50 protein-coding genes (1 of these 50 running past the window's edge) are annotated in these 57482 nt (G+C 65.2%); 28 read left to right on the top strand and 22 right to left on the bottom strand.

All coding sequences use genetic code 11. From position 1 onward, the window contains the following. The 12 genes from xylB to GW587_RS28105 form a co-directional block, all read left to right on the top strand. Positions 1–1042, top strand: partial view of a D-xylose 1-dehydrogenase gene (xylB, locus tag GW587_RS31795; protein WP_308495407.1) — the final stretch only. 1061 nt of this gene lie to the left of the window's left edge; the window shows 1042 of its 2103 coding nt (coding positions 1062–2103); the start codon falls outside the window, past its left edge; its stop codon occupies positions 1040–1042. Then, a complete protein-coding gene (locus tag GW587_RS28155; protein WP_166108223.1) occupies positions 1039–2805 on the top strand; it encodes an IlvD/Edd family dehydratase in 1767 nt (588 codons plus the stop codon). Before xylB ends, GW587_RS28155 begins: the two co-directional genes overlap by 4 nt. A 38-nt stretch (positions 2806–2843) precedes the next feature. Beyond that, positions 2844–3848, top strand: a complete 1005-nt coding sequence (xylF, locus tag GW587_RS28150; protein WP_166108222.1) for a D-xylose ABC transporter substrate-binding protein — start codon at positions 2844–2846, stop codon at positions 3846–3848. Positions 3849–3903: 55 nt separating this feature from the next. After that, the gene (gene xylG, locus GW587_RS28145) at positions 3904–5433 is read left to right on the top strand and encodes a D-xylose ABC transporter ATP-binding protein (RefSeq protein ID WP_166108221.1); all 1530 of its coding nucleotides are present in this window, start codon (positions 3904–3906) and stop codon (positions 5431–5433) included. Continuing rightward, positions 5426–6562: a sugar ABC transporter permease gene (locus GW587_RS28140; protein WP_166108220.1), complete on the top strand. Its 1137-nt coding sequence runs from the start codon at positions 5426–5428 to the stop codon at positions 6560–6562. Before xylG ends, GW587_RS28140 begins: the two co-directional genes overlap by 8 nt. A gap of 324 nt (positions 6563–6886) precedes the next feature. Then, positions 6887–9895: a TonB-dependent receptor gene (locus GW587_RS28135; protein ID WP_166108219.1), complete on the top strand. Its 3009-nt coding sequence runs from the start codon at positions 6887–6889 to the stop codon at positions 9893–9895. Positions 9896–9916: 21 nt separating this feature from the next. Further along, the gene (locus tag GW587_RS28130; protein ID WP_166108218.1) at positions 9917–11560 is read left to right on the top strand and encodes a GH35 family beta-galactosidase; all 1644 of its coding nucleotides are present in this window, start codon (positions 9917–9919) and stop codon (positions 11558–11560) included. A gap of 60 nt (positions 11561–11620) precedes the next feature. Then, positions 11621–14500: a TIM-barrel domain-containing protein gene (locus GW587_RS28125; protein ID WP_166108217.1), complete on the top strand. Its 2880-nt coding sequence runs from the start codon at positions 11621–11623 to the stop codon at positions 14498–14500. A 2-nt stretch (positions 14501–14502) separates the two neighbouring features. Continuing rightward, complete coding sequence (locus GW587_RS28120; RefSeq protein ID WP_166108216.1) at positions 14503–16050, top strand: GH39 family glycosyl hydrolase; 1548 nt, start codon at positions 14503–14505, stop codon at positions 16048–16050. Then, a complete protein-coding gene (locus GW587_RS28115) occupies positions 16047–18407 on the top strand; it encodes a glycoside hydrolase family 95 protein (protein WP_166108215.1) in 2361 nt (786 codons plus the stop codon). Before GW587_RS28120 ends, GW587_RS28115 begins: the two co-directional genes overlap by 4 nt. Then, positions 18404–21205 (top strand): glycoside hydrolase family 2 TIM barrel-domain containing protein, encoded by a 2802-nt coding sequence (locus tag GW587_RS28110; protein WP_229259696.1) that lies wholly within the window; start codon positions 18404–18406, stop codon positions 21203–21205. The genes GW587_RS28115 and GW587_RS28110 overlap by 4 nt, the downstream gene beginning before the upstream one ends. A gap of 160 nt (positions 21206–21365) precedes the next feature. Continuing rightward, a complete protein-coding gene (locus GW587_RS28105; RefSeq protein ID WP_166108214.1) occupies positions 21366–22022 on the top strand; it encodes a hypothetical protein in 657 nt (218 codons plus the stop codon). On the opposite strand, the gene GW587_RS28100 is transcribed toward GW587_RS28105, so the two are convergent. Then, positions 22019–23254, bottom strand: a complete 1236-nt coding sequence (locus tag GW587_RS28100) for an NADH:flavin oxidoreductase/NADH oxidase family protein (protein ID WP_207393675.1) — start codon at positions 23252–23254, stop codon at positions 22019–22021. The genes GW587_RS28105 and GW587_RS28100 overlap by 4 nt on opposite strands. A gap of 68 nt (positions 23255–23322) precedes the next feature. On the opposite strand from GW587_RS28100, the gene GW587_RS28095 reads away from it, so the two are divergent. Further along, on the top strand, positions 23323–23733 hold the full coding sequence (locus GW587_RS28095; RefSeq protein WP_166108213.1) for a MerR family transcriptional regulator: 411 nt from the start codon (positions 23323–23325) through the stop codon (positions 23731–23733). Here the strand turns inward: GW587_RS28095 and GW587_RS28090 are convergent. From GW587_RS28090 to GW587_RS28080, 3 genes are read right to left on the bottom strand one after another with little or no spacing between them, the layout of a single operon-like run. Further along, entirely contained in the window at positions 23711–24865 is a 1155-nt protein-coding gene (locus tag GW587_RS28090; protein WP_166108212.1) for a M23 family metallopeptidase, read from the bottom strand. The two genes, GW587_RS28095 and GW587_RS28090, sit on opposite strands and share 23 nt — an antisense overlap. Continuing rightward, entirely contained in the window at positions 24862–25875 is a 1014-nt protein-coding gene (locus GW587_RS28085) for an acetamidase/formamidase family protein (protein ID WP_229259695.1), read from the bottom strand. The genes GW587_RS28090 and GW587_RS28085 overlap by 4 nt, the downstream gene beginning before the upstream one ends. A gap of 27 nt (positions 25876–25902) precedes the next feature. Next, positions 25903–26676 carry an alpha/beta fold hydrolase gene (locus GW587_RS28080; RefSeq protein ID WP_166108211.1) on the bottom strand — a complete coding sequence of 258 codons (774 nt, stop codon included), beginning with the start codon at positions 26674–26676 and terminating at the stop codon, positions 25903–25905. A gap of 164 nt (positions 26677–26840) precedes the next feature. Here GW587_RS28080 and GW587_RS28075 point away from each other — a divergent pair, with 164 nt between their 5' ends. Further along, the gene (locus tag GW587_RS28075; protein WP_166108210.1) at positions 26841–27683 is read left to right on the top strand and encodes an alpha/beta hydrolase; all 843 of its coding nucleotides are present in this window, start codon (positions 26841–26843) and stop codon (positions 27681–27683) included. Here GW587_RS28075 and GW587_RS28070 read toward each other — a convergent pair. Genes GW587_RS28070 through GW587_RS28050 form a run of 5 tightly spaced genes read right to left on the bottom strand, consistent with a single transcriptional unit; the run spans position 27668 to position 32994 of the window. Beyond that, complete coding sequence (locus GW587_RS28070; RefSeq protein WP_166108209.1) at positions 27668–29074, bottom strand: DUF3422 family protein; 1407 nt, start codon at positions 29072–29074, stop codon at positions 27668–27670. The genes GW587_RS28075 and GW587_RS28070 overlap by 16 nt on opposite strands. 46 nt (positions 29075–29120) lie before the next feature. Continuing rightward, positions 29121–29681, bottom strand: a complete 561-nt coding sequence (locus GW587_RS28065; protein WP_166108208.1) for a DinB family protein — start codon at positions 29679–29681, stop codon at positions 29121–29123. A 4-nt stretch (positions 29682–29685) separates the two neighbouring features. Further along, positions 29686–31218: a hypothetical protein gene (locus GW587_RS28060; protein WP_166108207.1), complete on the bottom strand. Its 1533-nt coding sequence runs from the start codon at positions 31216–31218 to the stop codon at positions 29686–29688. Positions 31219–31235: 17 nt separating this feature from the next. Continuing rightward, positions 31236–32291, bottom strand: a complete 1056-nt coding sequence (locus GW587_RS28055) for an NAD(P)/FAD-dependent oxidoreductase (protein ID WP_166108206.1) — start codon at positions 32289–32291, stop codon at positions 31236–31238. A 1-nt stretch (position 32292) separates the two neighbouring features. Further along, positions 32293–32994, bottom strand: a complete 702-nt coding sequence (locus GW587_RS28050) for an HAD family hydrolase (protein WP_166108205.1) — start codon at positions 32992–32994, stop codon at positions 32293–32295. A gap of 97 nt (positions 32995–33091) precedes the next feature. Here GW587_RS28050 and GW587_RS28045 point away from each other — a divergent pair, with 97 nt between their 5' ends. From GW587_RS28045 to GW587_RS28035, 3 genes are all read left to right on the top strand, one after another. After that, positions 33092–34045, top strand: coding sequence for a LysR family transcriptional regulator (locus tag GW587_RS28045; protein WP_166108204.1), 954 nt, complete (start codon positions 33092–33094; stop codon positions 34043–34045). 107 nt (positions 34046–34152) lie between these two features. Further along, entirely contained in the window at positions 34153–34752 is a 600-nt protein-coding gene (locus GW587_RS28040) for a LysE family translocator (RefSeq protein ID WP_166108203.1), read from the top strand. 36 nt (positions 34753–34788) lie between these two features. Continuing rightward, positions 34789–35295, top strand: coding sequence for a hypothetical protein (locus tag GW587_RS28035; RefSeq protein WP_207393674.1), 507 nt, complete (start codon positions 34789–34791; stop codon positions 35293–35295). Here the strand turns inward: GW587_RS28035 and GW587_RS28030 are convergent, their stop codons facing one another. Together GW587_RS28030 and gluQRS are read right to left on the bottom strand one after the other, a co-directional pair. Further along, entirely contained in the window at positions 35296–36810 is a 1515-nt protein-coding gene (locus GW587_RS28030) for a CYTH and CHAD domain-containing protein (protein WP_166108202.1), read from the bottom strand. A gap of 42 nt (positions 36811–36852) precedes the next feature. Next, positions 36853–37752 carry a tRNA glutamyl-Q(34) synthetase GluQRS gene (gluQRS, locus tag GW587_RS28025; protein ID WP_166108201.1) on the bottom strand — a complete coding sequence of 300 codons (900 nt, stop codon included), beginning with the start codon at positions 37750–37752 and terminating at the stop codon, positions 36853–36855. Positions 37753–37842: 90 nt separating this feature from the next. Here gluQRS and GW587_RS28020 point away from each other — a divergent pair, with 90 nt between their 5' ends. Both GW587_RS28020 and GW587_RS28015 read left to right on the top strand, forming a co-directional pair. Then, positions 37843–39483 carry a M28 family peptidase gene (locus GW587_RS28020; protein ID WP_166108200.1) on the top strand — a complete coding sequence of 547 codons (1641 nt, stop codon included), beginning with the start codon at positions 37843–37845 and terminating at the stop codon, positions 39481–39483. Positions 39484–39635: 152 nt separating this feature from the next. Then, entirely contained in the window at positions 39636–40607 is a 972-nt protein-coding gene (locus tag GW587_RS28015) for a family 43 glycosylhydrolase (RefSeq protein ID WP_166108199.1), read from the top strand. Here the strand turns inward: GW587_RS28015 and GW587_RS28010 are convergent, their stop codons facing one another. Beyond that, entirely contained in the window at positions 40608–41756 is a 1149-nt protein-coding gene (locus GW587_RS28010; protein WP_166108261.1) for an MFS transporter, read from the bottom strand. Positions 41757–41868: 112 nt separating this feature from the next. After that, the gene (locus GW587_RS28005; protein WP_166108198.1) at positions 41869–42876 is read right to left on the bottom strand and encodes an LLM class flavin-dependent oxidoreductase; all 1008 of its coding nucleotides are present in this window, start codon (positions 42874–42876) and stop codon (positions 41869–41871) included. A 126-nt stretch (positions 42877–43002) separates the two neighbouring features. On the opposite strand from GW587_RS28005, the gene GW587_RS28000 reads away from it, so the two are divergent. Both GW587_RS28000 and GW587_RS27995 read left to right on the top strand, forming a co-directional pair. Then, the gene (locus tag GW587_RS28000) at positions 43003–43722 is read left to right on the top strand and encodes a substrate-binding periplasmic protein (RefSeq protein WP_166108197.1); all 720 of its coding nucleotides are present in this window, start codon (positions 43003–43005) and stop codon (positions 43720–43722) included. 226 nt (positions 43723–43948) lie between these two features. Then, entirely contained in the window at positions 43949–44857 is a 909-nt protein-coding gene (locus GW587_RS27995) for a TraB/GumN family protein (RefSeq protein ID WP_166108196.1), read from the top strand. Here GW587_RS27995 and GW587_RS27990 read toward each other — a convergent pair. Further along, positions 44854–45273, bottom strand: coding sequence for a hypothetical protein (locus tag GW587_RS27990; RefSeq protein ID WP_166108195.1), 420 nt, complete (start codon positions 45271–45273; stop codon positions 44854–44856). The two genes, GW587_RS27995 and GW587_RS27990, sit on opposite strands and share 4 nt — an antisense overlap. 160 nt (positions 45274–45433) lie before the next feature. Between GW587_RS27990 and GW587_RS27985 the strand changes: the two genes are divergently transcribed. After that, on the top strand, positions 45434–45682 hold the full coding sequence (locus GW587_RS27985; RefSeq protein WP_166108194.1) for a hypothetical protein: 249 nt from the start codon (positions 45434–45436) through the stop codon (positions 45680–45682). Here the strand turns inward: GW587_RS27985 and GW587_RS27980 are convergent. Then, positions 45636–46028 carry a VanZ family protein gene (locus GW587_RS27980; RefSeq protein ID WP_166108193.1) on the bottom strand — a complete coding sequence of 131 codons (393 nt, stop codon included), beginning with the start codon at positions 46026–46028 and terminating at the stop codon, positions 45636–45638. The two genes, GW587_RS27985 and GW587_RS27980, sit on opposite strands and share 47 nt — an antisense overlap. Positions 46029–46340: 312 nt before the next feature. Next, a complete protein-coding gene (locus GW587_RS27975; protein WP_166108192.1) occupies positions 46341–47102 on the bottom strand; it encodes an SDR family NAD(P)-dependent oxidoreductase in 762 nt (253 codons plus the stop codon). A 94-nt stretch (positions 47103–47196) separates the two neighbouring features. Here GW587_RS27975 and pyrF point away from each other — a divergent pair, with 94 nt between their 5' ends. Next, positions 47197–48018: an orotidine-5'-phosphate decarboxylase gene (gene pyrF / locus GW587_RS27970; RefSeq protein WP_166108191.1), complete on the top strand. Its 822-nt coding sequence runs from the start codon at positions 47197–47199 to the stop codon at positions 48016–48018. A gap of 75 nt (positions 48019–48093) precedes the next feature. Here the strand turns inward: pyrF and sbcB are convergent, their stop codons facing one another. Continuing rightward, positions 48094–49536, bottom strand: coding sequence for an exodeoxyribonuclease I (sbcB, locus tag GW587_RS27965; RefSeq protein WP_166108190.1), 1443 nt, complete (start codon positions 49534–49536; stop codon positions 48094–48096). A 76-nt stretch (positions 49537–49612) separates the two neighbouring features. On the opposite strand from sbcB, the gene GW587_RS27960 reads away from it, so the two are divergent. Then, complete coding sequence (locus GW587_RS27960) at positions 49613–50185, top strand: DUF5610 domain-containing protein (RefSeq protein ID WP_166108189.1); 573 nt, start codon at positions 49613–49615, stop codon at positions 50183–50185. A gap of 5 nt (positions 50186–50190) precedes the next feature. Here the strand turns inward: GW587_RS27960 and GW587_RS27955 are convergent, their stop codons facing one another. Beyond that, complete coding sequence (locus GW587_RS27955) at positions 50191–51162, bottom strand: GGDEF domain-containing protein (RefSeq protein ID WP_166108188.1); 972 nt, start codon at positions 51160–51162, stop codon at positions 50191–50193. 176 nt (positions 51163–51338) lie between these two features. On the opposite strand from GW587_RS27955, the gene GW587_RS27950 reads away from it, so the two are divergent. Then, positions 51339–52118 (top strand): helical backbone metal receptor, encoded by a 780-nt coding sequence (locus GW587_RS27950; protein WP_166108187.1) that lies wholly within the window; start codon positions 51339–51341, stop codon positions 52116–52118. A gap of 16 nt (positions 52119–52134) precedes the next feature. Here GW587_RS27950 and GW587_RS27945 read toward each other — a convergent pair whose 3' ends face one another. The 4 genes from GW587_RS27945 to GW587_RS27930 form a co-directional block, all read right to left on the bottom strand. After that, positions 52135–52500, bottom strand: coding sequence for an HPF/RaiA family ribosome-associated protein (locus GW587_RS27945; RefSeq protein ID WP_166108186.1), 366 nt, complete (start codon positions 52498–52500; stop codon positions 52135–52137). Positions 52501–52570: 70 nt separating this feature from the next. Next, positions 52571–53212 (bottom strand): DUF1345 domain-containing protein, encoded by a 642-nt coding sequence (locus tag GW587_RS27940; protein WP_166108185.1) that lies wholly within the window; start codon positions 53210–53212, stop codon positions 52571–52573. Then, positions 53212–54456 carry an MFS transporter gene (locus GW587_RS27935; RefSeq protein WP_166108184.1) on the bottom strand — a complete coding sequence of 415 codons (1245 nt, stop codon included), beginning with the start codon at positions 54454–54456 and terminating at the stop codon, positions 53212–53214. The genes GW587_RS27940 and GW587_RS27935 overlap by 1 nt, the downstream gene beginning before the upstream one ends. 63 nt (positions 54457–54519) lie before the next feature. Beyond that, positions 54520–55545, bottom strand: a complete 1026-nt coding sequence (locus tag GW587_RS27930) for a CDP-6-deoxy-delta-3,4-glucoseen reductase (protein WP_166108183.1) — start codon at positions 55543–55545, stop codon at positions 54520–54522. 11 nt (positions 55546–55556) lie between these two features. On the opposite strand from GW587_RS27930, the gene GW587_RS27925 reads away from it, so the two are divergent. From GW587_RS27925 to GW587_RS27915, 3 genes are all read left to right on the top strand, one after another. Further along, positions 55557–56441, top strand: a complete 885-nt coding sequence (locus GW587_RS27925; protein WP_166108182.1) for an NAD-dependent epimerase/dehydratase family protein — start codon at positions 55557–55559, stop codon at positions 56439–56441. 147 nt (positions 56442–56588) lie between these two features. Beyond that, positions 56589–56813: a hypothetical protein gene (locus GW587_RS27920; RefSeq protein ID WP_166108181.1), complete on the top strand. Its 225-nt coding sequence runs from the start codon at positions 56589–56591 to the stop codon at positions 56811–56813. Positions 56814–57072: 259 nt separating this feature from the next. Continuing rightward, entirely contained in the window at positions 57073–57312 is a 240-nt protein-coding gene (locus GW587_RS27915) for a hypothetical protein (protein WP_008445950.1), read from the top strand. Positions 57313–57482: the final 170 nt, after the last annotated feature.

Here is a 57482-nt window from a genome sequence, read left to right as displayed (position 1 = left end):
CACGCCGTCGCTCGGCGCGCTGGTCAATCACGTGCAGCGCAGCGATGCGATCGCGCCGTGGACTTACGGTGTGCGCGCATTGCTGGAGCGTGCGCGCAACGGTGCGGCGGCTCAAGCGGGCGGCACGATCGGCACGATCGGTGCGGCCGCTGCGGCCAGCGTGGCTGCGGCGGCCGACCTGCGTGGCGTGCCCGGTGCGAGCGAGGCGGCGGTTGCGGTGGTTGCGGCCGGTGCCGTCGCTGCGCGTGCTGCGGCGGGCGGCGGCAAGGCGCGGCAGGCGACCACGCCGGAGCAGGCGATCTATCCTAGCCTGGCCGGCAAGCGCGTCGTCGTCACCGGCGGCGGCAGCGGCATCGGCGCCGGCATGGTGGAGGCTTTCGCCCGCCAGGGCGCCTTGGTCACTTTCCTCGACATCGCGGAAAAGGATTCGCGCGCGCTGCAAGCCTCGCTGGCCGGCCTGCCGACGCCTCCCGTCTTCGTCCCCTGCGACCTGACCGACCTGTCGGCGCTGGCGGCGGTGTTCGAAGCCATCGGCCCGGTCGACGTCCTGGTCAACAACGCCGCCAACGACGACCGCCACTCGCTGGCCGACGTCACCCCGGCTTACTGGGAACAGCGCATGGCGGTCAACCTGCGCCACCAATACTTCTGCGCGCAGGCGGTGGTGGAAGGCATGCGCGCATCGGGCGGCGGCGTGATCCTGAACTTCGGTTCGATCTCCTGGCACCTGGCGCTGCCCGACCTGACTCTCTACATGATGGCCAAAGCCGCCATCGAAGGCATGACGCGCGGCCTGGCGCGCGACCTTGGCCGCGACAACATCCGCGTCAACTGCATCATCCCGGGCGGCGTGCGCACGCCGCGCCAGGAGGCGCTGTGGCATACGCCGGAAGAAGAAGCCCGCATCCTGGCCGGCCAGGTCCTGCCGCAACGCGTGCAGATCCACGACGTGGCGGCGATGGCCTTGTTCCTGTCGTCCGATAGCGCGGCGCGCTGCTCCGGCCGCGAATACTTCATCGACGCGGGCTGGTACGGCGCATGACCCGACGTTTCCGCTCGCAGGACTGGTTCGACAATCCGGACCACATCGACATGACCGCGCTGTATCTCGAGCGCTTCATGAACTACGGTATCACCCCGGACGAACTGCGTTCCGGCCGCCCCATCATCGGCATCGCGCAATCGGGCAGCGACATCAGCCCGTGCAACCGCATCCATCTGGAGCTGGCCAAGCGCGTGCGCGACGGCATCCGCGACGCCGGCGGCATCGCGATGGAATTCCCGCTGCATCCGATCTTCGAGAACTGCCGCCGCCCGACCGCCGCCATCGACCGCAACCTGGCGTATATGGGCCTGGTCGAGATCCTGCACGGCTATCCGATCGACGCCGTGGTGCTGACCACCGGCTGCGACAAGACCACGCCGGCGCAGATCATGGCCGCGTCGACGGTCGATATTCCCGCCATCGTACTGTCCGGCGGGCCGATGCTCGACGGCTGGTTCGAGGGCGAACTGGCCGGCTCCGGCGCGGCGATCTGGAAAGGCCGCCGGCAGCTGGCCGCCGGCCAGATCGACAACGACAAATTCCTGCAAATCGCCGCCGCCTCGGCGCCGTCGGCGGGCCACTGCAACACCATGGGCACCGCGTCCACCATGAACGCGCTGGCCGAGGCGCTGGGCATGTCGCTGACCGGCTGTTCGGCCATCCCGGCGCCGTACCGCGAACGCGGCCAGATGGCGTATGAAACCGGCCGCCGCATCGTCGAGATGGCGCGGCTGGACCTGAAGCCGTCGGCCATCCTGTCGCGCGAGGCTTTCCTCGATGCGATCGTGGTCAACGCCGCCATCGGCGGCTCCACCAACGCGCAGCCGCACATCATGGCGATGGCGCGCCACGCCGGCGTCGAGCTGCATTCCAGCGACTGGATGGAATACGGCCACAAGGTGCCGCTGCTGCTGAACATGCAGCCAGCCGGAAAATTCCTCGGCGAGCGCTTCCACCGCGCCGGCGGCGTGCCGGCCATTATGTGGGAGCTGGAGCAGCAGGGCATGCTGCGCTCGGACCGCGCCACCGTCACCGGCCGCAGCATGCGCGACAACCTGGCCGGCCACGAGACCAACGACCGCGAGGTGATCTATCCGTTCGCCGCACCGCTGAAGCAGGACGCCGGCTTCTTCGTCCTGAAGGGCAATCTGTTCGACTTCGCCATCATGAAGACCAGTGTGATCTCGGACGCCTTCCGCGCCCGCTATCTGAGCACGCCGGGCGCGGAGAACATCTTCGAGTCGCGCGCCATCGTGTTCGACGGCTCCGGCGACTACCATGCCCGCATCAACGATCCGTCGCTGAACATCGACGAGGACTGCATGCTGGTGATACGCGGCGCCGGCCCGGTGGGCTGGCCCGGTTCGGCGGAGGTGGTCAACATGCAGCCGCCCGACGCGCTGGTCAAACGCGGCATCAACGCGCTGCCGACGCTAGGCGACGGCCGCCAGTCCGGCACCTCGGACAGCCCGTCGATATTGAACGCATCGCCGGAAAGTGCGGTCGGCGGCGGCCTGGCGTGGCTGCGCACCGGCGACCGGATCCGCGTCGATCTGAACGCGGGCCGCTGCGATGTGCTGGTCGATGCGGACGAGTGGGCGGCGCGGCAAAAGGACGGCATCCCGCCGGTGCCCGCGAGCCAGACGCCGTGGCAGGAAATCTATCGCAGCACGGTTGGGCAAATGGAAACCGGCGCTTGCATGGAACTGGCTGTACCATATCGGGGAGTGGCGGAGAACCAGGCTCGCCATAATCACTAGTTGGGCTGTAGACCACGACAAATTTGGAGACTGAAACAATGAAGAAATTACTGAGCGCGGCGGCCATCGCCGTCCTGTTCGCGTGCGCCGGCGGCAACGCCATGGCGGATGCGAAGAACCCGAAGATCGGCTTTTCCATCGACGACCTGCGCCTTGAGCGCTGGGTGCGCGATCGCGATTATTTCGTCGCGGCGGCGGAGCAGCAGGGCGCCAAGGTGTTCGTGCAGTCGGCCGACGCCAGCGAGCAGCGCCAGATCGCGCAGATCGAGAACCTGATCTCGCGTGGCGTGGACGTGCTGGTCATCGTGCCGTACAACGCGACGGTGCTGACCAACGCGGTGCGCGAGGCGAAGAAGGCCAAGATCAAGGTGGTGTCCTACGACCGCTTGATCCTCAACGCGGATATCGATGCCTACATCTCCTTCGATAACAATATGGTCGGGCAGTTGCAGGCGCAAGGCGTGCTGGCGGCCAAGCCGAAGGGTAATTTCTATCTGCTGGGCGGCGCGCCGACCGACAGCAACGCCAAGATGCTGCGCGATGGTCAGCTGAAGGTGTTGCAGCCGTTGATCGACAAGGGCGACATCAAGGTGGTGGGCAAGCAGTGGGTCAAGGACTGGAGTCCGTCCGAGGCGATGTCCATCGTCGAGAATGCGCTGACCGCCAACGGCAACAAGATCGATGCCGTGGTGGCGTCCAACGACGCCACCGCCGGCGGTGCGATCCAGGCGCTGGCGTCGCAGAAGCTGGATGGCAAGGTGGCGGTGTCGGGGCAGGATTCGGATCTGGCGGCGGTCAAGCGCGTGATCGCGGGGACGCAGACGCTGACCGTCTACAAGCCGTTGAAGCTGATCGCCACCGAGGCGGCCAAGCTGTCGATCCAGCTGGTGCGCAATGAGAAGCCGGGCTTCAACGCCAAGTACAACAACGGCTTCAAGGAAGTCGATTCGCTGTTCCTGAAGCCGATCGCGCTGACCAAGGCGAACATCGATGTCGTGGTCACCGACGGTTTCTACACCAAGGCCCAACTCGCGGGCAAGTAAGCACTCCCACGGGGCCCGCGCGCGGCCCCGTTTTCCCCATTCTGCGAGAATCAAAATGTCCGGCTATTTGCTAGAAATGAAGGGCATCGTCAAAAAATTCGACGGTGTCCCGGCGCTCGACGGGATCGACCTGCAGGTCAGGCCGGGCGAGTGCATCGGCTTGTGCGGCGAGAACGGCGCCGGCAAGTCGACCCTGATGAAGGTGCTGTCCGCCGTCTACCCGCACGGCACCTGGGACGGCGAGATCCTGCTCGACGGCCGGCCGCTGAAGGCGCAGTCGATCCGCGACAGCGAGGCGGCCGGCATCGTCATCATCCACCAGGAGCTGATGCTGGTGCCGGAGCTGTCGGTGACCGAGAATCTCTTCCTCGGCAACGAGATCACGCTGCCGGGCGGCCGCATGGATTACCCGGCCATGAACCAGCGCGCCGAGGCGCTGCTGAAGGAATTGAAGCTCAACGACGTCAACGTGGTGCTGCCGGTGTCGAACTACGGCGGCGGCCATCAGCAGCTGATCGAAATCGCCAAGGCGCTGAACAAGAACGCGCGCCTGCTGATCCTCGACGAGCCGTCGTCGTCGCTGACGGCGTCCGAGATCCAGGTGCTGCTGGAGATCATCCGCGGCCTGAAGGCCAAGGGCGTGGCCTGCGTCTACATCTCGCACAAGCTCGATGAGGTGGAGGCGATCTGCGACACCATCGTCGTCATCCGCGACGGCAAGCATATCGCCACCACGCCGATGCAGGACATGGACGTGCGCCGGATCATCTCGCAGATGGTCGGCCGCGAAATGAACCAGCTGTATCCGAAGCTGGAGCGCACGCAAGGCGATATCGTGTTCGAGGCGCGCAACGTGACCTGCTACGACATCGACAAGCCGGAGCGCAAAAAGGTCGACAAGGTCTCCTTCACGCTGCGCCGGGGCGAGATCCTCGGCATCGCCGGGCTGGTCGGCGCCGGCCGCACCGAGCTGGTGTCGGCCATCTTCGGCGCCTACCAGGGCGCGTCCGAATGCGAGGTGCTGCTGAACGGCGCCCGCATCGACACCGCCACGCCGCTGAAGTCGATCCGCGCCGGCCTGGCGCTGGTGCCGGAGGACCGCAAGCAGCACGGCATCGTGCGCGACCTCGATGTGGGCCAGAACATCACGCTGTCGGTGCTGGGCCGCTACGCCCGCTTCAGCCGCATCGACCGCGAGGCGGAGCTGAAGACCGTGGCCGAGGAGATCGCGCGGCTCGGCCTGAAGACGGCCAGTCCCTTCCTGCCGATCACCGCGCTCTCCGGAGGCAACCAGCAGAAGGCGGTGCTGTCGAAAATGCTGCTGACCAGGCCCAAGGTGCTGATCCTCGACGAGCCGACGCGCGGCGTCGACGTCGGCGCCAAGTTCGAGATCTACAAGCTGATGCTCGAACTGGCCAGCCAGGGCATGTCCATCATCATGGTGTCGTCGGAACTGGCCGAGGTGCTGGGCGTGTCCGACCGCGTGCTGGTGATGGGCGAGGGCCGCCTGCGCGGGAATTTCATCAATCAGGATCTGACTCAGGAAACGCTGCTGGCGGCGGCGCTCGACCATACCCATGAATAAATTCAAACAGCTGTTCACGCAATACAAAATCCTCGCGCTGCTGATCGCCATCGCCATCATCTGGACCTTCTTCAGCCTGAAGACCGAGGGCGGCTTCATCTCGCCGCGCAACCTGTCCAACCTGATGCGGCAGATGGCGGTGACCGGCGTGGTCGCCTGCGGCATGGCCTTCGTCATCATCGCCGGCGAGATCGACCTATCGGTCGGCTCGCTGCTCGGTTTACTCGGCGGGATCGCGGCGGTGCTGGACGTGACGCACCACCTGCCGCTGCCGGCCACGGTGGCGGTGGTGCTGGCCTGCGGCCTGGCGCTCGGGCTGTTCAACGGCTACCTGACCGCGTACAAGGGCATCCCCTCGTTCATCGTCGGCCTGGGCGGGATGCTGGCGTATCGCGGCATCGTGCTGGGCGTGACCGGCGGCGTGACGGTGGCGCCGGTGTCCGAAGGCATGGTGCAGCTGGGCCAGGGCTATCTGTCGCCGCAGCTGGGCGTGGCGCTGGGCTTCGGCCTGTTCGCGCTGGCCGCCGTGCTGACCTGGCGCCAGCGCGTCAACCTGGGCCGCCACGGCCTGCCGGTGCCCGCGCCGTGGCGCGACGGCGTGCGCCTGGCCGCCATCGGCGCGGTGCTGTTCGCGTTCGTGCGCACGCTGAACAGCTACGAGGGCATCCCGCTGCCGGTGCTGCTGTTGCTGGCGTTGCTGGGCGTGTTCAGCTACGTCGCCACGCAGACCGTGTTCGGCCGCCGCGTCTACGCGGTAGGCAGCAATATGGAGGCGACCCGGCTGTCCGGCGTCAACGTGCAGGCGGTGAAGCTGTGGATCTTCGGGATCATGGGCGTGATGTGCGCGCTGGCTGGCCTGATCAATACGGCGCGGCTGGCGGCCGGTTCGCCGTCGGCCGGCACATCGGGCGAGCTGGATGCGATCGCGGCCTGCTTCATCGGCGGCACCTCGATGCGCGGCGGCTCCGGCACCGTCTACGGCGCCTTGATCGGCGCGCTGGTGATGGCGAGCCTGGACAACGGCATGTCGATGCTGGACGTGGACACGTATTGGCAGATGATCGTCAAGGGCTGCATCCTGACTTTGGCGGTGTGGGTCGACGTGGCGACGCGCTCCGGCAGACGCTGACCGTTGTTTTTTAAGCGGGGCCCGCAACGCCGTGCCCCGCTTGCTGATTATCGTTCTCCCAATTGGTGAATTTCGCAATTGCGGCTCGCAAGGCTAACTTGCAAAATGGTCTCATAACATCGTCCGCACCGGCACCCCGCCGGGACGCAGGCACGATAAAAACTACAGAGCGAGACACTCACATGCAGACCATATTCCCGCGCCGGCCAGCGCCTGCGGGCTAGTTCGCCCCGCACTTCCTTTTTCAAGCCCACAGACAGCAACAGCACCAATAACAAATAGCCAAAGAGCTATGAAAAAATCGTATAACTTTGGAGAGCACAGATGAAACAATTCAGGAAAACAGCGATCGCCTTGGGCCTGGCCCAGATGGCGATGATGGCGGGCGGCGCGGCGATGGCGCAAACGGAAAAGGCGCCGGCCAAGCCGGACGCGCTGCCGGAACCGGTGGCGGTGGTGGTGACCGGCCAGCGCGCGGCGCTGCAGTCGGCGCAAAAGATCAAACAGAACTCGGATGAAATCGTCGACTCCATCGTCGCCGAAGACATGGGCAAGCTGCCCGACCGGTCGGTGACCGAGGTGTTGCAGCGCGTCGTCGGCGTGACCATCGACCGCACCATGGCCAAGGGCGATCCGGAACACTTCTCGGTCGAAGGCTCGAGCGTCTCGATCCGTGGCCTGAGCTATGTGCGCTCGGAGCTCAACGGCCGCGATTCGTTCTCGGCCAACGGCGGCCGCTCGCTGAACTTCGAGGACGTGCCGCCGGAGCTGGTGGCCGGCGTCGACATCTACAAGAACCCGTCGGCGGAACAGGTCGAGGGCGCCGTCGGCGGCCTGGTGAACCTGCGCACCGCGATGCCGTTCGATTACAAGGGCTTCAAGTCTTCCATCTCGGCCGACACCACCTGGTCGGAACTCAAGCGCGGCAAGACCTCGCCGTCGGCCTCCGGCCTGATCTCGAACCGCTGGGCCACCCCGGTCGGTGAAATCGGCGCCTTGCTGGATCTGGCCTACTCGGAAAGCGGCACCCGCACCGACGCCTTCCAGGTCGAGCCTTACTATCCGCTCAAGGATGCTTCCGGCAAGACGGTCTACGTGCCGAAGGGCGCGCAGTGGCGCACGCTGGAATTCAACCGCAAGCGCGAAGGCGCGTACGGCGCGCTGCAGTGGAAGAAGGACGACTGGTCCAGCTCCCTGACCTACTTCAAGTCGAAGTACGAGATGCAGTGGGACGAGCAGGCGATCTTCGCCCAATCGAGCCCGTACAACATCAAGGTGTCGCCGGACGCCACCTTCAATTCCAAGGGCGCGCTGCTGACCGGCACCCTGACCGATCCAGCCGACGGCGGCATCAACTTCGGCGACGACACCCGCACCTCGTTCCGCAAATCCGACACCGCCGACCTGTCGTGGAACCTGCGCTGGCGTCATGACAACTGGACCGTCAGCACCGATCTGCAGCACATCAAGGCCACCACCCGCAGCGTCGACTCGACCGTCGCCACCGGCGTGACCATGCCGAAGGAGACGCTGGACCTGACCGGCAACGTGCCGCGCATCCTGTTCACCGACGCCGACCGCGCCTACCTGGCCGATCCGAAGAACTACTACTGGGCGTTCACCATGGAACACCTGGACCGCAGCAAGGCCACCGAGACCGCCTGGCGCACCGACGCCAAGTACGATTTCGACCATCCGGTGCTGCGCGACTTCCGCTTCGGCGTGCGCCTGACCGACCGCGACGCGGTGACCGAGAACTCCAACCCGAGCTACAACTGGGCCGCGATCACCCAGCCATGGCAGGTCGGCTGGGACATCCCGCACGTGGCGTCGCTGGGCGATCCGCGCTTCGGCGGCAACACCAATCTGCATACGTTCAACAACTTCTTCAACGGCGGCGTCTCGGTGCCGGCGGTGGTGTTCCCGAACGTCTCGCTGGCGCAAGGCTTCCCCGGCAGCTACGCCCAGCTGCACACCTACCACGACATCCTGTGCAAGGAGATCAATCCGGCCACGTCGTGCCCGGCATGGCAGCAGGCCACCTTCGGCGCCGACAACTTCGCCGGCACCAACGACCAGTCGGAAAAGACCAAGGCGGTCTACGGCCAGTTGCGCTTCGGCTGGGACAACCTGAAATATCCGATCGACGGCAATCTCGGCCTGCGCTATGTGAAGACCGATTCGACCGCGCGCGGCTACACGGTGTTCAGCTCGACCGCGCCGACCGGCGGCAACCAGGTCGGGGTGGCGATTCCGATCATACGTCCGTTCGCGGAGGCCAAGGATTACGAGAACAACTATCACAACGTGCTGCCTAGCCTGAACCTGCGCCTGAAGGCCACCGATACGCTGCAGTTCCGCTTCGCGGCGGCGTCGGCGATCTCGCGTCCCGACTTCACGCAGCTGCAGGGCTACACCACGCTGTCGGAAACGGCGGACACCTCGACCAATCCGGTCACCGGCGTCACCACCGTCAACAGCGTCAGCCTGACCGGCTCTGGCGACGGCAATCCGAACCTGCGTCCGACCACCTCGAAGCAGGTCGACCTGACGATGGAATGGTACTTCGCGCCGACCGGTTCGTTCACCGCCGCGCTGTTCAACAAGCGGCTCAAGGACATCGTGGTCAAGAACGTGTACACCAAGCAGTTGGCGGACACCTCGGGCAAGCTGCACGACTTCACCGTGACCGGTCCGATCAACGGCGCCCGGGGTCATGCGCGCGGCGTGGAGCTGGCGTTCCAGCAGTACTTCGACACACTGCCGGGCGCCTTCTCCGGCCTGGGCGTGCAAGCCAACTTCACCTTCGTCGACAGCGAGCGCAAACTGTACAAGCCGGTGTATTCGCAATACTGCACCGGCGGCGACAACGCGGCCAACCTGAACCTGAACCTGAACGGCTGCGACACCAACGGCACCACCTTCGGCAATCTGCCGCTGGAAAACCTGTCGCGCCAGTCGTATAACCTGGCGCTGTTGTACGACAAAGGCCCGGTCTCGGCGCGCCTGGCCTATAACTGGCGGTCGAAATCGCTGCAGGGCGTGAACGTCAACGGCACCAAGGGCAGCGACGCCACCGACAGCAATCCGGCCAGCCCGACCTACGGCCAGACCAACGTGGCCTGGGCGCTGCCGACGTGGTCGGACGATTACGGCCAGCTGGACGCGTCGTTCTTCTACAAGTTCACCGACAAGATTCAGCTCGGCCTGGAGGCGCAGAACTTGACCGACTCGACCTACAAGCAGCTGATGCAGCAGAATATCGGTATGATGGGCCGCGCATGGTTCAAGACCGGCCGCCGCGTGGTCGCGAAACTGAGCTACGACTTCTAACCTACGAAAGGCTTTGACCAGATGAAGCAAACCGCCCGCCAGCTTGTAAGCTCCCTCAGTCTCTTGTTGGCCGCAGCTGGCGCGGCGGCCGCTCCCATCCCCGAACTGGTGCAGAAGGATGGCCGTTACGCCTTGATGGTGGACGGCGCGCCTTTTGTCATGTTCGGCGGTCAGGCGCAGAATTCCAGTAACTATCCGGCGGCCTTGAAAAAGGTCTGGCCGGCGATCAAGGACATGAACGCCAACACGCTTGAAATCCCGGTGGCGTGGGAACAGATCGAGCAGGTGGAAGGCAAGTTCGATTTCAGCTACGTCGATACGCTGGTGGCGGAGGCGCGCAAGAACAAGGTGCGCCTGGTGCTGCTGTGGTTCGGCACCTGGAAGAACACCGGCCCGAATTACGCGCCGGAGTGGGTCAAGCTGGACAACCAGCGCTTCCCGCGCATGCTGGACAAGGACGGCAAGCCGATTTACTGCCTGTCGCCGCAGGGCGAAGAGACGCTGAAGGCCGACAAGAAGGCCTTCGTGGCGTTGATGGAGCATATCAAGAAGATCGATTCGGTGGACCGCTCCGTGATCATGATGCAGGTCGAGAACGAGGTCGGCACCTACGGCTTCGTGCGCGACTACGGCGCCCGCGCCGAGGCGCAGTTCAACCAGCCGGTGCCGGCCGAGGTGTTGAAGCGCAAAAAATCGCCGGTGGCGCTGGCCGCCAGCGGCAGCTGGAAGCAGGTCTACGGCGGCTACGCCGACGAGTACTTCCATGCGTATTCGATCGCCAGCTACATCGGCGAGATCGCCAAGGCGGGACGCGCGGTCTACAACCTGCCGATGTACGTCAACAATTCGATCCGCGATCCGCTGGAGAATCCGGTCAAGCCGTGGAACAAGAACTTCGCCAGCGGCGGGCCGACCTACGATGTGATCGAGATCTACCGCGCCGCCGCGCCGGCCATCGATTTCCTGGCGCCGGACATCTACAGCCACGATTCGAAGAAGTTCGCCGCCACGCTGGACCGCTTCCAGCGGCCGGATAATCCGCTGGCCGTGCCGGAGATGGGCAACGCGCCGGAGTATGTGCGCTACGCCTATCTGGTGCTGGGTCGCGGCGCGATCAACTTCTCGCCGTTCGGCATCGACTATTCGGACTACAGCAATTTCCCGTTGGGGCACAAGGCGGCCGACAAGACCATGGTGGAGCCGTTCGGTAAGATCTTCGCGGCGTTCCGGCCGATGGAGCGGCAGTGGTCGAAGTGGGCCTTCGAAGGCCGCACCTACGGCGTGGCCGAGGGCGACGACCGCGAGCCGCAGACCGTGGCGATGAAGGGCTGGAAGGCGACCATCTCGTTCCGCGAGTGGCAGTTCGGCGAGCGCGAATACTTCAAGAACGTCAAGGACCTGCCGGCCAACACCGAGAAGCCGAACGGCGGCGTCTCGATCGCGCAGACCGGCGAGAATGAGTTCATCATCGTCGGTCAATACGCGCGCGTGAAGATCGATCATGCCGACGGCAAGCCGTCGATGTGGGCGCGGGTGGAGGAGGGTCATTACGACAAGGCCGGCAAGTGGGTCATGGAGCGCAACTGGAACGGCGACCAGACCGACTACGGCTTGAACCTGACCGGCAATCCGGTGGTGTTGAAGGTCACGGTCGGCACTTACTGACGGCCACGCGTCGTTCCCGCCTGCGCGGGAATGACGATTACAAAAAAAATTGGAGACAAGATGCAAATCAAAGCGATAGCGTATGCGGCGTCGTGCCTGGCCGTGATGATGTCCGGCCAGTCGCTGGCCGGCACCTTCGAAAAAATCCCGGCCGGCGTGGTGGTCAAGCCCGACGGCGGCGCGGCGCGCGAAGTGCGGCTGGAGGTCATGGGTGACAACATCATCCACGTGGTGAAGCTGGATCAAGCCGGCAAGGCGCTCACGCCGTCGCTGATGACCGTGGCCGCTCCTGTTAGCGGTAACTTCAGCGTCGCGGCGTCCGGCAAGGACCAGGTCACGCTGAAGGCGAAGAAGATTTCGGCGGCGGTGTCGCTGGCGACCGGCGAGGTCAAGTTCTTCAACGCGGCCGGCAAGGCCTTCCTGAGCCAGGCCTCGGAATCGATCGCGCCGGTCGATGTCGACGGCAAGCCTTTCCTGGCGGTGAAGCAGGGCTTCAACCACGGCACCAAGGACGCCTACTACGGCCTGGGTCAGCACCAGAACGGCCAGATGAACCTGAACGGCGAGGACGTGCTGCTGATGCAGCACAATATGGTGATCGCGGTGCCGTTCATCGTCTCCGACAAGAACTATGGCGTCCTGTGGGACAACAATGCTATCTCGCGCTTCGGCGACGCCAAGCCTTACGGCTTCCTGAGCCGCGACCTGAAGCTGGTCGACGACGAGGGCAAGCCGGGCGGTCTGACCGCGCGCTACTACGTCGACGGCAAGCTGGTGCTGACGCGCCAGGAAAAAGACATCGCCTACCAGTACCTGAAGGACGTGGCCGAGAACTGGCCGAAGGAGCTGGGCGATCCGAAGAAAGCCAATGGCGTCAAGGTGGTGTGGGATGCGACGCTCACGTCGGACAAGACCGGCGTGCACAAGATGCAGCTGTACGCGTCGGACTACGCCAAGCTGGATATCGACGGCAAGCAGGTGATGGACGTGTGGCGCCAGGGCTGGAATCCGTGGTACCACAACTTCGAGCAGAAGTTCGAGGCCGGCAAGCCGGTCAAGCTGCACCTGGAGTGGAAGCCGTCCGGCGGCATGGTGGCCATGACCCACAACGATCCGTTGCCGGCGCCGGAGCGGCATTCGCTGACCTTCTCGTCGGAAGTCGCGGAGAGCATCAACTACTACGTCATCAACGGCGAGACCAGCATCGACAAGGTCATCGCCGGCTATCGCCACCTGACCGGCGAGGCGCCGATGATGCCGAAGTGGGCCTACGGCTTCTGGCAGTCGCGCCAGCGCTACGAGACGCAGGAGCAGCTGCTCGGCGTGCTGCGCGAATACCGCAAGCAGGGCTGGCCGGTGGATAACATGGTGCAGGACTGGTTCTACTGGCCGGAGAACGGCTGGGGTTCGCACGACTTCGACAAGGCGCGCTTCCCGGATCCGAAGGGCATGGTGGACGAGGTCCACAAGAACAACGCGCGCATCATGATTTCGATCTGGGGCAAGTTCTACGACAACACCGCCAACTACAAGGAGCTGGCGTCCAAGGGTTATATGTGGACCAAGAACGTGGCCAACGGCGACCTGGATTGGGTCGGGCCGGGCTACAAGAACAGCCACTACGATCCGTACACCAAGGGCGCGCGCGAGATGTACTTCAAGCAGATGAAGCCGAAGCTGGTGGACCTGGGCTTCGACGCGTGGTGGATGGACAACACCGAGCCGGACGTGCTGTCCAACACCCGTCCCGCCGATTTCAAGAAGCTGATCGGCCCGACCGTGTATGGCGGCGGCGAGATCACCTTCAATCCGTATAGCCTGGTGCATACCGGCGGCTTCTACGACGGCCTGAAACAAGAGCAGCCGGAGAAGCGTCAGTTCATCCTGTCGCGTTCCGGTTTCGCCGGCATCCAGCGCAATGCGACCGCGCTGTGGAGCGGCGATGTGGCGAGCCGCTGGAACAATCTGTACGACCAGATCTCGGCCGGCGTCAGCCTGTCGATGTCGGGGATTCCGAACTGGACCCACGATATCGGCGGCTATGCGCAGGAAGTGCGCTTCCAGGTCGGCGATGTCGGCTCGGCGCAGGAGAACCGCGTCACGGCGGCCAACCAGGGTTCGGCCGAGGATTTGAAGGAATGGCGCGAACTGAATCTGCGCTGGTTCCAGTTCGGCGCGCTGTCGCCGTTGTTCCGCTCGCACGGCGAGGTGGTCAAGCGCGAGATCCATCTGATCTCGCCAGAAGGCTCGCCTATGCGCGAGTCAATGGTCTGGTACGACAAGCTGCGCTATCGCTTGATGCCTTATATTTATTCGACCGCCGCGACCACGCACCACGAGGCCGGCACCATGATGCGCGGCCTGGTGATGGACTTCCCGAACGACGAGGCGGTCAAGAACATCGCCGACCAGTATCTGTTCGGCCATGATCTGCTGGTGGCGCCGGTCTACGTGTATGGTGCGCGCGAGCGCGATGTCTACATGCCGAAGGGTGCGGACTGGTACGACTTCTATACCGGTGAGCTGCACAAGGGCGGCAGCAAGGCGGCCATCAAGGCGCCGGAGACGCGCATGCCGCTGCTGGTCAAGGCCGGCGCGATCCTGCCGGTCGGTCCGGTGACGCAGTATGTGGACGAGAAGCCGGATGCGGCGATCACGCTGAACGTCTACACCGGGGCCGACGGCAAATTCAGTCTGTACGAGGATGATGGCGTCAGCAACGCCTATCTGCGGGGTGAGTTCAGCCGCATTCCGCTGAGCTACAACGACAAAACCGGCGTGGTCAGCATCGGCGCGCGCGTGGGGCAGTACAAGGGCATGGTGGCGAAGCGCGAGTTCAAGCTGCGCTTCATCAAGGCCGGCATGTCCAGCGCCGACAATTTCGAGGCGTCCGATAAATCCGTCAGCTACGACGGCAAGGCCATCACCGTGAAGCGTTGATCATGAACCGACATATCGCACTCTCCCTGTTGTTCGCGGTGGCCGCCGGTGCCGCCGGCGCCGCCGATGTCCGCCGCATTCCGGTCGATCTTGGCGGGGCTTCGGCGCCGCGCGACCGTTTCGCCGATCTGTCGGTCGGCTCCGATTATCCGGGCACGCTGATCCGCGACGACAGCCTGGCGCAGCTGAAGACCGCCAAGGACGAACTGGGCTTCCGCTACATCCGCTTCCACGCCATCTTCCACGACGTGCTGGGTACCTACAAAGAAGTCGACGGCAAGCCGGTCTACGACTGGACCAAGCTCGATTATCTGTACGACCAGCTGCTGAAGATCGGCGTCAAGCCGTTTGTGGAGCTGGGCTTCACGCCGCTGGCGATGCGCAGCTCGGACCTGAGCATCTTCTACTGGAAGGGCAACACCTCGCATCCGGATCCGCAGAAGTGGGCAGGGCTGGTGGATGCCTTCGTGCGCCACGTGCAGCAGCGCTACGGCAAGGAGGAGGTGCGCAGCTGGTTCTTCGAGGTGTGGAACGAGCCTAACCTCGATGGCTTCTGGGAGAAGGCGGACCAGAAGGTGTATTTCGAGCTGTTCGACATCACTTCGCGCACCATCAAGAACATCGATCCGGCGCTGAAGGTGGGCGGTCCGTCCACCGCCGGCGCGGCCTGGGTGCCGGAGTTCCTGGCGCATGCCAAGGCGTCCGGCGCGGCGGTTGATTTCGTCACCACCCATACCTATGGCGTGGACGGTGGCTTCCTCGACGAGAGCGGCAAGGAGGACACCAAGCTGTCGCCGAAGCCGGACGCCATCATCGGCGATGTGCGCAATGTGCGGCAGCAGATGGTCGCCGCCGGGCACGCGGCGATGCCGCTGTACTTCACCGAGTGGAGCACCAGCTATACGCCGCGCGATCCGGTGCATGATTCGTACATCAGCGCGGCCTACATCCTGAGCAAGCTCAAAGCCACCGAGGGGCTGGTGCAGGGCATGAGCTATTGGACCTACAGCGATCTGTTCGAGGAGCCCGGTCCGCCGACCGCGCCGTTCGAGGGCGGCTTCGGTTTGATGAATCCGCAGGGGATACGCAAGCCGTCGTGGTTCGCCTACAAGTATCTGAACCAGTTGGGCGATACGGAGTTGAAGACGGCCGATACGCAAAGTTATGTGGCGCGCGATGGGCGTGGCGTGCAGGTGCTGGCCTGGGATTTCCAGACGCCGAAGCAAGACCGGAGCAATCGCGGTTTCTACACCACGGTGCAGCCGACCCGCGCGTCCAAACCGGTCAGCCTGGATCTGAAGGGCTTCAAGCCGGGTGAGTATGCGGTCAGCGTGCAGCGCACCGGCTTCAAGGCCAACGATGCGCATACGGCGTATCTGGAAATGGGCTCGCCCAAGACGCTGACGGCGCAGCAGGTCGCGGCGCTCAATGCGCAGACGGTGGACCGGGCACAGGACAGCGTGGTCCGCGTCGGCAAGAGCGGCGTCGCCAGCGTCAAGGTGACGATGCGCGCCAACGACGTCGTGCTGGTCAAGATTTCGCCGAAATGAAGGGCGTACTGCGCATCGCCCTGGCCGGCGCCGCCGCGTTCGGCGTCATCGCTGCGGCGGCGGCCGCGCCGGCCGCCGGCGACCTGGCCTTGCGTTACACGCAGCCGGCGCCGGATACGGCGGCGGGCTGGGAGAAGGAGGCGCTCCCGATCGGCAATGGCCGCATCGGGGCGATGATCTTCGGCCAGCTGGCGCGCGAGCGCCTGCAATTCAACGACATCACGCTATGGACTGGCGACGACAAGGCGATGGGGGCGTATCAGCCGTTCGGCGACCTGTACGTCAACCTGCCGGGCCACGAGCAGGGCACCACCGCCTACGCCCGTCAGCTCGACATCGGCCATAGCCTGCACACCGTCAGCTACACCCACGCCGGCATCAAGTTCAAGCGCGAGGCCTTCGCCAGCTATCCGGCGCAGGTGATCGCGCTGCGGCTGACGGCCGATAAACGCGGCCAGTACACCGGATCGATCGAGCTGACCGACATGCACGATGCGCAGATCAACGCGCTGGGCAACCGCATCGTCGCCACCGGCTCGCTGCGCGGCAAGGGCAAGACGCCCAGCACCAATGCGATGGACTACGCCAGCCAGGTGCAGGTGCTCAACGAGGGCGGCACGCTGGCCATCGACGGCAACAAGATCACCTTCACCGGCAGCGACGCGGTGACGCTGATCCTCGGCGCCGGCACCAGCTACGTGCTGGACGCGGCGAAGCGCTTCCAGGGCGAGCATCCGCTGCCGCGCGTGACGGCGCAGGTCAGCGCCGCCGGGCGTCCCTGGCCGGCGCTGCTGGCCGAGCACCAGAAGGATTTCCAAGCCCAGTTCGACCGCATGAAGGTGGACTTCGGCGCCGCCTCGCCGCAGCGTCGCGCGCTGAGTACCGACAAGCGCATCGAAACCTACACCGCCGAGGGCAACGATCCCGGGCTGGAGGCGCAGTTCTTCCAGTACGGCCGCTACCTGCTGATCTCCAGCTCGCGCGATGCGCTGCCGGCCAATTTGCAAGGCCTGTGGAACAACAGCCTGACGCCGCCGTGGAATTCGGACTATCACACCAACATCAACATCCAGATGAACTACTGGCCTGCGGAACCGGCCAACCTGTCGCAGAACGCGCTGCCGTTCCTGAATTTCGTGCAGGGTATGGCGCCGGTCTACCGCCAGCTGATCGCCGACACGGCCGCCAAGGCCATCGCCGATCCGGCCTCGGTGGCGATGGCGCCGCCGGACCTGAGCGGCGTCGCCGTGCAGCGCGAGGAGACCTTCGTCGGCGCCTCCGGCAAGGCGGTGCGCGGCTGGACCGTGCGCACCGAGTCGAATCCCTTCGGCGCGATGGGCTATGTGTGGAACAAGACCGGCAACGCCTGGTATGCGCAGCACTTCTGGGAACACTACGCCTACACGCAGGACAAGGCTTATCTGCGCGACGTCGCCTATCCGGTGATGCGGGAGGCGGTGGCGTTCTGGGAGGATTATCTGAAGCGGCTGCCGGACGGCCGCCTGGTGGCGCCGCTGGGCTGGTCGCCGGAACACGGCCCGATCGAGGACGGCGTGACCTACGACCAGGAGATCATCTGGGACCTGTTCAACAACACCGTCGACGCCGCCGATGCGCTGGGCGACACCGAGTACCGCGACCGCATCGCCGCGATGCGCGACAAGCTTGCCGCGCCGCGCGTCGGCAGCTGGGGCCAGCTGCTGGAGTGGATGGACGAGAAGAACGATCCTGTGCTCGACAAGCCGGGCGATACGCATCGCCATGTGTCGCATCTGTTTGGCCTGTTCCCCGGCCGCCAGATCTCGCCGACCAAGACGCCTGAACTGGCGGCCGCCGCGCGCGTGTCGCTGGACAGTCGCGGCGACGCCGGCACCGGCTGGTCGATGGCGTGGAAGACCGCCTACTGGGCGCGTCTGCTCGACGGCGATCACGCCTACAAGATGCTGCGCGGGCAGCTGGCCAAGCCGGGCGCGCGCGCGGCGCAGCAGAGCGGCAAGGGCACGGAATCCAACAACGCCGGCGGCACGTATCCGAACATGTTCGACGCGCATCCGCCGTTCCAGATCGACGGTAACTTCGGCGCCACCGCCGCCATGTGCGAGATGCTGCTGCAATCGCAGACCGGCGAGCTGCATTTGCTGCCGGCGCTGCCGTCGGCGTGGCCGGACGGTTCGGTCAAGGGCTTGCGCGCGCGCGGCGGCTATGAGGTCGACCTGGCGTGGGCCAAGGGCAAGCTGACTTCCGCCACGATACGCCGCACAGCGGGCGAGGGCGCCGGCAAGGTGCGCTATGGCGACAAGGTGGTGCCGTTGAATCTGAAGGTCGGTGAGAGCAAACGTTTGGGAGCGAAACTATGATGAAGCGGCTGCTGGGCATACTATTACTGGTGCTCGGCGGCCAGTGTTTCGCGGAACCGACGCAGGTGCAGTACCTGAGCGGCACGGACAAGGATCATCGCGTCGACTGGGAGTTCTTCGTCGATGGTGGCCGCAACAGCGGCGCGTGGAAGAAGATACCGGTGCCGTCGAACTGGGAGATGGAGGGCTTCGGCACCTACCGCTATTCCAACGATTGGGAGAAGGATCCGGCGCCGGACAAGACCGGCATCTATCGTTATCAATTCAATGTGCCCGCCGGCTGGCGCGGCAAGCAGGTCGACATCGTGTTCGGCGCTTCGATGACGGATACGCTGGTCAAGGTCAACGGGCAGACGGCCGGCGCGGTGCATCAGGGCGGATTCTACGAATTCCGCTACGATATCTCGCGGCTGCTCAAGCCCGGCGAGGCCAATCAGCTGGAGGTGACGGTCAACCGTTATTCCGCCAACGCGTCGGTCAATCGCGCCGAGCGCAGTTCGGACTTCTGGCTGTTCAGCGGTATCTACCGGCCGGTGTGGCTGGAGGCTAAGCCGCCAATCAATATCGAGCGTGTGAGCCTGGACGCCACGCATACCGGCGACTTCGAAGCGGACGTGTTCCTCGCGGGCGCGGCGGCCGGCAAGGTGGTGGCGCGGGTCAGCACTTTGCAGGGCAAGGCGCTGGGCAAGGAGATGCGCGCCGAGGTGATCGATGGCAGGGCGCATGTGCGTGGCCATTTTGACCGCGTTGTGCCTTGGTCGGCGGAGCAACCGCAGCGCTATCAGGTGCGCTTCCAGTTGATGGACGGCGCCAGGGTGGCGCATGAGGTCAGCAAGGTGATCGGCTTCCGCACCATCGAGCTGCGGCCGCGTGATGGCGTCTACGTCAACGGCGCCAAGGTGCGCTTGAAGGGTTCGAACCGGCATACCATCTGGCCGACTTCCGGCCGCGCCAGCAGCAAGGAGTTGAGCTACCTGGATGCGAAGCTGATGAAGGAGATGAACATGAACGCGGTGCGCATGTCGCATTATCCGCCGGATGCGCATTTCCTCGATGTGGCCGATGAACTAGGGCTGTATGTGATCGATGAGCTGACCGGTTGGCAGAAGGCTTACGATACCGATGTCTCGACGCCGCTGGTCAAGGAGCTGGTGCAGCGCGATCAGCATCATCCTTCGATTGTCTTTTGGGCCAATGGCAATGAGGGTGGTTTCAATCGTGAGTTGGATAAGCTTTATCCGCAGTGGGATGCGCAGAAGCGGCCGGTGATTCATCCGTGGGAGAATTTCGGCGGGATCGATACCGCGCATTATCCGACCTTCAACTGCTGTGCGACGTCGTTGTTCAATGGTCGCGATGTGTTCATGCCGACCGAGTTTTTGCATGGCTTGTATGACGGCGGCGCGGGCGCGAGCCTGAACGATTGGTGGAATGCGATGTTGGCCAATCCGCTCAGCGCGGGTGGGTTTATCTGGGCGTTCGCCGATGAGGGCATTGTGCGCGATGACCGTAACGGCGCCATCGATGTCGCCGGCAATCTGGCGCCGGATGGCATCGTCGGGCCGTATCGCCAGAAGGAGGGCAGCTTCTTCGCGGTCAAGAAGATCTGGTCGCCGGTGTATTTGCCGTTGTCGGAGATGGCGTCGTTGCCCGCGACCTTTGACGGCAAGGTCACGCTCGAGAATCGCTACGACTTCACCAATCTGAATCAGGTCAAGCTGGGATGGAAGTTGGTCAGGTTTGGCCGCGAGGCGGGGCATACCGTGGTCGCGCAGGGCAGCGTGAAGGCTCCCGATGCGGCGCCAGGCATGCGCGGCATCGCCAGCATCGCCTTGCCCCGCGATTGGGCGCGGCAGGACGCGCTGTACTTCACCGCGACCGGCCCGGATGGCCGGGAGATCTACACCTGGTCCTGGATGATCGCCAGCCCGCAGCAGATCGCGGAGCGCTTGCTCGCCACCCGTGCGCCAGCGCCGGCATCGAGCGCCGGGAACACCGTGGCTACGCTGACCGAGCTGGCCGACGGCTATCGCTTGCAGTCTGGCGCGCTGAGTGTCGTCATCAATAAGTCCACCGGCTATCTGCGCGAGCTGAAAAAATCCGGCGTCGTAGCGCCGCTGACCAACGGTCCGCGCCTGGTTGCCGGCAAAGCTGAGCTGAAGTCCATACAGGCTTCCCGCGATGGCGACGACGTGCTGGTCGCCGCCGAATACACCGGCAATCTGCGCAAAGTGAAATGGCGCCTGAGCGCGGCCGGCACGTTGAGCGTCAACTACGGCTATCAGATGGAAGGCAGCAAATACGTCGGCGCGTTGGGCGTGACCTTCGACTATCCTGAAGCTGAGGTCAAGTCGATGCGCTGGCTGGGTCGCGGCCCTTATCGCGCCTGGAAGAACCGCACACAGGGCGTGGAATTCGATGTCTGGCAAAAGGATTACAACGACACCGTTTCCGGCCTGTCCTGGAACTACCCGGAATTCAAGGGCTTCCACGACAAGGTCTATTGGGCCGCGCTGGCGACCAGCAACCTGCCGATCACCTTCGTCAACCACGCCGACGATATTGCGTTGGGCGTGTTCACGCCGAAAGAGGCCAGCGGCGCGGGCTTCGAGCCGAAGGCGTCGCACGTCGATTTCCCGCCGGGCGACATCTCCTTCCTCAACGCGATCCTGCCGATCGGCACCAAATTCCATCCGCCTGCGGAACTCGGACCATCGGCGCAACAGGCCCGCACGCCAAACTTGGGCATCTGGCTGGAGAACACCATCGACATCATCGTCGGCGACGCCAAGCCTTAAGCTATATACAGGGGGGGAGCGCTTCCGCGCTCCCTGTAGCATTCCCTCTATTTTCAATTCTATTTTCTTCGATTTTTCTCTACTTTCCTCGATTTTGAACTTCCCCACGAATTCCCGGTCTAAATAGAGGAAAGCCGAAGTAAATAGAAGGGGAAATCGAATGAAATCCACAACGACAGTGCAGGTGGACACGGACACTCTACTCCGACTGATTGGACAATTACGCATCCGGGGCGGATCGCAGGATCTTTCGGACGCCATCACGTCCGCGATCGAACTTTGGTTGCGAGAACAATCGACCCTGGCATCCGGCAGTGATCCCGCCAGCGTGCGCGGCTACCAATGGAAATCCCTGTTCCTGCCGGAAGGGACTGTATTGCGTTCATGGAGCTACGGCGAGAACAATTACGCCCGCGTCGAAGGAGACAAGATCATCCATAAAGGCAAAGCGGTGTCGCCCAATCAGTTCGCGCAATCTTTTGCCCGCACCACCCGCAATGCTTGGACCGACCTGTATATCCGCCGCCCTGAAGACAAGCACTTCACGCTCGCCTGCCGCCTGCGGCAAGAGCGCGCGGAGCAGGCGAAGCAAGGGATTCGCGAGCCTCAACGCGTTGCACCTGTGATGCCGGATAAAACGACGCTCGCATTGATCGCAGCCCTGCACGCACAGACATTGGCACCGGCGCCATCGCCTGCGCCAGCGCAATCCATCGTCGCCCCATCGCCGCCCCGCGAGCGCACTCCTGGCGAGGGCTGGGATCTGCCCGAGCGCCGCAAGTATCGCTTCCGGATCGAGGACGTCGCTTTCAACTAAGTCGATGTTGGATACTGCTGCAACCACGCGCGATAGCGTTTGGTCAGCCGCATGGTCCGCAACTGGTCGACGATCAGCGTGAACATCGGCGAGTAGCGCCGCGCCTCCGACCGGCCTGCGGCCAGCGCGCGCATGCGGCGCTTGACCAGCGCCATCGTCGCCAACGCCGTCATCGTCTTGTCCTTCCATGTGACCGGCGGCGGCAACGCGGCCGGTGCGTGGCCCGCGCGCCATTGCTGCGGCAAGTCCGGCACTTCGGCCAGCGCCGTCGCGATGCCGGCGACGGCGACGCCGCTGGCCAGCACCTGCTCGACCACCTCGGCACGCGCGATGCCGCCGGTGGTCATCACCGGCATGCGCGCCACGGCCGCCAGCTTGGCCGCGAACTCCAGGAAGTAAGCCTCGCGCGCCAGCGTGCGGCCGTCGGCGGTGCGGCCCTGCATGGCCGGACTCTCGTAGCTGCCGCCGGACAGCTCGATCATGTCGACATCCAGCTCGTTCAACAGCAACACCACCTGTCCGGCATCGTCCTCCGAGAACCCGCCACGCTGGAAGTCGGCCGAATTGAGCTTGACCGCGACGCTGAACCCGGCCGACACACGCCGCCGCACCGCGCGCACCACTTCCAGCAGCAAGCGCGCCCGGTTGGGCAAGCTGCCGCCCCATTCATCCTTGCGCTGGTTGGTCAACGGCGACAGGAACTGGGAAATCAAATACCCGTGCGCCGCATGCAGCTCGACGCCGTTGAAGCCCGCCTGCTCGGCGGCGTGCGCGGTGGCGGCGAAGCGTGCGACGACTTCCGCGATCTGTGCCGGCGTCATCTCGATGGGCTGGGCGAACATCTTGCTATGCTTGCCCATGTCCAGCGCCACCGCCGATGGCGCCCAGGCGTTGCCGCCCAGGTTGGCCATCACCTGGCGGCCCGGGTGATTAATCTGCATCCACACCTGCGTGCCGTTCGCGCGCGCGGCCTGCGCCCATAGTTTGAACGACTCCAGCGGCGTGCCGGCTTCCAGCACCACGCCGCCCGGCCCGGTCACCGCACGGCCGTCGATCATCACATTGCCGGTGATGAGCAGGCCCGTGCCACCCAGCGCCCAGCTGCGATACAGGCTATGCAGCGCGGGACCGGGCAACTGGCCGGCGTCGGCCATGTTTTCCTCCATCGCGGCCTTAGCCAGGCGGTTGGGAAGGATGCTGCCGTTGGGCAGGATGAGTGGAGTAAACATCATGGTGGTTCCGTAATCGGTGGCAGAAATACGGTATGCTAAGGTTGAAGTCAACTTCAAGGTCAAGCGAAATGAAGATAGGGGAATTGGCGCAGCGGTCCGGCCTCGCCACATCGGCGATCCGCTACTACGAGCGGGCGGGCCTGCTGCCGAAGGCGAAACGCGGCTCGAACGGCTATCGTGAATACGACGACGCCACGCTGGAACAGCTGCACGTCATCGACATAGGCCAGAGCCTCGGCTTCACGCTGGACGCCATCCGCGCCGTGCTGGCGCTGGAAGGCAAGGCCTTGCAGGATGGCCTGATCGAGAGCCTGGCCGCGCGGCTGGTCGAAATCGACAAAATGATGCTGGCGCTGCAAGCGCAACGCACGTCGCTGCTGGAGACCGAACAGAAACTGCGGCAGTCATGGGTGATGCGGCCATGCGTGAATTCCGAGCCGGCGCCGCCGCTCAGGCCTACCGGGTCTGGAAACCGATGATGTCGCCGTTGACCGGCATGCGCTGCCGCAGCGGCGCCGCCTTCAGCGCGAGCCGGATGGCGCTGGCCTGGTTCAGCGCGTCGCTTTCGGAGGCATGGCCGATCGGCGTATAAACGTCGAACACGAACGGCAGCCCTTGCGAATCGGCGAACGTCGGTTTGTCCGCCAGATGGAAATGCAAGTGCGGCGCGCCGGCGCCGCCGGTCAGGCCCAGGTTGCCCAGCGCCTCGCCGCGTTTGACGCGCTGCCCCGGCTTGACCTTGATGCTGCCGTCGCGCAGATGCGCGTAGTGCGCATACACATGCGGCGCGATTTCCAGCACCACGAAATTGCCGTACAGGGAGCGCGTGCTGAGTTCCTCCGGCTGCTCTTGCGGCGACAGCGGTTTGCGTTCCGCCACGCCATCCTGCAGGTCGCGCACGACGCCATCGGCCACCGCCACCACCTCCGCGTTCCAGCCTATCCAATCGGCGACCGTGGTCTGCGCCAGCTTCTCGATCGGCGCCTTGACCGCGTGGCCCTGCGCGTCCAGGCCGAAGAAGTCGATGGCGTAGCGCTGCGGGATGGTGGCGCGGCCGTTGCCCGCCACCACGCTGCCCCAGTGGTGCGATTGGGCGTGGCCCGGCCCCTCGTCGGCCAGCCACACGCCGCCCCGCAGCGGCGGGCCTATCGTCGTCGGTGGCGCGGCGGTCGGCGTGACGGGAATGTCGTCCGCGATCTGGACGACGCCCTTGTCGTTCCTGAACGTCAGCTTGTGGCGCAGCTTGGCCACCGGCCTCGATGTCGGCGCGGCGATCAGCACCAGCGCATGGGCGCCGCCCTTGATCGCCAGGCTGTTGTCGGCCTCCAGCTCCCTGTTGGGCGGCAGCAGTTGCGCCAGGGCGGCGCCGCTGAAGCTCGCCAGCGGGGCGCTGTCGTCGTCGCCATAGACGGCGATATCGGTGAGCGCCAGCGTCCCGCCATCGGCGTAGTAATTGAGGATATCCAGTTCGTAGCAGAGCCGGCGCACGCCGTCGCTGGTGCGCACCGCTTGCGGCGCTTGCATGACGTTGACCACGACCGGCGCCGGCACGGCCGCCACCGCGCCGCCGGCGATCGACAGCAGCAGGGCGAACAGCGCGCGTCGCGTCACTTCGCCGCTTTCGCGGTGAAGATCTTCTTCGGCAGCATGGCGTGCGCGCCGACGTTGCCATCGACCAGCTGCGTGATCTCCATGTCGACCGCGACGCTGGCCAGCATGTAGGCGTCGTCCCGGCTCAGGTGTTTTTCGGTGACCAGATAATCGAGCATGTCGCGCAGCGCGTGTTCGGTGGCGGTCTTCAGGTCCGGATTGAAGCCCATGGTGATGATGTGGGTCGGCGTCTCGGCGCGCGGCCACAGCAGGCGGCGGTCCTTGTGGACGATGAAGCGGAAGCTGCCGCTCAGGTAAGTCTCCAGCGCGGTGATGTCCACCTCGCCGTTGCCCTGCGCGGCGTGGCCATCGCCGGCCTGGAACAGGCCACCCTTGACGGCGACCGGGATGTACAGCGTGGTGCCGGCCACCAGCTCCTTGTTGTCCATGTTCCCGGCGTGGACGAACGGCGGCGCGCTGTCGATCTTGCCGCCGGCCGGCGCCAGGCCCATGCTGCCGAAGAAGGGACGCAGCGGAATCTCGATGCCGGGACCGAAGTGGCCGATCATCTTGTCCCGGTCCAGCGGCACGATCTTGCTGCGGCTGTACGGATACTCCATCGGCAGGAAGCCTTTGCCCAGCGCGAAGCCGTTGCAGGCGAAGTTGGCGTCCAGGTCGACCTTGAGGATCTGCACCTCCAGCACGTCGCCTGGTTCCGCCTCGGCGATGGCGACCGGGCCGGTGAGGATATGGCCGCCCGGTCCCTTGTCTTTCACTTCGTTGTAGATCGCGGCGGTGTAGGGCGGGATGTCTTCCGGCTTGACGCCGTTGGCGATCATCCGCTCCGGCGTGCCGCAGGTCGACAGCGACTGCATGCGTACCGTGTCGCCGCTGTGCACCGTCAGCACCGGCTTGGACTGGCCGGAGTAGTAGCCCCAGGCCACGGTGTCCGGCCGCGCCGGCAGGTTGTAGTCGGCCGCCGTCGCGGCGTGGCACATCAGGAGGCAGGGCAGCAGGACGTTCAGGCGCATGGCGGGCTTTCGGTGGGTGGGTCGGATTTAGTCGGTGGTTACTTCGGCGCCGCTGAGGAAGGCGGCGATCGCCGGGTTGACCGCGTCGCCGTGGGTGATCGGTCCCATATGGCCGCCGCGCGTCTGCAGCGCGCTGGCGTTGGGCAGCGCCGCCGCCAGTTGCGCCACCAGCGAGCGGGTCGAGGCCGGACTGCGCTCGCCGGCCATCACCAGCGCCGGCATGGTCAGCGCCGACAGATGGCCCATGCCGGCCGGCTCGCCGAGCAGCGCCTGGAAGTCCAGCCGCACCTTGGCGATCTGCGCCACCATCTTGTCCTGCGCCGCCGGCGGCGCGGCGTCGAAGGCGCCGGCGCGGTTCCAGTAATCGATGAAGATGCGGGTGGCGTCGCGGTCGCTGGCGCTGGCGGCGATGCCGGCCACCACGTCGACGATCTCGACCCGCGCCGCGTCGTGCGAAGGCAGCAGGTGGAAGGCCACCGGTTCGAACAGCGTCAGCGACAGCACCCGCTGCGGCATGCGGCGCGCCATGTGCAGCGCGCAGGCGCCACCGAAGGAATGGCCGATCAGGTGGAACGGTTCGCCCGGCTCCAGCCGCGACGCCAGCGCCGCGATCACCGCGTCCACTTCATGCGCCAGCGTGTGGGCGTAGCCCGCGTCGGCGTCGGCGGGGAAGGGCGAGGCGCCGTAGCCCAGCAGGTCGACGGCGATGCAGCGGTAGTCGCCGGACAACTGTTCTTTCAACGGCAGCCACTGGGACTTGGAACTCATGGAGCTGTGCAGCAGGACGACGGCAGGTTTCATTGTCAGGCAGGTATCGAAAAATGCGAAGCGCCGATTATACCGGCTTGTCTCCTCTGCCTTGAGAAAGAGGCGGCCCGCCTCCATGTGTGGTGTTTACCACGGCGGGGGTTATTTTGTGCGTCGGCGTACAGCGTCGTCGTGGGGAGAAGTGTAAAGTAGAAGCTATGAATAATTCCAAAAAAGTCGCGGGTCTGGCCGGCATCGTCAGCGTGTTGTGGATGGGGCTCACCGCCGCGGTGGCGGCCAACCAGAAACGCTTGTTGTTCAATCCCCTGGGCAGCAAGCGCGAGGTCCTGAAGCCGTACAGCTCCGGCCATCGCACCCGGCCTATCGTGGTGCGCTCCAAGGACGGCACCCGCCTGTCCGGCTGGCTCATGACGCCGCCGGTCAAGGGCCCGCATCCGGGCGTGGTGTATTTCGGCGGCCGCTCCGAGGAAGTGTCGTGGGTCGCGCGCGACGCCGGCAAGCTGTTTCCCGGCATGGCGGTGCTGGCGGTGAACTACCGCGGCTACGGCGATTCGCACGGCGATCCGGCCGAGGAGCATTTCGTCGAGGACGGCCGCATGCTGTTCGACTGGCTCAGCGAACGCCATCACGTCGACCCGAAACGCATCGCCGTGGTCGGCCGCAGCCTCGGTTCCGGGGTCGCGGTGCAGGTGGCGATGGAGCGCGAGGCCAGCGCCATCGTGCTGATCACGCCCTACGATTCCATCCTCGCCATCGCCAAGCGCAAATTCAAGGCGATCCCGGTGGAGTATGTGCTGCGGCATAAATTCGAATCGATCAAGTACGCGCATCAGCTGCTGGCGCCGACCTATGTGCTGCGCGCCGCCTTCGACGACGTGGTGCCGCATTCGCACACCGACCTGCTGGTGCAAAAGCTGGGCAAGCTGCACGCCGACGAAATCATTCCCGATTCCGACCACATGAACATTCCCTACCTGGAGTCGACCCAGGACCGCATCGCCAGCTTCCTGTCCAGCCGCTTCAGTCAGCCGCCGGCCTGATGCTGCTGGTTGCGCGCCTTGGCGCCGGCCAGCTGATGATGCAGCCGGCGCAGGCCGAACCACACGCTGGCGATCACCAGCGGCACCGCGACTCCGGTCAGGATGTCCGGATTGACCGGCAGGTTGCCGGCCTTCATGGCCTTGCCGGCGTAGCCGATCAAGCCCAGCGTGTAATACGAAATCGCCACCGCCGACAAGCCTTCCACCGCCTGCTGCAAACGCAGCTGCTGCGCCGCGCGCGCGTCCAGCGACTTGAGGATCTTGCGGTTCTGCCGTTCCTGCTCGATGCCGACGCGGGTGCGCAGCAGGTCGTTGCTGCGGGCGATGCGCTTCGACAGCGCCTCCTGCCGCTGCGCCACCGAGGTACAGGTGTGCATCGCCGGCGCCAGCCGGCGGCTCATGAATTCGGCCAGCGTCGGCATGCCGGGCACCCGCACTTCGCGCAGCTCGTGGATGCGCGCCTGCACCAGGCTGAAATACGCCTGCGACGCGGCGAAGCGGTAGCTGTTGTTGACCGATAGCTTTTCCAGCCGCGCCGCCAGGCTGGTGATCCGGTGCAGCAGGTTCTGCTCCTCGCGCGGATCCGGGCTGCGCGCCTCCAGCGTCGCCAGCGACGGCTCGTCGGCCTGCACCAGCGTCGCGGTCAGCTCCGCCAGTTCGTTCTCGATGCCGTTCAGCGTCGGTTGCGTCGCCTCGGCCTGCGGCAGGCCAAGCAGCGCCATCATGCGATAGGTCTCGATCTCCAGCAGCCGCCCGACCAGGCGGCCGGACTGGAACTCGCGCAGGTTCAGGTCGCGCACCACGAAGCGGGAAAAGCCGTCCGGCTGGATCAGGAAGTCGGTCCACACCTCGGCGCCGCTGCCCACGCTGCTGCCGACCAGCGACTTGCCCTGGAACAGATCGCGGATCGCCTCGACCGAGGCGTCGTCGTCGGCCTCGCCCTTGCACAGCAGGACGTGGGCGGCGACGATGATCTTGCCGTCCAGGCCCGCCAGCCATTCCTGCGGCACGTGCTGCAAGGGCATGCGGTCGAACGAGGCGCGGCAATCCATCTCCGGCTCGCCGCGTTCGACGAAGGTGTAGGTGGCGAATTCGGTGTGGCATTCCCACTTCAGGCGGAAGCGGCCGAAGTCGTGGAAGAAGTAGCGCGCCTGCGGATGCGGCACGGCGACGCCGTAGTGCATGCACAGGCGCTGCAGGATCTGGTGCTGGTTGTTGCGGTGGTACTTCTGCGACGGCTGGTCCTGCTGCTGGTACAGCGCGAAATGGGTCAGGCTTTCCGGCGCCTGCAATTGCAGGAAGGGCCGCGAATGAATCTCCGCCGACAGCGGCACCCGCATCGGATGGTTCAACCTGGCGAAATCGGCGCTGGCGCGATAAACGAGAGACATAACCTTCCCCGGAAAATAAAACGTCGATTGTTGCAGTGCAGTATAGCTAGGACTGCGCGGCCGCACAAGGCGGCTGCTCCGGCACCCACAGCAGCAGGTCGGTGACGCCGATGTCGACGCCGGCCTGCGTCAGCAAGGTGCTGACCTGGCCGCGATGGTGGGTCTGGTGGTTGAAGAAGTGCGCGATCACGGCGCCGAAGTCCTTGCGGTACACCTGGCCGCTGCTGCTGCGGTATTCCAGCGGCAGCGCCAGATGCTCGGCGCGGATCTGCGCCGCCCATTGCGAGATCACGCCGTCGCGCTGCTGGCGATGCGTCAGCAGCGCTGCCAGGTCGGCGCCGAAGCTGTGCGCCAGGCCGCCGGTGGGCAGCGGCACCTCGCGCATCACGCGCAGCGCCGGGAAATCGGCCGGGTGCGCGGCGAAGCGCTTGAGCCAGATGGTGTCGCCCGCCAGCAGGTGGTTCAGGGTGCCGAGGATGGAGCCGAAGAAGGCCTTGCGGTCGGCCGTCAGCTCGGCGTGCGGCAGCGTCGCCGCCGCCTGGTAGACGTTGCGGTTCATGGCGGCGTTGTATTCCGCCATCAGGACGAAGTATTCGGGGGTGTTCATGCGCTTAGCCGGCGATGGCGTTGGGATTGGATTGCAGGAAGATCTGCTCGTTCAACTTGGACAGCATGCGTTCGCGCTGGTCGCCGTCCAGCGTCGGCAGGCCGGCGCGTTCCGGTTCCAGCGTGGTCAGGAGATCGCGCGTGCTGGCCTTGGCGGACGGCGTGGTGTGGTCGTCTTTCAGCTTGCCCAGCGTGTAGGTCAGCACGCGCGAGGTCTGGCTGGCCTGCATCGCCAGCGCCGCCTGCACCAGCGCGCCTTTTTCGTAGCCGATGCTGGTCTTGCTGCTGGCGCTGTCGTCGATGCTGACGAACTTGTAGTTCTGCGATTCCGGCCGCAGGTCCAGCGCCAGCCGCGCGTCCGCCTTGATCGGCTCGTGGTAGGTCGCCTTCAGGCGCGATTGCTGCTGCTGCGTGATCGCGCGGTCCAGCTGCGTGTGGCCGGTGATCGAGGTTTTCTGCGACAGCTCGTAGGCGAAGGTATCCTTCTCGGTGGCGCGCATCGGATTCGACGCCACCTCGGTCTGCGACATCGAAGCGGTGAAGTCGGCCAGGCCGGTGGTCAGCGCGCGATCCTGGTCGCTCAGGTAGATGGCGCGCGGCGCCGGCTTGCCGTAATCGCTGTTCATCGCGGTGAACGCGTCCTTGAACATGCCGAGCATGTTGCCGTTGCCTTGTCCGCGCAGGCCGGCCTGGTCGACCTGTTGCAGGTAGCGGTTCAGCGCCTTGGCCTGTTGTTCCTTGCTGCCCCAGCTGGCCGGTTGGCTCAGGTCGACGCCGATTTTGGCGCTGCCGGCCGGGCCGGTGAAACTCACCGTTCTTTGCCTGGTATCGGCGTGGAACTGCAACTGCTGGGTTTCGGCCGGGCCGAGCTTGATCTGCGCCTTCAGGTCCACCGACGACAGCACGCCGCTGTCGAATTGCGTCAGGCCGCCAAGGTCGATGCGGCCCTCGGCCAGGCCGTCGATCGAATGCTGGAAGGCGTCGGCCAGCTTGCGCAGCGCCTCGCGTTCCGCGTCATTGAGCTTGGCGCTGCTGCGCACATCGACCGCGATGCTGTTGTCGCCGGCGTCCAGCGCCAGATCGACCTTGACGCCGCTGCGGGTGGTGATGCTCAGCTTGAACTGGTTGTCGCCCATGCCGTGCTGCGACACCTGCGCCGGCATCACCAGCATGTCGTAGGTGCCGGCGTCGACGCCGGCCGGCGCCTGCTGCACCGATTGCGCGAAATCCGCGCCGTCGTAGGCCACCTGTTTCAGCAGCTCCGCGCCCAAGCCCTTGAGGCGGCCGGCCGGCGCTTGATCGGTGAAGTTGCGCGCCATGAGCGTGCTGGAAGCGCTGCGGAAGCGGTTCTCCCACACCAGCGACGGGGTGGTCGGCTTCTCCGCCGCGCCGCCGAGCGACACCACGGTGGACTCGCCGGCCTGCGGCACGGGCGCGCCGGCGACGGCGGCCGGGGCGCCCGGCGCCGCAGCGGACGTAGCGGACGAAGCAGGTGCGGCGGCCGGCGTGGCCCGGCTCAATGGGGAGATGGAAGTCATGTCTTCATTATAACGCTCTACGAGGCCTGCGCTCCCAGCGAAACCAGCGTGCCGTGGTCGTGGTAGCGGAAGCCCGGCGGCGTGGCGCCTTGGCGCCGGCCGGCCAACAGGTCGGCCAGGAACATCGCCTGCTGGTGCGCGACCTGCGCGCGCGGCGGCGCCGCGCCCTGGACCGGACAGACATGGCTGGCGCAATCGCCGAATGCGTAGATGCCGGCGTCGCTGACGGAGCACAGGCCGGCATCGACCACCAGCTGGTTCAGCTGGTTGACGGCCAAGCCCAGCGTGGCGCACAGCGGCGGCGCCGCCACGCCGGCGGTCCACAAGGTCAGGTCGGCGCGGTGCGCATGGCCGGCGTCGTCGAACACCACGTCCGCGCTCACGCCGGCGACCGCGGTGGAGGTCAGCACCGCGACGCCGAGCGCGCGCAGATGCCGCGCCGCGCTTGCCGACTGTTGCGGGTGCAGCTGCGGCAGCAGGCGCGGGCCGCGCTCGATGACCGTGATGCGCAGCTCGGCGATCGCACCGGCGCCCTGGCCCAGCGCCGCCGCCAGTTCGACGCCGGTGGCGCCGCCGCCGACGATCAGCAGCCTCGCCGGCGCCGCATGTTCGGCGGCGTGGACGCAGGCGGCGATCAGGCGCCGGCGGAAGGTCTCGGCGCCGCTCACGTCGTCCAGCGTCAGCGCATGCTCGGCGGCGCCGGGCACGCCGTGGAAATGCGACACGGCGCCGAGCGCCAGCACCAGCTTGTCGTAGCCGACCACGCGGCACGCGCCGTCGCCGCCGTCGGCCGGCGAGAGCGTGATGGTGCGGCGCGCGCGGTCCACGCACAGCAGCTCGCCGCGCAGGAATTCGAAGTCATGCTCCGCCGCCTGCGCCGCGAAAGACAGCGCATCCGCCCGCGCATCGCATCGTCCGGCGGCGACCGTGTGCAGCAGCGGCTTCCAGAAGTGGCCGGGCCAGCGGTCCAGCAGCACGATGCGGGCAAGGCCGGCGTAGCCGAGGGTGTCGCCGAGCCGGGTGGCGAGTTCGAGGCCGCCGGCGCCGCCGCCCGCGATGACGATGGTTTCCATGTCAGGCCGCCAGTTCCCTGGCGCCGCGCTGGTCCGGCGTGTACGGGCTGGCGCGCAGGTCGCGCAGCGCATCGAAGGTGATGAACTGGCGCGGCCGCACCACGTCGGCGCCGTAGGGCGCGACCGAGACCGACCACAAACCGGCTTGCCCGGCGGCGCGCAGGCCCGGCACGGCGGTGTCGATGGCGATGGCGTCGCCGGGCGACACGCCCATCGCGTTGAGCGCGCGCGCATACGGGCCGGTGCCCGCCGGGCCGTCGAAGTTGGCGCCGCCGGTGACCACGGCGAACAGGCTGTTGACGTCCGCGCCGAAGCAGCGCTCCAGCAGCGCCGAGGCGGCCGGCGCCGGCATGTCGGTCAGCACGCAGATCTTGCAGCCGGCGTCGAGCGCGTCGTCGATCAGGGCCAGCGCGGCGGGCAGCGCCTGCGGCGGCCTGGCCAGGATCGCCTGGTGGAACTGGCGGTGCTTGTCGGCGAACAGTTCGGCCACGCGCCGCTTGTCGCGCGCCAGCGGCTCGCAGGCGATGGCGGCGCCGATGGCGCGGGCGTAGCCGTGAGTGTGGGCGGCGGCGCGCAGCGCCGGCAGGGACCAGCGCAGCGACAGCCCGGCGTTGGCGAACGCCGCGTTGCAGGCCGCCAGGTGCAGCGCCTCGGTATCGAACAATACGCCGTCCAGGCCCAGGAAGATCACGTCGATGCTCATATCGGTCTCGCTTAAACGATGTCAGATAATTATGAATATAGAGGTAGAATGAACAAAAGAAAAATTAAAGATATTCGATAATCGATAAGGAACCCTTATGTATCCCGCCAGTTTCCGCCAGCTGCAATCGCTGGTGCTGGTCGCGCGCCACGAGAGCATTTCGCGCGCAGCCGACGCCATGCATCTGACCCAGCCCGCCGTCTCGCTGCAAATCCGCACGCTGGAGGAACTTGCCGGCATCGCGCTGACGCGCAAGGTCGGCCGTAACATCCAGCTGACGGCGGCCGGCGAGGTGATGGTGGAATTCTCCGAGCGCATCCTGCGGCTGTGGGAGCAGGCCGGCGACGAGCTGGCGGCGCTGCAGGGCGTCACCAGCGGCACCTTGCGCATCGGCGCGGTCACCACGGCGGAACACTTGCTGCCGCCGTTGCTGGTGCCGTTCACGATCGAGCGGCCGGACGTGCGGCTCAAGCTGCAGGTGGGCAACCGCGCCGAGATCGTCAGCATGCTGGCGCGGCACGAGATCGACCTGGCGATCATGGGCACGCCGCCGCGCGAGCTGCGCACCAACGCCGCCAGATTCGCGCGCCATCCGATGGCCTTCGTCGCCAGTCCCGCGCATCCGCTGATGAAGAAGAAAAAGATCACGCTCAACGATGTGATGGCGGCCAACCTGCTGGTGCGCGAGCGCGGCTCGGGCACGCGCACGGCGGTGGAAAAGCTGCTGCGCGAGGCGGGCCATCCGGCGCAATTCGGCTCCGAGGTATCGAGCAACGAGGCGATCAAGCGCATGGTGTCGGCCGGGCTGGGGCTGGGCTTTTTATCGGTGCACGCCTGCGGCCTGGAATTCGAGGCCGGCCTGCTGGCGATCCTGCCGATGCAGGAAAATCCGGTGGAGGCGGACTGGCACATCATGCACCTGAGCGGCCAGCCGATCCCGAAAGTGGCGGCGGCGTTCCAGGACTTCGTCATCGACAACGGCCAGGACCTGGTGCGGCGCGAACTGGAGGGTTTCTACAAGCTGCTGGGCCGCCAGCGCAAAAAGCAGTAACGGTGATTTGACCAATACACCTGTACAAAGTGTTTTGATAACTGTACTGGTACACTTTCGCACACTTGCTCCTACAATGGATATTCGAGTCCCCACCGGATAAATCCATGTCGCCCGATCTGCTGCTTCCCTTGTGTGCCTTCGCCGCCGTCACCACCATCACGCCCGGCCCGAACAACACCATGATCCTGGCCTCCGGCCTGAATTACGGCTTCGTGCGCTCGCTGCCGCATTTGTTCGGCATCGTCTGCGGCTTCTCGTTCATGATTTTCGCCACGGGAATGGGCTTGCATGCGGTGTTCGAACAGTTCCCGCTGTTGCAGGTGATCCTCAAATATGTCGGCGCGATCTACCTCTTATGGCTGGCGTGGAAGCTGGCCCACGCCTCGCCGATGAGCGCGGAGCAGGCCGGTCTGTCCAAGCCGATGGGCTTTTTCGGCGCGGCCGCCTTCCAGTGGATTAATCCGAAGGCGTGGGTGATGTCGCTCAGCGCGCTGACCACCTATCTGCCGCAGGGCTTCCATGTGATCGACGTGGCGCAGCTGTGCGGGGTGTTCGGCGTGATCGGGATTTTCTGCGTCGGCGCCTGGGCGCTGTTCGGCGTGGCGATGCGGCGCGTGCTGCAGAATCCGCGCTCGGTGCGTATCTTCAACGTGGTCATGGCGCTGCTGCTGGTCGCGACGCTGTATCCGATGCTGATGGCCTGATACTATAGGGGCATCACCGGATTTTAAGGAATACCCATGCTTCATCGAATCGCGCGCACGCTGCTGCTGGGCGGAGCGCTGCTGGCCGGCGCCGCCGGCGCCGCCACCTTGCCGTCGGACCTGATGCTGCCGGAGCCCGGGCGCGCCGCGCGCGGTTACGTCGAGAGCTGGATCTTCAGCATCGAACTCGAATCGACCGAATTGACCGGCATCGAGGCCTGCCGCAAGATATTGAGCGAGCGCGGTTTCCTGCCGACGCTGTCCAAGACCGCCAGCTCCTCCGACCCGGCGCTGCATTTCAAGGTCGCCGGCCGCAAGGCCTATGCGCAAGCCAGCGTCGAGGCGGATCACGCCTTGCAGGCGGTGCAGCAGGCCAAATGCGTCGGCACGCTGACCTGGAGCGTGACCTCGCAGCCCGCGTCGGCCGCGCCGCCGGGCGCGTCGCTTCAGATGCCGGCCGTGCCGCCGCGCGAAACCTTCACCCGGCCGTTGCGCGAGCCGATCGCCCCGGCGCCGGTGCCGCCGCCTCCGCCGATTCGATAATCAGGCCGGCCGCGCCTTGTGCGGCAAGCGCTGCGCATGCAGCTCGTTGCGGATCGCCGCCAGGTCGGTGGACTGCGTGGCCTGCTGCGCCAGCAGATAGCCGCGCGCGAAGTGGATCGCGCCTTCCGCCTGCGGATGCTGTTGCGCCAGCTCGCGCAGCAGCTTGTCGGCCACCACCAGATCGTTGTGCCGCCCCAGTTGCTCCTGCGTGGCGGCCAGCGTTTTCAGATACGCGCGCGCGCCGTTGCTGCGGTAGAGCGAATGAAAGAATTCCAGCGCATAGCGCGCCCGCTTGGCCGCGATGCGGGTGCGGTGCACGCCGGCCGGATCGCTGTCGTCCATGCGGCCGGCGCGCTTCAGCAGCGACTTGTGCAGGTCCTGCATGGTTTGCCTTGAAAATTTGGCGGCCGAGCCTTGCAGGCCCGGCGCCGCCTGCAACATCCACGATCCCAGCGCCAGCATCAGATGCGTATAGCGCGGCGACAGCAAGGCCTGCGCCGCTTCGCGCCGCTTGGCCTGCGCGGCGGCCAGCGCCAGCGCCTGCAAGTCCATCAGGCCGGTCTTGCCGCCGGGACTGACCTGCACCCGCGCCAGCGTCGACGTCAGCAGCACATCCCAATCGCGCGCCGCGCCCAGTTCCGCGCCCAGCCAGCCGACGTCCTCCAGCAGCGCCGGCGGGCAGGGCGCGACTGACTCGAACAGCTTCAGCGCCGACCGCAGGCGGCGCACGCCGACCCGCATCTGGTGCAGCGTTTCCGCATCGTCGCCGTCGATGACGGCGTTTTCATTGCGCTGGATTTGTTGCAGGCAGTTGCCCAGCACCGCCGGCAGGGTCTCGGCCAGCGTGGCGTCGGCGGGCAGCTCCAGCGCCTTGGCGCGATACGGCACGGTGCCGGTCTGGCGCACCAGCATGTAGCCGCGCTCGGCCTTGTTGATGTTGCTGAGACGCAGGGGAATCTGCTCGTGCAGCTGCAACGCGAAGGCGAACAGGCTGGCCGGATTGCCGTCCTTCAGTTCCAGTTCGATCTCGTTGAGCGGCGCGCGGTGGCCGTGGCGTTCGATGTGGCCGTGGTCGAGCACCAGCTCGATCTTGTTGCCGTCGACCTCCAGATCCCAGCTGTGGCGCTGCACGTCGACCACGAACAAGGGTTCGAGACGCTGCTTCAGTTCCGGCGCGGCGAGCAGGTCCAGCCATCGCGGCGCGTCGCCGATCAGCTTGCGCAGCCGGCCCAGGCGCGGCCACGGACGATCCACCGGGCCTTCCCATTCGTTGCGGCTGTGCAGACCGCTTTGCACGCTGCCGCCGGCCTTCATGGTCTGGATCCACTCGCCATCGACCTTGCGCACCCGCAGGCCGGCGCCGTGGTGCAGCAGATGCAGGTCCGGCGTATCGAAATAACGCGCGGTGAGCTGGCGCGTGCGGACCGGCGCGCCGGCGTGCGCCGCGATCAGCGGATGGCGCAGCAGCTGGTCGTTGTCCGCCGGCGCAAGCAAGAGTTTGAGTTCGACTTCCATGTCGTCAGTGTAAAGAAAAGCGGATGGGCGCAGCGCACGCCATCAAGGCCGTTGTATCAAGCGCGCCCAGGCCGGCGTCGCCGCGCGCCAGAAATCGGCGATGCTTTCCGCCTGCACATCCAGACCGAGGAAGCGGGCCGCCGGCAGCAGGGCGTCGCGCAGCAGCTGTCGCGGTTCGGCGCCGTGGTCGAACGCGGTGGCGCCGGTTTGTTTGGACAGTTTCTCGCCCGATTCGTTCAGCACCACCGGCACGTGCAGATAGGACGGCGTCGGCAGGCCGAGCAGCTGTTGCAGGTACAACTGGCGTGGCGTGGAATCGAGCAGGTCGGCGCCGCGCACGATGTCGGTGACGCCCTGCGCGCCGTCGTCGACCACCACCGCCAGCTGGTAGGCCCAGAAACCGTCGGCGCGCTTGACGACGAAGTCGCCGACCTCGTCGGTCAAGTCCTGGCCGACGTGGCCGGCCCAGCGGTCGTCAAAGGCGACGACGCAGTGCGGCACCCGCGGCACCTTCAGCCGCAGCGCGCGCGCGATCTTGCCGGGCGCCAGGCCGTGGCGGCAGGTGCCGGGATAGATCAGCGCCTGCGCCTGCTTGCCGGTCAGGTGCAGTTGTGAATCGGCGATCTCCTTGCGCGAGCAGCCGCAGGGATAGACCAGCTCGCCCAGGCGCAGCAAGGCTTGTTCATACAGCGCGCTGCGGCGGCTTTGCCAGGTGACGTCGCCGTCCCAGCGCATGCCGCAGCGGCGCAGCGAGGCCAGGATATGGTCATCGGCGCCGGCCACGTTGCGGTCGCCGTCGACGTCCTCGATGCGCACCAGCCAGAGGCCGTGGTGCGCCTTGGCGTCGAGATAGCTGGCCATCGCCGCCACCAGCGAGCCGATGTGCAGCGGGCCGGTGGGCGAGGGCGCGAAGCGGCCGATGTAGGGAGTGCTGTCAGTCATCCCATCATTTTAGCGCGCCGGGGCAAATCGCATACAATGTGCGCGCGGCAAAACACGACCGCCACCACCATCAAACGCCCTCAGGACATCATGCAAAAAATGACCCCCTCCCTGGTCGCCTCCGCCTTGGCCATCAGCCTCGCGCTGGCATTCCCGGCCGCCCAAGCGGATGCCGGCAAGACCGCCGTACAGGAAGCGCCGCTGCGCGCCCACCTCGCCTTCTTGTCCAGCGACCTGCTGGAAGGACGCGGCACCGGCCAGCGCGGCGCCGACCTGGCCGTCGCCTATCTGGAGAGCCAGGCGCTGGCGCTGGGCCTGAAGCCGGGCAACGGCGACAGCTATCGTCAATCGGTGCGGATCGCCGGCGTCAAGACGCAGGCCGCCGAGAGCACGCTGACGCTGGAAGCGGGCGGCAAGCCGCTGGACATCGGCTTCGGCAAGGACTGGGTGTTCGCGCCGGGCGACGCCACCGCCGCGCACAGCTTCAACGCCGGGCTGGTGTTCGTCGGCTACGGCATCGTCGCGCCGGACCAGCAATGGAACGACTACAAGGGCGTCGACCTCAAGGGCAAGATCCTGGTGATGATGGTCAACGACCCGCAGCCGACCGCCGACCAGCCGAACCGCTTCAACGGCAAGGGCCTGACCTACTACGGCCGCTGGACCTACAAGTTTGAAGAAGCCAAGCGCCAGGGCGCCGCCGGCGTGCTGTTGATCCACACCACGCCGAGCGCATCGTACGGCTGGAGCGTGATCCAGAACAGCTGGTCGGGCGTGGAGCGCTTCCAGCTCGCCGCCGGCACGCTGGGCACCGCGCTGCAAGGGTGGATCACCGACGACGCCGCGCACGCCTTGTTCAAGGCCGCCGGCCAGGACCTGGACGCGCTGCGCGGCGCCGCCGAGAGCAAGGATTTCAAGCCGGTCGCGCTGGCCGCCAGGGTGAGCGGCGACATGAAGGCCGCCGTGCGCAAGGTCGAGCAATTCAACGTCGCCGCCGTGGTGCCGGGCACCGACGCCAAGCTGAAGGACGAAGTCGTCATCTACAGCGCGCACTGGGACCATCTGGGCAAGCAGGGCCAGGAAGGCGAGGGCGAGGCCAAGGCCGACATCATCTTCAACGGCGCGGTCGACAACGCCTCCGGCTCCGCCGCCTTGCTGGCGATGGCGCAGGAAGCGCGGCGCGCGCCGGCCAAGCGCAGCCAGATGTTCCTGTGGGTGGCGGCCGAGGAGCAGGGGCTGCTGGGCAGCGCCGCCTACGCCTCGTCGCCGTTGTGGCCGTTGGCGAAGACCGCCGCCAACCTCAACCTGGACAGCCTGAACTTCGTCGGCGCCACGCGCGACATCGGCACCGAAGGCAGCGAGCGCACCGAGCTGGGCAAGCTGGCCGAGACGGCGGCGGCGGCGATGGGGATGCGGATCGCCGTGGCCAAGCCGGATCTGGCGGGCGGCTACTTCCGCAGCGACCACTTTAACTTCGCCAAGAACGGCGTGCCGGCGTTCTCGATCGAATCGGGCCGCGACTACGTCAAGGATGCGGAAGGGGCGAAAGCCAAGGCCCAGGCCTACGGCAAGCGCTACCACCAGGTCAGCGACGAATACGACCCGAGCTGGGACTTGTCGGGCATGGTGCAGACGGCGCAATACACGCTGAACCTGGGCCGCCTGATCGCCAACGGCGCCAAGCTGCCGGAGTGGAAAAAAGGCGACGCCTTCGCCACCCCGCGCAACTAAACCAACTCCGGGGTCAGAGCTAAAAACTGGACACGGGCTCTACCGTAGCGGCCGCTACGGTAGAGCCCGTGTCCAGTTTTTAGCTCTGACCCCGGAGTAAACAGTCACGCGGATGAACAATTGGGGGGGAGCAGGTGGCGTATATTTTCGATATGCGCTATCTCTCCCTCCTTTTTTCGTTGCTGCTGGCGGCGTCCGCGCTGGCGGATGTGGTCGCTCCCAAGCCGCTCTACCGCGATCCGGTGTATGACGGCGCGGCCGATCCTTCCATCATCTACAGCCCGGCGGATAAGAAGTGGCTGATGTTCTATACCAACCGGCGCGCCAATGTCGACGGGCTCGACGGCGTGACCTGGGTCCACGGCACGCCGATCGCCATCGCCGAATCGGCCGACGGCGCGCATTGGTCGTATCGCGGCGTGGTGGCGTTTCCGCCCGAGGTGCCGAACACCGCCGGGACGCCCACCTTCTGGGCGCCGGCCGTGATCGCCGACGGCGGGACGTTTCATATGTTCGTGACGGTGGTGCCGGGCGTGTTCACCGATTGGGCGCATCCGCGTTCCATCGTGCACCTGACCAGCGCCGATCTGAAACAGTGGACGTATCAAAGCACGCTGGCGCTGGCCAGCGACAAGGTGATCGATCCGGCGCTGCTGCGCTTGCCCGGCGGCGGCTGGCGCATGTGGTACAACGATGAGCGCAGCGGCAAGACCATCTTCTTTGCCGACAGCCCGGACCTGTACCACTGGACCGATCAGGGCTCGGCCCATCTGCCGCGCGACCGGGGCGAGGCGCCGCTGGCTTTCCGCTGGCAGGGCCATTATTGGTTGCTGACCGATCTGCTGGGCAACGCCGGCCTCGGCGCCTTCCGCTCCGACGATGCGCTGACCTGGTCGCGTCAGCCGGCGAGCTTGCTGGCCGTGCCCGGCACCGGCGTCGACGACCAGAACGGCGGCCATCATCCGGAGGTGGTCGTCATCGGCGACCGCGCCTTCTTGTTCTATTTCGTCCATCCGGGCCGGCCGGACAACCGGCGCAGCGCCATCCAGGTGGCCGAATTGAAATACGTCGACGGCTGGCTCGCCGTCGATCGCGATGCGCCGGTCAGCATCAGGCTGGATTGATCATTTGCCCGGTTCGGTGGCGAATACGCACAGCGCGGTCAGCGGGAAGGCGAGGCCGGTCCACAGCACGCCGGTCCAGCCGTGCGCGGCGAACATCCAGCCGCCCAGCGACGATCCCAAGGCGCCTCCCATGAAGAACAGGGCCATGTACAGCCCGTTCAGCCGGCTGCGGATTTCCGGCGGCAGGGCGAAGATCGCCCGCTGCCCGGTCACCAGGTTGGCGGAGACGCCCATGTCCAACACGATCGAGGTGGCGACCAGCACGCCGAGGTTGACCAGCTGCGTGGCGTGCACCAGCAGCGGCATGGCGAACGCCAGCACGCCCAGCGTCAGCGCGACGAGGGTGGTCGAGCGGCTCTTGCCCTGGTCGGCGCGGCGGCCGGCGATCGGCGAGGCGATCGCGCCCGCCACGCCCACCAGCGCGAAGATCGCGACGCCGGATTGGCTGAGCTTGAAATTCGGTCCGGTCAGTTCCAGCGAGACGCAGGTCCAGAACAGGCTGAACGCGCCGAACATGCAGGCCTGGTAGGCGGCGCGGCGGCGCAGCACCGGGGTGGTCTTCAGCAGCTGCCACATCGATCCCAGCAGCGCGAAGTAGTGCAGCCCGGAGTCCGGCTGGCGCTGCGGCAGCTTCGCCCGCAGCAGGAAGGCCAGCGCGATGGTGCCGGCCGCCGAGATGACGAAGATCGCGTGCCAGCCGAAGGCGTCGGCGATCAGGCTCGATACCGGCCGCGCCAGCATGATGCCCATCAGCAGGCCGCTCATCACCTTGCCGACCGTCTGGCCGCGCGTTTCCGGCCGCGACATGTGCGCGGCGAACGGCACCACGATCTGCGCCGCGACCGAGCCGAGGCCGACGCAGAAGCAGGCGAACAAAAACAGGTGGGCGCTGCTCGTGGCGGACGCGGCCAACAGCGCCGTCGCGGTGGTCAGCAGCGCGATGAAGATCAGGCGGCGGTTTTCCACCAGGTCGCCCAGCGGTACGATGAACAACAGGCCGAGGCAGTAGCCGATTTGCGTCAGCGTGACGATCAGCCCGGCCGCGCCCGGATCGAGTCCGGTGGCGCGGCTGATCGGGCCGATCAGCGTCTGGGCGTAGTATAGGTTGGCGACGATCAGCCCGGTCGCGACAGCGAACAGCCACACCATGCCGGGGGAGATATCTTGCTGGGCGTGGGACGGGCTCACGGCGACTCCTTCAATTTGCAGGCGGCAATTCTACCGGTCCCTGCGAATTGCTGCTGGTCGTCGCCGTTTTTGTCTACAGCCCCGCTTGCGCGCGGGTCAGCGATTGCCGCACGTCGGCGGTGATTTCGTATGAACGCAGCCGCTGCGCGTGCTCGAAGATCTGCGAGGTGATCATCAGTTCGTCGGCGCCGGTGCGGGTGATGAATTCCTGCAGCTGGCGCTGCACCGTTTCCGGCGAGCCCATCGCGGTGCACGACAGCACCGAGTCCAGCATCGCGCGCTCCGGCGGCGGCAGCGATTCCAGGTAGCCGGCCTTCGGCGGCGGCAGCTGCGACGGCTTGCCGGTGCGCAGGTTGACGAAGGCTTGCTGCATCGAGGTGGCGCGGAAGCGCGCTTCTTCATCGGTGTCGGCGGCGAAGACGTTGAAGCCGAGCATGACGTGCGGCTTGTCCAGCTGCGCCGACGGTTGGAAGTTGCTGCGATAAATCGAGATCGCCTGCTGCATCATCTGCGGCGCGAAATGCGAGGCGAAGGCGAACGGCAGCCCCAGGTGCGCGGCCAGCTGCGCGCCGAAGGTGCTGGAGCCGAGGATCCACAGCGGCACCTTGGCGCCCTTGCCGGGCACGGCCAGCACGCGCTGGCGCGGCGCGTCGGACATATAGTCCTGCAATTCCAGCACGTCCTGCGGGAAGGCGTCGGCGTCGGTTTCCAGCGTGCGGCGCAGCGCGCGCGCGGTGGTCTGGTCGGAGCCGGGGGCGCGGCCGAGGCCGAGGTCGATGCGGCCAGGGTACAGCGCTTCGAGCGTGCCGAACTGTTCGGCGATCACCAGCGGCGCGTGGTTCGGCAGCATGATGCCGCCGGCGCCGACGCGGATGGTCGAGGTGCCGCCGGCCACGTGCGCCATCACCACGGCGGTGGCCGCGCTGGCGATGCCGGGCATGCCGTGGTGTTCGGCCAGCCAGTAGCGCTGGTAGCCCCAGCGTTCACCGTGCTGTGCCAGGTCGAGCGTGTGGCGGAACGAGGCGGAAGCGTTGCTGCCTTCGGCGATCGGGGAGAGGTCGAGTATGGAAAATGGAATCATGGGTGGTATATCAGGCCGCTCAAACGTTAATCAATGAAGCCCATGGAGAGGGTGTGGGTATAATCTTTCCATATGGTGAGAGAAGCATACACAGATTGGACGATACGCGCTGGCAGGGGCCTGCTTGTGGGCATGCTGGCCTTGGGCCTGGGATCGGCCGCGGCCGCGCAGAAGCCGGCGCCGCTGGTGGTGTTGGTCGACACCGGCACCGAGATGCCGATGGCGCTGTTCCGCGACGGCCGGCTGGTCGCCGGCATGCACCAGGACCTGGGCGTGGCGCTGGCCGGCAAGCTGGGACGCGGGGCGACCTTCCTGCCGCTGCCGCGCAAGCGCATCGCGCTGGCGCTGGAGTCCGGCCAGGCCGACCTGATCTGCCTGTACCTTCCGCCCTGGCTGCCGGGCGCGACGCAATGGAGCCGGGGCTTCTTTCCGATGACCGAGGTGGTGGTCAGCGATACCTCGGTGCCGCAGCCGCGCCGGCTCAAGGACCTCAGCGGCCAGCCGGTGGCGACGGTGCTGGGTTATTACTATCCCGAGTTGGAGCAGGCGATGGGTGCGGGATTTATCCGCGACGACGGCCATTCCTCGTCCGGCAATCTGCGCAAGATGGCGGCCGGTCGCTTGCATCATGCGATAACCCAGCAAAGCACGCTGGATTATTATCTGAAGGTCGGCGAGAAACTGTCGCTGCATCCGCCGCTGGTGGTCAAGACCTATATGGCGCAGTGCGCCGTCTCGCCGCGCGGCCAGGTCGGTCTCGCCGAGGTGAACAAGGCGATTTCCGGCGTGGTCAAGGACGGCGAACTGGCCCGGATCATCGCCTCTTATCAAACCCGCTTAAAATAACCGTGTTAAGTCGATAATATATTTATATTTCGTCAGTATTTTTATTATCCACCTGCTACTTAACTGTGTTTATTTCGCCGCCATTCCGGCCGATATTCAAAAATAGTTTTCCCGCCGCGTTATCCTGATTTACTATTGGAAACGGATGAGCAACCAGCTTCATCCACTCCATATTCCATTATTAATATTAATCCGATGGCATTCGCCGCCATCGTCGGGATTTCGCATGCCTTCGAAACTTGCCATATTGTTTGCCTTGTTGATCAGCTGCTGCCAGGCCGTCTTTGCCGCCGGCGTCAACGAGGGGGCGACCCAGCATCGCGGCCAGCTGTACCGCGTCACGCACGACGGCAAGACCAGCTATTTGTTCGGCACCATCCACGTCGGCCGCGACGGCGTCTATCCGCTGGATCCGGTGGTGTCGCGCGCGTTGCTCGATTCCAAAGCGCTGGTGATCGAGCTGGACATCCGTGAGAACGCGGCCTTCCAGGTGGCGCTGGCGCGCCACGGCCGCTATGCGGACGGCGACACCATCCAGAACCACCTGAGCCCGGCCGCGATGCAGAAAACCGCGCAGGCGCTGGCGCGCGCCGGCATCTCGCTGGCGTCGGTGCAGCAATACAAGCCGTGGCTGATCGCCAATCTGCTGATGGGCGCCGAGCTGGACCTGCACGGCTTCCAGCGCAGCCAGGCGGTGGAGTACGCGTTGCTGGCCGCCGCGCAAAAACAGGAGAAGACCGTGCGCGAGCTGGAAAGCGCCGATTATCAGCTGAGCTTGTTCGATAGCCTGGACGAGCGCCAGCAGGAACAATATCTGCTGGAAAACCTGGCCGACCTGGCCGACGGCGATTCGCTGAAACGCTCGCAGGCGCTGATCGATGCCTGGAGCGTCGCCGACCAGCCCGGCATCCACGCCGCCTGGCAGGCCGCCACCAGCGGCGACAGCATTTCCGCCGGCTTCATGAACCGCGTGTTGCTGGGCAAGCGCAACCCCGAGATGGCGGCCAACATCGAACGCATCATGCAGCAGGACCAGGTGGCCTTCGTCGGCGTCGGCCTGCTGCACCTGGTGGGCGCCGACGGCTTGCCGGAGTTGCTCAAGCGGCGCGGCTACCAGGTCGAGCAGCTGTATTAATACGCCATCACCGTGCCGTTCATGTAACGGACACGGTCGCCGACCTTATAGCTCGGCATCGAATCCACCACCACCATCTGGTTGGCGCCGTCGTCGGTGCGGATGGTGACGCGGTAGACCTTGTCGGTCGGCATGCCGGTGCCGCCGCCGACCGCCGCCGCCCCGACCACGCCGACCCCGACATCCTGCCGCTGCAACTGGTCGATCGCCTGCACCACGCCGGCCGATGCCTGCTCGCTGCCGCCGCTGGTGGGCGGCGGGCTGCTGGCGGCCGGCGACATCGTGCTGCTGGTGCTGGCGCCGGCGCTGCTGCCCGGCGACGAGTCGCTGCTTTTGTCCCCGCCCATCCAATCCTTGGCGCAACCCGCCAGAGCGACCACGCACAGTGCTGCCGCCCAATGTTTATTGGTATTCATGTTTTATCTCCAGTCAGTTATAAAAGAAATGCCAGCGATTTCATTCTGACAGGCGCGATCCCGATTTGTTCCCGGGGTCGCAAACGCGATTGACATATATCAATTGAAGCATGCTACTCACACGCAATAATTGTTCGGTATCACTTTATAGGACAGGAATATGTTGACGCGCGATACAGACATGATTATCGAAGAGTTAATCAATTCATCCTGCGGCGAGGCGGCGGACCCGCGCTGCAGGCATTTGCTGTTTCATGCGCTGCATGGTCTGGTGCGCACGGCTCAGGCCGAGCAGCTGCGGCGGCTGCGCAGCGACGTGGAGTTGGCCACCGGCGGCGCCGCGCAGATGGCGGCGGGCGGCGTCAGTTTGACGGCTGGATGCGGTAGCGGTTCCACAGGGCCCACATGAAGCCGGCGGTCAGCAGCGCCGCGTTGCAGTCGACCAGCCAGTCGGACACCGCGCCGTGGCGATACGGGAAGAAGCTCTGCACCACTTCGTCCAGCGCGCCCATCAGGGCGATCGTCAGCACCGCCTTGCCGGCGCGCTGCGACGGGCTGCCCTTGCCGCCGGTGAACAGCAGGAAGGTCAGGCCGGCATAGGCCAAGGAATGCAGGATGACGCCGGAGGCGACGTTGCCGATATCCTGGCGCGCGCCGGGAATCGAGCCGAGTACCAGAATCATCAGGTACAGCACGATGGCGGTCCAGTAGCGCAGGCGGGAATGGGATGAGGTGAGCAGCAGTTGTTTGATCATGCGCCAGACAATACCACGCACCGCAAAAATTGGGGAGTGGTGCGCCAGGATCCCGGCGCACCTTTCTTGCGTCATGCCTATCGGTTGCATGTACTCAAGATGTAACCAGTATGCGGAACGAATATGACGACGTGATGACAGTCGCCAAAAAAATGCACAAAAAAAAGCCCGCTGGTGAAAGCGGGCTTAAAACTATTTTCTTGGAGGAGAATAGTGGAGACAGGTGCATTATGCGGTGCGGCAAGATATGTGTCTAATTGTTCTTTCAGATACCAGACATCAGACAGGCGCATAACTCTCCCGAAAGGCCGGTTATTTGACCGGCACCGTGTAGTTCAGCGCCAGTCGGCCGCCGTCGACGTACAGCGTCTGGCCGGTCATGTAGCTGGCGTCGTCGCTGGCGAGGAAGGCGGCGATCGAGGCGACTTCCTCCGGCTCGCCGCAGCGGCCCATCGGCGTGCGCGACAAAATGGTGTGGCGCGATTCCGGGCTGGACATCACGGCCTTCTTCGCCAGCTCGGTCAGGATGGTGCCGGGACCGATGCCGTTGACGCGGATGCCGTGCTCGACCAGGTTCAGCGACATCACCTTGGTCAGCTGGTTGATCGCGCCCTTCGACACCACATACGGCACCTGGTTCGGGATCGCCAGCTCGGCGTTGACGCTGGACATGTTGATGATGCAGCCGCTTTGCTGCTTGACCATCTCGCGCGCCACGGCCTGGCCGCACAGGAACATCGACTTCAGGTTGATGCGCATGACGCGGTCGAAATCCTCTTCGCAGACGTCGAGGAAGTTGGCGGCGTGGGTGACGCCGGCGTTGTTGATCAGGATGTCGATGCGGCCGAATTCCTTGACGGTGGCCGCGACCAGCGCGTCGACGTCGGCCTTCTGGCTGACGTCGGCGGTGAAGAAGCGCGCCTGCCCGCCCAGCGCGGCGGCGGCGTCGGCGCCTTCCGGCTTGATGTCGACCAGCATCACCTTGGCGCCCTCGGCGATCAGGCGTTGGGCGCAGGCCAAGCCTATGCCTTGGGTGGCGCCGGTCACGATCGCGACTTTTTGGGATAATTTCATAGGAATCTGCTTTCTGAGGAGAGAGGACAAATTTTAACAGCCCATGGCGGGCGCGTTACAATAGAGGGTTTGCATTATTCTTTAAGGGTGCGTCGTGACTTTCATCAACAAATTATCCGCCGCATGGACGGCCAACGACTCCCTGCTGTGCGTGGGCCTGGACCCGGACATGGCCAAGCTGCCGGCCCGGTTCCAGAGCGACCCGCAAGGCATTTACCATTTCTGCCGCGAGATCATCGACGCGACCGCCGACCTGGCGTGCGCGTTCAAGCCGCAGATCGCCTACTTCGCCGCGCTCGGCGCGGAAGGCCAGCTGGAACAAATCTGCGCCTATGCGCGCGAGCACTATCCGCACATTCCGCTGATCCTGGACGCCAAGCGCGGCGACATCGGCGCCACCGCGCGCCAGTACGCGCGCGAAGCCTACGACCGCTACGGCGCCGACGCGGTGACCGTCAGCCCGTACATGGGCTCGGATTCGGTGGAGCCGTACATGGAGTGGAGCGATCGCGGCATCATCGTGTTGTGCCGCACTTCGAACGCGGGCGGTTCGGATCTGCAGTTCCTGAATGTCGACGGCAAGCCGCTGTATCAGCATGTGGCGCGGCTGGTGGCGGAGAAGTGGAACGGCAACGGCCAGTGCGCGCTGGTGGTCGGGGCGACCTTCCCGGAGGAGCTGGCGCAGGTGCGCGCCATCGTCGGCGACATGCCGCTGCTGGTGCCTGGCATCGGCGCGCAGGGCGGCGATATCGCGGCCACCGTCAAGTCGGGCAGGACGGCGGCGGGCAGCGGCATGATGATCAACTCGTCGCGCGCGATTTTGTACGCGACGCCGCAGGCGGGTGAGGACTTCGCCAGCGCCGCGCGCCGCGTCGCCGAGGAAACCCGCGACGCCATCAACGCCCATCGCGCCTGATTGAGTGTTACCCCGCAGCCCGGATGCCGGGGTCGGACCCGAAGGGTCCGACCCCCTTCGGCCGCAGTGCGGGTTTTAGTGCGCGGGGGCGATTAGTTCCACATACTCGTACAGTTCGGCCAGGATCTGTTCGGCGCGTTCGTCGGCATCCTGTTGCAGATGGTCGATCTCGCCGAAGAACTGGTCGATGCTGCGCGCGCCGCCGGCGCCTTCGTAGAAGCGCGCCGCGCGGTGCTGCTCCCAATGTTCCAGCTCGCCTTCGTTCAGCGTCTCCGGGAAATTGCGCGCGCGGTAGCGGAACAGCAGTTCCAGCAGGCGCGGATCGTCGAACGATGGCGATGCCGTTGCCAGCTTGGCCGGCGTCTCCTTGCGCAGCGATTCCAGCAGGCGCCGGTCTTCCTTGCCGACGAAGCCGTTGTACAAATCCTCGTCGACATCCAGCTCGGCGCCGGCCGGGCGGTGGAACACCTGCTCCCACACGATATCCATGTTGCGGCCGGCGGCGGCCAGCGCGGCGTGGGCCTTGGCCTGCTCCAGGTCGATGCCCCACTTGGCGGCCATCGCCGGCGACAGCGTCTTCAGGTTGGACACCAGCATCGGCGACTTGTTCAGGTGCACGCTCTTGACCGGCAGTCGGGTCATGCCTTCGGGTAGCGCGTCGGACCGGCTGAAGATGCGGGTGCGGATGGTGTCCGCGTCCAGCGTGAACAGCTCGCTCGGATCGTAGGTGCAATCCCAGACGATGACTTCGTTCTTGTTGGTCGGATGCGTCGCCAGCGGCCACACCAGCGCGATGCAGCCGCGCTCGGCCGGGAACATGCCGGATACATGCAGGAACGGCGCCCGCAGGTTGGGCGCCAGGTGCATGCCGATCTCGTCGGCCACGCGATCCTTCTTGTGCAGCGCGAAACAGAAGTCGAACAGCTTCGGCTGCTTTTGCTTGATCAGCCGCGCCAGCGCGATGGTGGCGCGTACGTCGGACAGCGCGTCGTGCGCCGCTTCGTGCAGCAGGCCGTTGGCCTTGGCCAGGTCTTCCAGCCGGAAGCTCGGCTTGCCGTCCGGCTTGACCGGCCATTCGATCCCTTCCGGGCGCAGCGCGTAGGTCATGCGCACCACGTCCAGCAGATCCCAGCGGCCGCACTGGTTTTGCCATTCGCGCGCGTACGGGTCGATCAGGTTGCGCCAGAACATGAAGCGGGTGATCTCGTCGTCGAAGCGGATGGTGTTGTAACCGACGCCGATCGTGCCCGGCTTGGAGAACGCTTGCTCGATGCTGTTTGCGAATTTGTGCTCCGGCACGCCCCATTCCAGGCATTGCTGAGGGGTAATGCCGGTGATCAGGCAGGATTGCGGATCGGGCAGGAAATCATTAGCAGGTTTGCAATAAACCATGATCGGATCGCCGATCTCGTTCAGATCGGCGTCGGTGCGGATCGCGGCGAATTGCGCCGGGCGATCGCGGCGCGCCTGGGCGCCGAAAGTTTCGTAGTCGTGCCAGAGAAAAGTCTGTGTTGTCATAGGGGAGTCGTCAAGGGTGCTACAGTTATTCGTAAACCTGCCGATAATTCATAGATACATTCCACAGGAGCACATCATGGCTACTCCCGTATCGGTTACATCGAGCACTACAGGGTCGGCCGCACCGGTCCAGCCCAAGGACGATAGCACGGTGTCCCCCTTGGTCAAAGCCAAGTCGCAATTCAACGCGGCCATCATCCAGGCTTCCTTGACGGTATCGTTGAATTCCTCCAACGAACCGCTGTCGCTGGTGCTGAAGACCGCGCTGACCGGCATTAATGAAGAGCTCAAGGGTGATTACGGCGACAATGCCATCCAGAACGCCGCGTCGCAGGACAATACGCCGGAAGGCACCGCGAGCCGCATTGTAGCGCTGTCGACCGGATTTTACGATGCGTTCAAACGCCAGCATCCGGGCGAGGACGAGGGCGAGGTGCTCAACAAGTTCGTCGAGACGCTGCAGAAGGGCGTGGACAAGGGCTTCAAGGAGGCGCGCCAGGTGCTCGACAGCCTGAAAGTGCTCAACGGCGACATATCCAGCAACATCGACAAGACCTACGACCTGGTAAAGCAGGGCTATGCCGACTTTATCGCCGCGCACCAGCCGAAGCCGGCCGAGGCGGCGGAGACGGCCGACACGGCCGCCTGACGCGGCTACTGGCTGGCCACGCGGTTGCGGCCCTCTTCCTTGGCGCGATAGAGCGCCGCGTCGGCGACGGCGATCAGATCCTGCTCATTCTGCTGCGGCTGCAAGGTCGCGACCCCGAACGAGGCGGTGATGTGCGGCAGCGGCAAGCGCATGTCGCCGAACACCGTGGCCTGCTGCATGCGCTCGCACAGGCGCTCGGCCACCGCCACCGCGACCTTGTCGCTGGTATCCGGCAACAGCACCATCATTTCCTCGCCGCCGTAACGCACCGCGAAATCGGTGGGCCGCAAGGCGCCGCTCAGCACCTGCGCCGCCGTGCGCAGCGCCTGGTCGCCGGCCAGGTGGCCGTGCGAGTCGTTGAATCGCTTGAAGTGGTCGAGATCGATCATGATCAGCGCCAGCGGCGCGTTCGAGCCGTGCGCGGTGCTGACCATGGTCGGCAGCAGGTCGTTGAGCCAGGCGCGGTTGTACAGCCCGGTCAGGCCGTCGATCATCGACAACTGACGGTAGAACTCGCCCAGCTTCTGGCGCCGCCGCAGTTGCGCGTTGGCGGCGCGGATGCGGAAGGACAGCAGCCGCAGCAGGTTGCGCGCCAGCGCGTTGGATTCATCGATCAGTTTCCATACCAGGTCGGCCTCGATCACCAGCAGTTCGCTGTCATCCAGCGCGGTGATGCTCGACAGATTGGCTTCCTCGTCCAGCACCGATTGCTCGCCGATGCTTTCGCCCGGCAGGATCTTGCTGACGGTGCCGTCGGCCATGCCGGTGCGGGTGTCGGTGGCGACCGACAGCGCGCCGCGCAGCACGATGTACAGGTGGGCGCGGTTCGATTCGGTCACCGCCTCGTCGGCCTTCAGCCGCATCACGGGACAATTCGCCAGCAGCTTGGCGATGGCGGCGTCGTCATCCGAGTTGCGCAGCAGTTGCAAGTCGCTGATCCGGTAGCTCGACGAGCCGAAAGTGCTGATCTGTTTCAAGGTGGTCTTCCGCGTGCCAAAAAGCAATTAATAGTTCTTTCTTTTTATCATAGCCGAAACGAAGCTTGCCGGCCACGCATTGTCCGGGACAAGGTGTGTAAATTTCCCACAGCTTCTTGTTGCGCTATGTATCGGCGGATGCTTCAATACCGGCTCCGCAACCAAGAGAACATCCCATGGCTTACACCGACGCGCTGGGCACCGAGCATGCGGCCGATCCGCAGGCGCGCATCGTTTCGCTGGTGCCGTCGATCACCGAATTGTTGTGCGACCTCGGCCTGGCAGGACAGATCGTCGGCCGCACCGGCTTCTGCATCCATCCGGCCGACACGGTGGCGGCGATTCCCAAGGTCGGCGGCACCAAGGATGTGAACATCGACAAGATCCGCAAGCTGGCGCCGACGCATCTGGTGGTGAATATCGACGAGAACGAAAAGCCGACCGCCGATCTGCTGGCCGAATTCATCCCCAACATCGTGGTCACGCATCCGATCCGGCCGCGCGACAATCTGGAGCTGGCGCGCCTGATGGGCGGCGTGTTCTGCCGCGAACGGCAGGCGGCCGACTGGTGCGCGGCCTTCGAGGCGGAATACGCGTTGCTGCAAGCCGCGCCCAAGGGGCCGCCGCAGACCATGTTGTACTGCATCTGGCAGGATCCGTGGATGACGATTTCGCGCGACACTTATATTGCCCGCATGCTGGAGGAAATCGGTTGGAGCGTGCCGGATCTGGGCGAGGTGCGTTACCCGCCATTTTCGTGGTCGTCGGAATTGATCGCCGGCGTCGATGGCGTGCTGCTGTCGAGCGAACCGTATCGTTTCACCGAGGCGCACGCGGATGCGCTGGAAAAGCAGATCGGCAAGCCGGTGCTGCTGGTCGACGGGGAGATGCTGTCGTGGTACGGCAGCCGCTCGGTGCGTGGGCTGGCGTATTTGCGGGAGCTGGCTGGACGCTAGCTCCCGCTCCTGTGCCTTACTCTTCTTCGTCGGCTACGACCGGCACGTCGTCGTTGGCGTGACGCTTGTCCTTGTCGTGCAGGCGTCCCAGCGCGCTGTCGATGGCGCGTTTCAGTTTGTCGGCGGAACCGCCGATGGCTTGATGCAGCGTGGCGGCGTGATCGCTGACGGCGATCGGTTTGTAGCCGGTGACGCGGGCTTCCATCAGGCAGCGGTTGTCGCCGTCGGCCGATTTCTGGCCCAGGTTGTCGCTCAGGTGGACTTCGACGCTGGTGATCTGTTCACCGAAGCGGTGGAGGGCATTGCTCACGACGGATTGCACATGTTGGTCGAGACTTGCATGGCGATCGATGGTTTTGTCGGCATTGATATTGATTTGCATACGCTTGCTCCTCTTTTGTTGAACTGCGAAACAATATTACTCCTTTTCGCCTTAGGTTCTCGTTAAGTACCTAACCATTGATGAGCGACGCGGCAATATTGATCGATAAACCGAGGATGGCCAGGTTGTAGAAGAAGCACAGCACCGACTGCCCCAGCACCACCTTGCGCAGGCTGCGGCTGCGCACCGCCACGTCGGAGGTCTGCAACGCGACCGAGATGGTGAACGAGAAATACAGGAAGTCCCAGTAATTAGGCTGCAGGCTGCGGTCGGGGAAGTCCAGCGGCGGTTCGGCGGTCTCGTTTTCGTAGTACAGGTGGGCGTAGTGCGAGCAGAACATCGTGCCGAGCATGAACCAGGAACCGGTCAGCGTCAGCACCACGAAGGCGTAGTGGCTCTTCGCGCCGCCCTGCGACAGTTGCGACACGATGGCGACCAGGCTGATCATCACCGCCAGCGACAAGGTGGCCAGGATCACCGGGCCGCGTTCGTCCTGCTTGCGGGCGGCGCGGCGGATGTCGTGGTGGTCGGCGCGCAGCATCATCACCGCCATCGTCACCAGATAGGTCCACACCGTCACATCCCACGCCGTCAGCAGGCGCGCCAGCCACGGCCACTCGCCGGGCAGCAAAGGCCAGGCCAGCGCGCCGAGCACGACGGCGACGCTGAGGTGGGGGCGGCTGTGCAGGATGCCGGGCAGCGGTAATTTCATCAGGTATCTTTTTTCGGGTCGTGCGGGAAGCGGTCCATGCGCGACAATACAGGAAACAGCAGCGCCCACGCGCCCGTTACCGCCAGCGTCGCGGCGCCGCCGAACAGCACCGCGCGCGTCAGGCCCATCCAGCCGGCGGTGATGCCGGACTCGAATTCGCCCAGCTCGTTGGAGGCGCCGATGAACACCGAGTTGACCGCGCTGACGCGGCCGCGGATTTCGTCCGGGGTTTCGTACTGCACCAGCAGGTGGCGCACGTAGACGCTGATCATGTCGCCGGCGCCCATCAGGAACAGGGCCACCAGCGCCACCAGGAAGGTCGAGGTCGACCCGAGCACCAGCGTGCCGACGCCGAACACCGCCACGCCGCCCAGCATCCACAGTCCGACCCGGCGCGTGATCGGGAAGAAGGCCAGCGCGATCGAGCACAGGGCGGCGCCGGCGCCGGGCGCGGTGCGCAGCATGCCGAGGCCGCTCGGGCCGATGTGCAGCACATCGTGCGCCAGCGCCGGCAGCAGCGCGGTGGCGCCGCCGAACAGCACGGCGAACAGATCGAGCGAGATGGCGCCCAGCACCACCGGCTTGGACCAGACGAAGCGCAAGCCCTCAAGCACCGTGTGCCACGAGGCCGGGCCGCTGGCGCTGGCCTGCTTGACCGACTTGACCAGGCACATCAGCACCACGGCGGACACCAGCAGCGCGGTGGAAATCATATACACGGTTTTCGGTCCGGCCAGGTAGAACAGGCCGCCCAGCGTCGGTCCGAGGATCACGGCGACGTGGAAGCTGGACGAACTCAGCGCCACGGCCTTGCTGAAGCTTTCCTGCGGCACCAGGTTGACCAGGATCGCCTGCGTGGCCGGTCCCATGAAGGCGCGCGCGCTGCCGTACACCACCAGCACCGCGAACACCGGCCACACCGCCGTCAGTCCGGTGTAGGTGAAGCCGAGCAGCATCAGCCCGCACAGCAGCTGCGCGCCGAGCGCCAGCGCGATCAGGTTGCGGCGGTCGTAGCGGTCGGCGGCGTGGCCGGCGATCAGGATCAGCAGCAGGAAGGGCGCGAATTGCGCCAGGCCGATCAGGCCCAGGTCGAACAGATTGTGCGTCATCGAATAGACTTGCCAGCCGATCGCGACGTTTTGCATTTGCACCGCCAGGGTGGCGAGGGTGCGGGCGGTGAGGTAGAGAGTGAAGTTGCGGTGGCGCAGGACGCTGAAACCGTTGCTGGAGATGCTGTCGGACATTGGGGCTTTCGGAGGGAGCGGCGCCTGGGACTCCGCATCCCCGTCCGCTCCCGGTGGATGGAATTACTTGTTGATGTCGGCTTCTGTGGTGAAGGCGTCGGCGAAGAACTCGTCTTCCGGCAAACCGCACAGCGCGGCGAAATCGCGCTTGGCCGATTCCACCATCAGCGGCGCGCCGCAGGCGTAGACCTGGTGGCCGGACAGGTCCGGCAGGTCGGCCATGACGGCGGCGTGGACGAAGCCGGTGCGGCCGCGCCAGTTTTCTTCCGGCAGCGCGGCCGAGATCACCGGCACATAGGTGAAGTTCGGCAGGATCGCTTCCCACTGGCGGCACAGCGCGTCCATGTACAAGTCCTGCGGGCGGCGGCCGCCCCAGTACAGCGTCATCGGGCGGGTCGAGTTCTGCGCGCGCAGGTGCTCGACGATGGCCTTGATCGGCGCGAAGCCGGTGCCGGAGGCCAGCAGCACCATCGGCTTGTCGCTGTCCTCGCGCACGAAGAAGGTGCCCATCGGGCCTTCGAAGCGCAGGATGTCGCGCTCCTTCATGGTGGAGAACACCTGGTCGGTGAACAGGCCGCCCGGCATATGGCGGATGTGCAGCGCCAGCGGCTGGTCCTGGTCCGGCGGCGAAGCCAGGCTGTAGCTGCGGCGCTTGCCGTCGCGCAGCATGAATTCGATGTACTGGCCGGCGCGGAATTTCAGCGTCTCGTTGGCCGGTAGCTGCAAGGTCATGACCACCACGTCCGGCGCGACCTTTTCCAGCGTCGCGACGCGCGACGGCATTTTGCGGATAGGATAGTCGTCGCTGCCGGCCACTTCGCGCGCCTCGATCACCAGGTCTTCATGCGCGATGGCGCAGCAGAACAGCGAATAACCCTTGGCTTCATCTTCCTTGCTCAGCGCGCGTTCCTGGTGCGGCTTGTGCGTCACGGAACCGGAGACCACCTTGCCGCGGCAGGAGCTGCAGGCGCCGTTCTTGCAACCATAGGGCAGGCCGACGCCGGCGCGCATGGCCGCCGCCAGTACGGTTTCGTCTTCCTCGCAGCTGAATTGGTGGCCGCTAGGCTGTACAGTAATTTGAAACGTCATACAATCCTTGAATGAAAAACCTCAATCACAAATTCAACAGGCCGCGCGTGCTGATCGTCGGCTGCGGCGATGTCGGCATGCGGCTGTTGCCGCTGCTCACGCCGCATTTCCGCGTGTTCGCCACCACCAGCCAGCCGTCGCGCCAGGCCGAATTGCGCGCGCTGGGCGCCGTGCCGATCGTGGCCGACCTGGACCAGCCCGCCACGTTGCGCCGCCTGTGCGGGCTGGCGCAGGCGGTGGTGCACCTGGCGCCGCCGCCCGCCGATGGGCTCCTGGACCGCCGCACACGCAATCTGACCGCCATTTTACCTGAGCATGGCCGCATGGTTTATGTCAGCACCACCGGCGTGTATGGCGATTGCGGCGGCGCGCTGTTCGACGAGAGCCGGCCGGTGGCGCCGCGCAACGCCCGCGCGCTGCGCCGGGTCGACGCGGAACGGGTGCTGCGGCGCTGGGCGCGGCGGGCGCAATCGGACCTGGCGATCCTGCGCGTGCCCGGCATTTACGGCGCCGACCGGCTGCCGCTGAAGCGCTTGCAGCTGGGCACCCCGGCACTGATCGAGGCCGACGACGTCTACACCAACCATATCCACGCCGACGACCTGGCCACTATCATCGCGCGGGCGCTGTTCCGCGCGCTGCCGAACCGGGTCTACCACGCGGTCGACGACAGCGACATGAAAATGGCGCAGTATTTCGACGCGGTCGCCGACGCTTTCCGCTTGCCGCGTCCGCCGCGCCTGCCGCGTGCGGAATTACAACAGGTGGTGACGCCGGCCTTGCTGTCGTTCATGTCGGAATCGCGGCGCCTGAGCAACGGCCGCATCAAGCGGGAGCTGGACGTGCGCCTGCGGTATGCGACCGTTGCCGATACGCTACAGGCGCTGACGGCGTAAAGCTTTGTAAAGATGCTAAAAATGAAACTGGTGTAAGCCTGGCGTCGGCGATCTGTGTCAGACTTGTAAGATGACTTGCATGATCTATATCAAGCAAGTCGTTGAACGATACGATATTGTTAGCCATCCCCACCGAGGAGCCCGCGCATGCCAGCCACTTTGCAGCCTACCAAAGAGCAGGTGCGCGCCCATATGCAGCGGCGCCAGCGCGAGTTCGCCTGCCGCCACGGCGGTGAGCAGCCGGACCGCTGCGACGCCGATATCGATCTCTCCACCTCCACCTTGCTCCTCCCAGGCACGATCGCCCAACTCGCCACTTTGCTGGCGGTTGAATGGTGTTTCCTTGCCGCCGGCATCAGCCGTCCAAACTGAACTTTACAAAATTTCGTACCTTTTTTTGCAAGAAATATCTTACTAGCACAAGAAATAGGGGTAAAATCTATCAAAATCTCACAGAAACGTCGGATGAGTTAGCCGTTCGTTAACGTTAACGTGTATTATCTCGACTAAGCACTAAAAACCGGCATAAATGTCTGTGTTTTGTAGTGCTTCACTGGTAATTGAGCTAAAAATTTTTCTTACCCATGTGTCGTTTTTTCGCAAAAGACGGCCACGAACCTACTTAAACATCATGTCTATCAAAGAAATCACCGCGTCGCCCACCTACAATCCGAACCGCGTGCTCGACGCCATCATCGAAAAGCTGCAATTGAAAAACGACGCGGCCCTGTCGCGCGCGCTGGAAGTGGCGCCGCCGGTCATCAGCAAAATCCGTCACAACACGCTGCCGATCGGCGCGACCATCCTGATCCGCATGCACGAAATCAGCGACTTCAGCATTCGCGAACTGCGCGAACTGATGGCCGCCTGATATCGGCGAGCCCCAAAGAAAACGGCGCGTACCTCTCGGTAACGCGCCTTTTTTTTGGTTCATCGCGGATTAGCGGGATGAACCTGTTGTAAACGCAAGAGAGCAGTAAGGAAGAGTTATTGTGTTTGTGCGACCAAACCCAAAACCCAACCCACTGCTCTCATGGCCAA

It is taken from the genome of Duganella aceris (assembly GCF_011090165.1).
In the GTDB taxonomy this organism is placed as follows: domain Bacteria; phylum Pseudomonadota; class Gammaproteobacteria; order Burkholderiales; family Burkholderiaceae_D; genus Rugamonas; species Rugamonas aceris.
Note: the sequence above shows the minus strand (reverse complement) of the source record. Positions and strands in the feature narration are given on the sequence as shown.

Excerpts from the sequence above, each read along its gene's own strand:
- GW587_RS28155 (WP_166108223.1), top strand. The coding sequence starts at position 1,039 with ATGACCCGACGTTTCCGCTCGCAGGACTGGTTCGACAATCCGGACCAC.
- xylF (WP_166108222.1), top strand. The coding sequence starts at position 2,844 with ATGAAGAAATTACTGAGCGCGGCGGCCATCGCCGTCCTGTTCGCGTGC.
- xylG (WP_166108221.1), top strand. The coding sequence starts at position 3,904 with ATGTCCGGCTATTTGCTAGAAATGAAGGGCATCGTCAAAAAATTCGAC.
- GW587_RS28140 (WP_166108220.1), top strand. The coding sequence starts at position 5,426 with ATGAATAAATTCAAACAGCTGTTCACGCAATACAAAATCCTCGCGCTG.
- GW587_RS28135 (WP_166108219.1), top strand. The coding sequence starts at position 6,887 with ATGAAACAATTCAGGAAAACAGCGATCGCCTTGGGCCTGGCCCAGATG.
- GW587_RS28130 (WP_166108218.1), top strand. The coding sequence starts at position 9,917 with ATGAAGCAAACCGCCCGCCAGCTTGTAAGCTCCCTCAGTCTCTTGTTG.
- GW587_RS28125 (WP_166108217.1), top strand. The coding sequence starts at position 11,621 with ATGCAAATCAAAGCGATAGCGTATGCGGCGTCGTGCCTGGCCGTGATG.
- GW587_RS28120 (WP_166108216.1), top strand. The coding sequence starts at position 14,503 with ATGAACCGACATATCGCACTCTCCCTGTTGTTCGCGGTGGCCGCCGGT.
- GW587_RS28115 (WP_166108215.1), top strand. The coding sequence starts at position 16,047 with ATGAAGGGCGTACTGCGCATCGCCCTGGCCGGCGCCGCCGCGTTCGGC.
- GW587_RS28110 (WP_229259696.1), top strand. The coding sequence starts at position 18,404 with ATGATGAAGCGGCTGCTGGGCATACTATTACTGGTGCTCGGCGGCCAG.
- GW587_RS28105 (WP_166108214.1), top strand. The coding sequence starts at position 21,366 with ATGAAATCCACAACGACAGTGCAGGTGGACACGGACACTCTACTCCGA.
- GW587_RS28100 (WP_207393675.1), bottom strand. The coding sequence starts at position 23,254 with ATGATGTTTACTCCACTCATCCTGCCCAACGGCAGCATCCTTCCCAAC.
- GW587_RS28095 (WP_166108213.1), top strand. The coding sequence starts at position 23,323 with ATGAAGATAGGGGAATTGGCGCAGCGGTCCGGCCTCGCCACATCGGCG.
- GW587_RS28085 (WP_229259695.1), bottom strand. The coding sequence starts at position 25,875 with ATGCGCCTGAACGTCCTGCTGCCCTGCCTCCTGATGTGCCACGCCGCG.
- GW587_RS28080 (WP_166108211.1), bottom strand. The coding sequence starts at position 26,676 with ATGAAACCTGCCGTCGTCCTGCTGCACAGCTCCATGAGTTCCAAGTCC.
- GW587_RS28075 (WP_166108210.1), top strand. The coding sequence starts at position 26,841 with ATGAATAATTCCAAAAAAGTCGCGGGTCTGGCCGGCATCGTCAGCGTG.
- GW587_RS28070 (WP_166108209.1), bottom strand. The coding sequence starts at position 29,074 with ATGTCTCTCGTTTATCGCGCCAGCGCCGATTTCGCCAGGTTGAACCAT.
- GW587_RS28065 (WP_166108208.1), bottom strand. The coding sequence starts at position 29,681 with ATGAACACCCCCGAATACTTCGTCCTGATGGCGGAATACAACGCCGCC.
- GW587_RS28060 (WP_166108207.1), bottom strand. The coding sequence starts at position 31,218 with ATGACTTCCATCTCCCCATTGAGCCGGGCCACGCCGGCCGCCGCACCT.
- GW587_RS28055 (WP_166108206.1), bottom strand. The coding sequence starts at position 32,291 with ATGGAAACCATCGTCATCGCGGGCGGCGGCGCCGGCGGCCTCGAACTC.
- GW587_RS28050 (WP_166108205.1), bottom strand. The coding sequence starts at position 32,994 with ATGAGCATCGACGTGATCTTCCTGGGCCTGGACGGCGTATTGTTCGAT.
- GW587_RS28045 (WP_166108204.1), top strand. The coding sequence starts at position 33,092 with ATGTATCCCGCCAGTTTCCGCCAGCTGCAATCGCTGGTGCTGGTCGCG.
- GW587_RS28040 (WP_166108203.1), top strand. The coding sequence starts at position 34,153 with ATGTCGCCCGATCTGCTGCTTCCCTTGTGTGCCTTCGCCGCCGTCACC.
- GW587_RS28035 (WP_207393674.1), top strand. The coding sequence starts at position 34,789 with ATGCTTCATCGAATCGCGCGCACGCTGCTGCTGGGCGGAGCGCTGCTG.
- GW587_RS28030 (WP_166108202.1), bottom strand. The coding sequence starts at position 36,810 with ATGGAAGTCGAACTCAAACTCTTGCTTGCGCCGGCGGACAACGACCAG.
- gluQRS (WP_166108201.1), bottom strand. The coding sequence starts at position 37,752 with ATGACTGACAGCACTCCCTACATCGGCCGCTTCGCGCCCTCGCCCACC.
- GW587_RS28020 (WP_166108200.1), top strand. The coding sequence starts at position 37,843 with ATGCAAAAAATGACCCCCTCCCTGGTCGCCTCCGCCTTGGCCATCAGC.
- GW587_RS28015 (WP_166108199.1), top strand. The coding sequence starts at position 39,636 with ATGCGCTATCTCTCCCTCCTTTTTTCGTTGCTGCTGGCGGCGTCCGCG.
- GW587_RS28010 (WP_166108261.1), bottom strand. The coding sequence starts at position 41,756 with ATGGTGTGGCTGTTCGCTGTCGCGACCGGGCTGATCGTCGCCAACCTA.
- GW587_RS28005 (WP_166108198.1), bottom strand. The coding sequence starts at position 42,876 with ATGATTCCATTTTCCATACTCGACCTCTCCCCGATCGCCGAAGGCAGC.
- GW587_RS27995 (WP_166108196.1), top strand. The coding sequence starts at position 43,949 with ATGCCTTCGAAACTTGCCATATTGTTTGCCTTGTTGATCAGCTGCTGC.
- GW587_RS27990 (WP_166108195.1), bottom strand. The coding sequence starts at position 45,273 with ATGAATACCAATAAACATTGGGCGGCAGCACTGTGCGTGGTCGCTCTG.
- GW587_RS27985 (WP_166108194.1), top strand. The coding sequence starts at position 45,434 with ATGTTGACGCGCGATACAGACATGATTATCGAAGAGTTAATCAATTCA.
- GW587_RS27980 (WP_166108193.1), bottom strand. The coding sequence starts at position 46,028 with ATGATCAAACAACTGCTGCTCACCTCATCCCATTCCCGCCTGCGCTAC.
- GW587_RS27975 (WP_166108192.1), bottom strand. The coding sequence starts at position 47,102 with ATGAAATTATCCCAAAAAGTCGCGATCGTGACCGGCGCCACCCAAGGC.
- sbcB (WP_166108190.1), bottom strand. The coding sequence starts at position 49,536 with ATGACAACACAGACTTTTCTCTGGCACGACTACGAAACTTTCGGCGCC.
- GW587_RS27960 (WP_166108189.1), top strand. The coding sequence starts at position 49,613 with ATGGCTACTCCCGTATCGGTTACATCGAGCACTACAGGGTCGGCCGCA.
- GW587_RS27950 (WP_166108187.1), top strand. The coding sequence starts at position 51,339 with ATGGCTTACACCGACGCGCTGGGCACCGAGCATGCGGCCGATCCGCAG.
- GW587_RS27945 (WP_166108186.1), bottom strand. The coding sequence starts at position 52,500 with ATGCAAATCAATATCAATGCCGACAAAACCATCGATCGCCATGCAAGT.
- GW587_RS27940 (WP_166108185.1), bottom strand. The coding sequence starts at position 53,212 with ATGAAATTACCGCTGCCCGGCATCCTGCACAGCCGCCCCCACCTCAGC.
- GW587_RS27935 (WP_166108184.1), bottom strand. The coding sequence starts at position 54,456 with ATGTCCGACAGCATCTCCAGCAACGGTTTCAGCGTCCTGCGCCACCGC.
- GW587_RS27930 (WP_166108183.1), bottom strand. The coding sequence starts at position 55,545 with ATGACGTTTCAAATTACTGTACAGCCTAGCGGCCACCAATTCAGCTGC.
- GW587_RS27925 (WP_166108182.1), top strand. The coding sequence starts at position 55,557 with ATGAAAAACCTCAATCACAAATTCAACAGGCCGCGCGTGCTGATCGTC.
- GW587_RS27920 (WP_166108181.1), top strand. The coding sequence starts at position 56,589 with ATGCCAGCCACTTTGCAGCCTACCAAAGAGCAGGTGCGCGCCCATATG.
- GW587_RS27915 (WP_008445950.1), top strand. The coding sequence starts at position 57,073 with ATGTCTATCAAAGAAATCACCGCGTCGCCCACCTACAATCCGAACCGC.